Consider the following 57,671-nt stretch of genomic DNA (forward strand, 5'->3'; position numbering starts at 1 on the left):
AAACTATCTATAACCTCATCACAAAACATCTGTATGGATTCAGAATGTTCACTTTTATCTTTTCCCTCATCTTTTGCCTTAGCAATAAATACATTTATTCCTTTATAATTAATTCCCTTTTCCATTTTTAAAGCTTCATTGAATATTTTCCTGTTGTCCCACCAGATACTGGGATCTAAAGCTATATAGGAATTGAAAGAAACAGGGTTATGTATAAGTGTATAAAGCGTAAATAAACCTCCGAACGAATGACCTATCAAAGTATTATACCCGTTCGTTCGGTATTGGGTATTAATATACGGTCTGAGCTCTTTTATTAAAAAATTATGAAAATTCACTGCCCCACCACTATTTTCAAAGAAAACTTTTTCGTCTCTTTTCAAAAAAGATTTTGAAGGAGTAAGATCCCGTGTCCGATCTGTGTTAACTATACCGATGATTATCGATTCGGGCATATAATTATACATACCTTTAGTAAATGCTTTTTGAATTGCTACTAAAGAATGAAAATTAGTTTCTCCATCAATTAAATATATAACCGGATATTCAGAAGAACCTTTTTTATACTCGGGAGGAGTATATACCCAGAATTCTCTTTCTTCATTTAAAATTTGTGAATAAATCTTATATTTTTCTCCTATTATAATTGATTCCTGTGCATTTAATCCAAAAGAACTCAGGAAACAGATAAATATTACAAATGCTTTCATACGTATTTAAAAATTAAATGTTAAAGAGGCCAGAATTTGCTTAGGTTTTTGCGGTTGCCCCCAGTAACTGCTTGTCCAATATTTTTCATTTGTAAGATTATTTATCTTACAGGATAACTTGTAGCGCGCCTGACTATAATAAATTCCTGCATCCCAGGTCGTAAATCCTTTTAGTTCAAAAGTATTGGCATCATCCCAATAACTTTTACTTACAGAATTACCTCCTAGTCCTACTCCCAGCCCTTTTAACCAACCATTTTCAAGAGTATACTCTGTCCAGAAATTAAATGAGTTATAAGGGGTATTATAAGGATGTTTACCTTCTATAGTCGAGTTAGCTTTTATATATCTACTGTCGTTATATCCGTAACCTAAAAATATATTCCAGCCTGTTAATGGTATTGCTTTAATCTCAATATCAATACCTTTACTTTTTCTGGTTCCATCCTGTACAGTAAATGTTTCCGAGCCGTCTGAAACAGTTCGCAGAGAATTCTTTACTTTAATATCATAATAACTTAGAGTTGATATAATTCTATGATTCCAAATATCAAATTTTATTCCTGTTTCCCATTGATTTGCATGTTCCGGTTTATAGCTTTTCTTTTGTCCTGCGGGTGAACCTGTATCCACCACATTATTAAATCCATCCATATAATTTCCAAAAAGAGATATTTGATTTTTTACCAACTCATACGCAATTCCCAGCTTGGGAGACCAGGAAGTTTGATCCGTATTGTAATTATATGCCTCCATATTCAGATAATTCCCACCTTTGGCTTTATAATAATCCATGCGTAATGAAAACATAAAGTTTAATCTTTCCTTTATATTTATCACATCAGAAACATACACACCCAAAGTATTATGTTTTCTAAAATACTCTGCAAAAGGAGTTGTTCCAGCAATCAATGAATTATATTTATCAACAGATAAAGATACATCGGACTGATTAACATCAATAATATCATAAGCAATCTGAGACCTTTTATCTTCTGTTGTGTAATATAAATAATCAATACCTAGTAAAAGATCATTTTTTAAATCTCCCCAATTAAATCTTCCTACAAAATTCTGCTGAAAATTATAACGGGTAAAAGTACTGGGGATCTGCATAATTTTTCTTTGTACATGTTCATTATCCGTAAATGTAAGAAAGAGGTAATTTGCTTTGTTATCGGACTTGGAAAACGAAAAAAGACTCTGAGAATTCCAAACCTCAGATACTCTGTAATTGGCTTCAGCAAATGCATTGAAAACATCGGCCTCACTTACCAGATTCTTATCTGAAAGAGATCTTTCCGTATTATATTTCAATTTATTAAATGAGTTTACCGTAACTCCTTTTCCTTTCCCATAAAAGCTGGTATTACCTGATGTATGAAATAATTCAAAATCTAAATTAAGAATTAATCGATCTGTTACCTTATACGTTAAACTGGGATCTATAGCCCAAGTGTTCCTACCGGAATAATCCTGAAAATAATCCTCTTTATGCACCAATGTGTTAATTCTAAAAAACAATGCGGAATCTTTAATTGGTGTATTTAAATCTGCTGTTAAACGGGATAATCCCCAGGAACCTGTTGTATAACTTATATTGCCTCCAAACTTCTGATATGGTTTTTTGGTAATTTTATTAATCATTCCCCCATAGGAAATAACAGAACCAAATAAAGTTCCGGAAGGCCCTTTAACTACATCTAAACGTTCTACGTTTATCATGTCAGTTAAAGTAGCTGAATTAGTTGACAAACCGTTACGTAAACCTATGTCTGTACTGAATCCTCTCATCATTACATAGAGACCTATTCCGCCAGATCCGGGTCCCTGTACACTATTGCTGGCTCCAGGCACATTTTTAAGCGCATCTTCCGTGCCTGTTATTACCTGATTACTCAGCATTTCTTTAGTTATTACTGTATATACCTGTGGATTCTCGATATTTTTCAAGGGTAATTTAGCCACATAATTACTATTAGCATTTAATTTATTTCCCTGAATAACGATTTCATTAATTTCAAGTTCTTTATCTTCATTTAATTTTACATTAAAATAATAATTTTTATACTTATCTATACGAATCTGATCAGTAAAAATAATTTCATTTTTATACCAGACCTGGATATCATACCTTCCTAAACCAGTCAGCTTAAGTTCAAATTTACCCTTTATGTCTGTTCGGACTCTAAACACTGAATCTTTAAGAAATCTAATTTCTGCATCAGCAATCGGTAAGCCATTAGATGCTTCAACTTTTCCCTCTATAAAAGAAAAATGTTGACTATATAAAGTCAAAAAAAGAAAAAATGCTGTTAAGCTAAAGTATATTTTCATAAGGATCTATATTTTGATGAGCAAATGTATAAATTAATTTAGATCAATTCTAAATAGTTACTAAATAATTTATCTTGAGTTGAAATAAAAAAAATTTAGTTTTAATCTGAACCATAATAGAAAATAAGTAATTAATGCAATAAAAGTTAATTTTATTTTTATTTTTGTACCCATCGTAATATTTCTACTACAACACATAAAAAATACGAATGAATATTAACTCGCTTTTTCAAAAAAAAAACATTGCTGATTTACAAGAAGTAAATAATTCATCGCAGCTTAATAAAGTACTAAGCATCAAAGATTTAACTTTTTTCGGCATCGCAGCTATTATTGGTGCAGGAATTTTTAGCACCATAGGTCGAGCTTCCTATGAGGGAGGTCCCGCTGTTTCTCTTTTATTTGTCTTTGTTGCTATAGCCTGCATATTTACAGCTTTATGCTATGCTCAGTTTGCTTCTATGATACCCGTTAGTGGAAGTGCGTATACCTATGCTTATGTTTCTTTAGGCGAAATATTTGCATGGACTATTGGATGGGCTTTAATTCTGGAATATGCCGTCTCCAATATGGTAATATCCATTTCATGGTCAGGATATTTTGTTTCAATGCTTAAAGGATTTGGCATCAATTGGCCAGAATGGCTGGCTATAGACTATTGGAATGCTCACAAAGCTTACCTTGAAGTTCAGACTCAGCAACTCTCTGCTTCAGCAACAACATTAAAACTGGCGAAAATTTTTGAATCAGCACCTGAAATAGCAGGAATTAAAATATTATTCAATCTCCCTGCCGGTTTAATAACTTTAGCTGTTACTGCTCTGGCTTATATAGGAATTAAAGAATCTACAAGGGTAAGCAATGCTCTGGTATGGATTAAGCTGGTTGTAATTGTCGGGATTATTGCCATTGGAGCTTTTTATGTAAAACCTGAAAACTGGACACCTTTTTTACCTAATGGGTTTGAAGGCGTTATGGGAGGAGTTGCAGCTGTTTTCTTTTCTTTTATAGGCTTTGATTCCATTTCCACCACGGCAGAAGAATGTAAAAATCCACAAAGGGATCTTCCACGCGCAATGATATACTGCATTATAATCTGTACGGTATTATATGCCTCCATAGCTTTAATTTTAACTGGTATGGTCAATTTCAGCGAACTTAAAGTCGATGACCCGCTGGCTTATGTTTTTGATAAAATCGGAATGAATTTCATTGCAGGTGTAATTTCAGTAAGTGCCGTAATTGCCATGACAGGAGCAATATTGGTATATCAGGTGGGACAACCCAGAATCTGGATGACCATGAGCCGTGACGGACTTCTTTGGAAACCTTTTGGCAGGATTCACAAAAAATATCATACCCCTGCTTTTGCTACTGTAGTTGCCGGATTTTTTGTTGGTATACCTGCCATGTTTATAGATATGCAGATCGTTGTAGATTTAACCAGCGTCGGGACTTTTTTTGCTTTTATCCTTGTGTGTTCCGGAGTTCTTTTTCTTGATTATAAAGGATATTCCAAACAAGCTAAATTTAAACTCCCTTATTTTAACGGGCAATATTTAATTGGAATATTGTTCCTATTGGGTTTATATTTATTTATTAACCATACTGATTACAAAAGCATCTTATCAGATAAACCTCTGCTTTCAATTTTCTGGCTGGTTTGGCTAGGCTTATCTTTATCATCGCTAAAATATAAATTTTCATTATTGCCGGTACTTGGAATCTTGTTTAATTTATATTTGATGACTGAGCTTGGCTGGTCTAACTGGGGCATGTTCCTTATCTGGTTAATCATAGGACTTGCCATTTATTTCTTATACGGAAAACGCAACAGTAAACTAGATCAGTTGTTAAGAAAAAAACAAGAATTTTTATAAGATAAATAAGAACTATCCAAAGTATGAATTTAAATTCATTATTTAGAAGAAAGTCTATTTCAAGCCTTGATGCTGAAAGTAATGATAAATCACAACTTCATAAAGTACTGGGAGTAAAGGATCTTACTTTTTTAGGTGTAGCAGCTATTGTAGGAGCAGGTATATTCAGCACCATTGGTAGGGCTTCCTACGAAGGAGGTCCTGCGGTTTCATTACTTTTTATTTTGGTAGCCACTGCCTGTATCTTTACTGCACTATGCTATGCTCAATTTGCATCCATGATCCCTATAAGTGGTAGTGCTTATACTTATACGTATGCTTCTTTAGGAGAAATATTCGCATGGGTAATAGGCTGGGCCTTACTTTTGGAATACGCTGTTTCCAATATGGTAGTAGCCATATCCTGGTCAGAGTATTTTACTACTATGCTGGCTGGTTTCGGTGTCCATTGGCCCGGATGGCTGGAAATTGATTATGGCTCTGCTAAAGCTGCTTTTATACAAGTTCGAGATGCTCATGTTGGAGATCATATTCCAGACTCTGTTCTTAAAGCAGCCAAGTCTTACGCTTCAGCTCCAGAAATGGGAGGCATAAAAATTTTATTTGATCTACCAGCCGGATTAGTCACTTTATTTATAACTTTTGTTGTCTACATAGGTATCAAAGAATCTAAAAATCTAAGCAACCTATTGGTTTACCTTAAATTGGGAGTCATACTTTTAGTAATTATTGCCGGTTCTTTTTTTGTAAAACCTGAAAATTGGTCTCCTTTTCTTCCCAATGGTTTTGGTGGAGTAATGGGAGGTGTTGCAGCCGTATTTTTTGCTTTTATAGGGTTTGATTCTATTTCAACTACCGCAGAAGAAGCAAAAAATCCGCAAAAAGATTTACCCAAAGCTATGATTTACTGTTTGATTATCTGTACAGTATTATATGTGGTGCTCTCATTAATCCTTACTGGAATGGTAAATTACAAAGAACTTAAAGTAGATGATCCGCTGGCTTATGTCTTTGGTAAAGTCGACATGAATTTCATAGCCGGCATAATTTCAGTGAGTGCAGTTATTTCAATAACCAGCACCTTACTAGTCTATCAGATCGGCCAGCCAAGAATATGGATGTCTATGAGCCGTGACGGACTACTAGGAAAAAAATTTGGGGAAATAAATAAAAAATACAGGACTCCTGGTTTTTCAACTTTGCTTACCGGAGTTATTGTGGGTATACCTGCCATGTTCCTGGATATGCAGTTTGTAGTGGATCTAACCAGTGTGGGTACTTTTTTTGCCTTCATTCTTGTTTGCTCCGGAACTTTGTATCTCGAACACAAAGGAGAAACTCAAAAAGCAAAATTCAAAATTCCTTATATCAACAGCCAGTTTATTACCGGTATCGGATTTATTTTAAGTCTATTTTTCCTTTTTACACAGACTGATTACGAGAGCTTAATTAAAGAAAAACCATTACTGGTTATTTTTTGGATTGTCTGGGCTGCTTTATCTATAGCTACTCTTAAATATAAGTTTTCTCTACTTCCCGTTTTAGGCATATTATTCAATTTTTACCTAATGACAGAATTAGGATGGTCCAACTGGTTGATGTTTATATTCTGGTTACTCATAGGACTTGCCATATATTTTTTATATAGCTATAAAAACAGTAAGTTGAACAAAAAATAATTTGTTTAATATTTATCATTTATATTTCAAATATATATTTTATACAGGTAATGAAAGTGTTAATAAAATTCAGAAGTAAATTTTATCTACTTAAATCATTGATACTATTAAAATATACGACAAGTTGTCTTAAATCCATCCTTTATCTGACTAAATGACAGCGCCTTATAAACATTAAATTAAATTGTTTTTTACACTTATCTTAGATCAAGGGATTTAGCACTTAGTCGTTTTACCTTTGCATTATATAAAAAAGAGATTTATCATGAAAACAACTTTGTATGTCGCCAGCAGTAGAGGACATGCAAATCACGGCTGGTTAGATTCCTATCATACTTTTAGCTTTGCAAACTATTTTGATCCGGAACGAATTCAGTTCGGAGCTTTGCGAGTGATAAACGATGATATTGTCAAAGAAGGCAAAGGTTTTGGTTTACACCCTCATAAAAATATGGAAATTATTTCAATTCCTCTTTATGGTGATTTGGAACATAAAGATGATATGGGTAATTCCCAAACAATAAAATCTGGAGATGTACAGGTCATGAGTGCCGGCTCAGGAGTACAACACAGCGAGTACAATCCTAATCCGCAAAAACCTGTCAATTTCTTTCAGATATGGATTTTACCTGCTCAGCAGAATGTTACTCCCAGATACGAACAGAAAACTTTTAATTTTTTTGATCATAAAAATAAACTTATCTCTATTGTATCTCCTGTTTCAGAATGTACCGAAAATGAATTAGGCATTTACCAAAATGCCTGGATGAGCACAGGAATTTTTGACAATACTCAGAGTATAGATTACAAAATGCATCTTTCAAACAATGGCTTGTATGCAATGGTTATAGAAGGTGAATTTTTGATTGAAGGTAAAAAATTAACCCGGCGTGACGGCTTAGCCATTTGGGAAACGAATTCTGTAACAATAAAATCTATAACGGATAATTCCAGACTGTTACTTATTGAAGTACCCATGAATCCTTAACACATTTAATATATTGTTTCTTATTTCTAAAAACCGGAAGATATTATTATCTTCCGGTTTTTAATATTTTATTCTAACCAAAAGTATATATGACAATGGATACTTTGGTTTAGAATTTGTAACTATAATAAAATATAAAATTAAAATATTTTAGATTAATACAAAAACTACAAGACATATATGGCATTTATAGATTACTATAAAGTATTAGGTTTGGATAAAAATGCTACTCAGGATGATATTAAAAAAGCATACAGAAAGCTTGCCCGAAAATATCATCCGGATCTGAATCCTGATGATAAAGAAGCACATATGAAATTTCAGCAGATTAATGAAGCTAATGAAGTTTTAAGTGATGCTGAGAAAAGAAAAAAATATGACCAATACGGTGAGAACTGGAAGCATGCGGATCAATTTGAACAGGCTCGCCAACGACAAGGTTCCGAAGGGCAATATTATTACGACAATACAGGAAATCCTTTTGAGGGGTATTCTCAAGGGTTTGGAACTGAAGATTTTTCAGATTTTTTTAGTGAAATGTTTGGAAACAGAGGTGCTAGAAGCCGAGGAGGTAGAAGCTCTCAATTTAAAGGACAGGATTATACGACCGAGTTACATTTATCTTTAAAGGAGGCCGCTAACACTCATAAACAAACACTTAATGTAAATGGCAAGCAAATAAGAATTACCATTCCTGCCGGCGTGAACAACGGGCAACAAATAAAGCTTAACGGGCAGGGTGGAGAAGGAATGAATGGAGGACCTAAAGGCGATTTGTATATTACATTTGTTATTTCTGATGATCCTGATTTTAAAAGATTAAATAATGATCTTACCACGGTAGCAGAAATTGATTTGTACACTGCTGTTTTAGGAGGTGAAACTACAGTTTCCACTCTTGACGGAAAGGTAAAGCTTAAAGTTGCACCCGGCACTCAAAATGATACACGCGTGCGATTAAAAGGTAAAGGTTTTCCTGTTTACAAAAAAGAAGGACAGCATGGAGATTTATTTGTAACATATAAAGTTAAAATTCCAACTCAATTAAGCGATAAACAAAAGGATCTATTTAAACAATTGGCAGAATCATAAAAATTTAACTATGGAAAACGAATTTATAACATTACAGGAATACTGTATCCATTATAAGGTAGACCCTTCTTTTATTGAGGAGCTCGAAGGACTGGGATTGATACAAATCCATGTTAAAGAAAAAACTAAATATATTCCTTTTGAGGCACTTTCTGAGCTGGAATCTTACAGCCGGATGTTTTATGATTTAGAAATAAACATGCAGGGAATAGATGCTATACATCATTTGCTCTATAAAATCAGAAACTTACATCAGGAAATGAATGAATTGAGAAACAGATTACGGTATTACGAATAAATATTCTCTGATTATTAAATATAATTTTCCCGCTCATAAAAAACATCAAATATTTTTTATGAGCGGGATTTATGTATCAAAATAATTTTTTACTTAAATAAGGTATAGGTCAATTTAATATACAAATTATCTTCAAAGTTACCAGAATGGTAAGATCCTAAGCGATAGTAGGCACCTAAACCAAAAATACTGATTAGCTTATTAAATTCAATTCCTACCTCCTGATAATATTTGTCCGGCACAGTATAAGAATGAAGCGTGTGTAGCTCTTTATGTTCCATATTCCCTATCATTCCATTATACACTAAAGTCATATATAAATACTTATTTCCCCAGACTCTCAAATCTTTAAATGTATGGGTAATAAAAAATGCAACATATTTACTCGCAAAAAAACTTCCGGGATGAATTGTTTCAAAAGTATTATATCCTTTCAGTTCAAATCTTTTAAGAATATTATCTCCGTTTTTTACTACCCCAAAGCCTTCATATAAATTAAATAATGAAGTTTTACCGGAAATAAATCCGGCATTTGCGGTAATTTTTGTATTACCCCAGCGATTTTTTAAATTAAAAAATGTAGTAAAATCGAATTTATCGTATTCAAAATCAGAAGAAAATGCTTTCCAACTCCGCGTATAATTGAAGAAAAAATAAGGCATTTCATCTTCGATTGCTATTTTATTTATCGGAGTTTTCATATATTTTACAAAAGGTGTAAATTTAATTCTCAGTGAGGAAGCAAACTGATGGTACTCTTTGGATACAAGGTTGTCTTTATATGAATAATCAAATAATGATTTCTGAGTCTGATAATCCGTAACAAGCGAAGCTGTAAAGTAATCAAAAAAATCCTGTTGATACTGCAATTCTCCTTTTTTATAGCGATAATATATATTATTAGACAAATTATTGGTCTGATCTCTAACATTCTCAATAGCTCCATATTCTCTGAACCGGTTTTTTCCTGCTGCATTAACATCTGACTCTCCTAGCAAACTAAATTTCCCGTTATTAATCTTATTCACAAAAAAATCGATTCCCGCACCATATTTTAATTGTTGATCTTTTGCTGCCCATGCAGTATATCCCTTTAACGAAATATCTTTGCTAAAATCATAATTGGTTCTTCCTCCTAGCTGAAATCTTAAACCTTCAAAATCGTTAAATCTTATACTGTTGAATAAATCCATATTTACTTTATTCATACGAACCTCTCCTAGTAATAAAGGTGAAAGAAACTGCATTTTTTTTATTAAATGATAATTATGTGCAACACTATCAATTGCCGAATAGGTTTGACTTTCTCTAAGGGTAAGTGCAGGTTGTCGCACCTTCTCCAGCCGTGCTTCATTATTCCAGAAATCTTTGCTTACTTCATATTCATATCCAAAAAATTCTTCCTTTGAAAAAGTTACCGGATAAGTAAACCCTGAATATAGAGTAGAAATTGTAGCCCAGGACTGAGTCCCTGTAGTATTCTTGTTTAGAATACGAGTCAGTGGAAATATAATTCTTATAAACTCTCTGGAGGTCATCCAAACGCCTGTCCGTGACTCTCTTTCAACATTATATTCATATAACCATTGATTTTTTATGGATCCAATGTATCTCACTAGAGCTAAACTTTCTGCATCAATATAAAGAGTACCGCTGGATGATGTATTTTTATTATACTGACGGGTGAGATAAAAAGATATTTTATAGGTTTTTTTATCATGCAGGGTAAGACTGTCTAATAATCGAAATCTATAAAATTTTAAATTTTTAATTTCTAAAAATTCAGGGAGTTCGTTCCTCCTTAATTCTTTAGCTAGTATTTCATACACCGGCTTTTGAATTCCGGATATTTTATTGGCTGTTATAATATTTTTTTCACCCAACTTTTCATCAAAAAGATGATCCATGGAACGTTCCGCTAAAAAAAACATATTGTTTTTAAGTGCTTTTTTTACTTTATTGTTAATACGGTCTTTTCTTTTTTCCGGATTTTCAATATAGGACATAGAAAGACTATCTGCATCAATCTCAAATTTAGTATAGGATGAATATTTATAATTATGTAATGAATGAGGATGATTAATTTTTTCTTTTTGAATCATACCTATTATTAAATTTTCCGCATTTAACCTGTTATTTTTTATTTGTACACCAGATTCCAAAAAAATAGTTTTGGTACCCTCGGATATATGGTCAAAACGCGAAAGATAACCTTCTGCTTCAATATAAAAAGTTTCTTTTTCAATATTTTCATCATTAATCGTGAGAAAGCCCTGCGAATCTGTACTTCCTAACAAAGCTCTGTTTGCATGTTTATACACCCTGGCCTTCTGCACAGGCTGTCCCGTATCAAAATCTTTAATTTGTATCGTTGATTGAGGAAATGCTAAAAGAAAAAAGTTAAATGTTAGAATTAGAAAAATAGGTTTCATACCATAGGGTTCATCTTCATACTAAACGCATATTTCTCTTTAATAGTATAAGTTACCATTTATTTACTTGAATACGTTGGTGAAAGTAATACCTGCCTGAACCCATCTTCCGGGCATAGGAACGAGATTGGTTTCCGTATAGCGTGTATTTAAAATGTTATTAACCTGTAAAAAAGCTTTTATTTTTTTAGATTGAAATGAGATTTTGTCGTCAAGTAGATGATAATCATCCAGTGCTACTCTGTCGTTGTAACGATAACTAATCTCATGGGTTAATTTATTTTTAACAATTTGGTGTTCAACCCTTGCAACTAACTGATGTCTAAGATTATCAAGCGAATATTTAGAAAATCCTTTTACTGTATTTTTAAGCTCATTATCTAGATAAGTGTAACCTATATGATAAGATACTATAAAAGAAGAAGGAAAATGTTGAGAAAGACTAAGTTCTGCGCCATTCGTATTAACTTTAGCAATATTAACCGGTGTCCATTTATCTTGTTCCGTTTCTTTAAACCAGTCTATCAGGTCTGTGGATTCTCTGCGGAAAAAACTTACTGTTGCTTTAAGAGATTTATGAGACCATCGGTACCCCAATTCATAAGACCACGCATTTTCTGGTTTTAAATCAGGATTTCCGTTATTAGAAGGGTCTGAATAGTATAAATCTGTATAAGAAGGAATCCGATACGTTTTCCCTATATTGGCAAATAATTTATTTTCTGCGTTTAATTTATATCCGATATCAATGCCCGGATACCAAAAACTACCCATATCTGAATAATGAGCAAAGCTAACTCCAGGAGTTATATCCAGCTTTCCGTTGAATATACTGAATAGCTGGTCGGCATATATAAAACTTATTTCTCTTTGCCTATCTCCTAAATTATTAGAATTCATATATTCCTTACGAAAATCTCCGCCAAAACCGGTAATTCCTAATTTTGAAGTATAGGATATTCCTGCTTCAACACCTATATGATTCCCTATATGAAGATTACGATATGCGGAAGGATTATTACGAATAAATAAGTATTCTCCCTGGGCTCTTCTCCAATAAGAATTCGCATTAATTTTAAATTGGTTAAGTTTCTGGTTCCATCCGATACTAATCAAAGATACCTGATCTTTTTCGTATTGTTCTTTAGCTGCAGGTGTTGAATAAAAACCGTTGGCTCCGAATTTTTTTTCTATAATTCCGGCCTGAAAATGGATATCACCGTCAGATAAAAGATATTGGTTCTGGTACCACACATTTTTAGTTAAATAATCGGTATTGTATCTGTAACCGTCCGATTGAGAAGTTCCTGCCTGCAAAAATTGTGAAAACTTTTTTCCTGACAGATTAAGTCCCGCATCTAATGCATTAGTTCCGTGTTCACCTCCCGAAAAAGATACTTTTACCTCATCCTTACCTGAGGGTCTGGTTATAATGTTTACAGCTCCTGCATAGGCATTTTGTCCGAAACGTCGGGCTGCCGGCCCCTTGATTACTTCAATTCTTTCTACTGCTAACAAATCAAAAGGAATGCTTAGTGCATTGTGCCCGGTACGGCTGTCGTTCATTCGAATTCCGTTTACCATAATTAATACCTGCTCAAATGAACTGCCCCGAATACTTATATCCGCCTGGGTACCGTTCACTCCTCTTCTACGTATGTCTATTCCTGAATAGTATGACAACAACTCAGCAATACTGGTTGCCGGTATTTTTTCTATCTGTTTACGAGTGATGATCTGTACATTCTGCGAAGTTTGTTTAAAAGGTAATGAAAGGGTTTTACCTTCAATAACCACATGTTCCAAATCATTTTCCTGCTGAGCTTGAAGATTGGCTGTCATTGAAAAAAAAAGTATACATCCTCCCTTTATCCATATTTTTTTCATTTTGTCAGTTTTTTGTTTTTTATTATATGAGACAAAAGTAGTATCTTGCCGGATGATCAATCTATACCAGTTTAACACTTATGGCTAGTCCGGTTTCCATTCCTTTTACCAGCTTTATTGTATTAGAGCGTTCTTCTGCCACTCCTATATACCTACAGTTAGTCACCCAGATTATTAATGCCATACAAAGAGGTTTTCTGGTTAAAGGAACTCCCCTTCCGGGAACGCGTACCTTAGCTTCGGTTCTAGGTGTAAACCGGAACACACTTGTGGTTGTATATGAAGAACTGGAAGCTTTAGGCTGGATTGAAATTGTTCCGAATAAAGGGGCTTTTATATTGCAACAAACTATAAATAGAGCAGAAAAAATACCTTCCTCTACGAAAAATTTCACTATTGCTTATCCTTCTAAAACCGGTTATGATTTTGAAAAATCACAATTACTGGATACTCCTTTTGAAAATTCGAATCATACTCTCATTTTAAATGATGGCATTCCTGACATTCGTCTTCTTTCTATTCACCAGCTAACTCAATCTTATACATCCAGCCTGAAAAGGAAAACCCATCAGAATAAAAACGACGAAAACCCTCAGAACGGTAGAATATATTTTAAGGAAAACCTTTCAAATTTTCTGAATTTAACCCGCGGACTTCATATATCAACGAAAAACCTGCTTATCACAAGAAGTATTGAAATGGGTATATATATCACTTCTGAGATATTAATTTCCAGAGGAGATAAAGTAATTGTCGGGGAACTGAGTTACTTTACCCCTAATATGATTTTCCAGAATTCAGGAGCCCAATTACTTACTGTACCTGTTGATTCGGAAGGTATTGATGTGGATGCTGTACAAAAACTGTGTGAGAATAATAAAATACGTATGTTATATCTAACCCCTCACCACCACTATCCTACAACGGCAACGCTTAGTGCACAGCGAAGAATAGAGTTATTACGGCTTTCTCAGATTTATGGTTTTATTATTCTTGAAGATGACTATGAATACGACTTTCAGTTCGGAAACAATCAGGTACTCCCTCTTGCCAGTGCCGATACGGAGGGGATGGTTGTATATATAGGTTCATTTGGAAGATCGCTGGCTCCTGGCTTTCGTACCGGTTTTATTGTAGCTCCTGAAAATCTGATAGTGGAAATGCAAAAATTTATATCCATACTGGATAGACAAGGGGATACATTTATGGATTATGCTTTGGGCAATCTTATTCAGGAGGGCGATATCTTACGTCATATAAAAAAAACATCTCTTATTTATAAAGAAAGAAGAGATGTTCTGGCTCAGCTTATAGACAAATATTTAAATGAATGGGTTAACTATACGTTACCTACCGGCGGATTAGCCATATGGACCCGCTGGGATGCATCAATAAATCTGATGAAATTGCGGGAAGACTGCCTAAAACTTGACCTTCATATTCCCAAGCACCTGCTATACCAAAATCTGAAAATTTCGGCTATGAGAATAGGATTTGGAAGTTTCACGCCCCAGGAGTTGGAATTTATAATTCATAAAATATTCAAAATTCTTAGAAAATCTTAGTTTAATACTTAATACACAATTAAAAGTATAATTATTTATATTTAATAATTAAAATTATAAATCTATATATATATTTATTTAAAAATAAATATATAATTTATTTCATAATATTATAAAAAATATTTTTTTAATATTTTTGTATAGTTAAAAATTATATTTTATGAAATCAACATTTATTATTGTAATTATTTTATTTTTCGCTACCACCTTTTGTTATTCACAAATGGGTGTAAATACCCCTGCACCCGCGGGAGTATTTCATGTTGACGCATCAAAAGATAATAATTTATCCGGCTTGCCTACTGATGCCCAACAACGGAATGACGTACTTATAGATTCTTTAGGTAATATGGGTATTGGTACTATTTATCCTAAAAAAAAGCTTCATGTTGACACACGTTCCGGATCTATACGATTAGAAAATTTATTGGTTTTACCAGTAACCTCCAGTGCTTCCGGATTGGTAATTGATGAAAACGGGGATGTTTACAAAAATAATACGGTATCTGTTGAGGGACAAATTATACGAATTGGAGTCAATAAAACCACCTATGCTGTAAATACTGAGTCTGCATTACGGTTTAGTGACCATAGCACATCTGTTCAAATGAGAAATGCGCCTAACGGAGCACCTAATTATATCAATACGATTACAGATGCTTATTTTATTACCAGCGACACTCTCACTGCCGGCATTGGTTCTCCCTCCAGAGTAACTGATAGAATTGTTCTTCATCCGGGAGTTTATAAAATACAAGTACGATTGACTGGTAATTTTACAACAGGAACCTCTTCCAATGCTATGTTTTTAAAATGTATTGTTAACAATAACGAATATTCATTGGTAAATTTGTCAACCGTTTCTGTTCAAGCTTCGACTTATTATTATATCGATTATATTAATATAACGGAAAGAGATCAGCCGGTAGACTTTACTTTAGCTCCATCCGGAAGCAGCTTTGTAACAAATAGCAGCGCAACTCCCGGTCAGGGATATTCTTATAGAAGCCTGATTCTTATACAACGGTTAAGATAAAATCTAAAAAGGTTATTATCGGGTAATAACCTTTTTTAATTTTATTTTATCATCAAACTTATTGACGTGCTTTATTTTTATTTAAGTAAATTATAAACAATATAAACCCTATACTAGTTAATACTATACCCGGTAAGACACTGTATTCATAAGGATAATTTTTATTAATAAACACTCCGCCAGAGTAGGCGCCTAAGGCATTTCCTATATTAAAGGCAACCTGTACCAGAGCTGCTCCCAGCATTTCTCCGCCTTTTGAGTTCTGCAACAACAGAATTTGTTGTGGAGCAGATACTGCAAATAAACAAGCGGTACCTATAAACATTAATATCAATGAAGCTGCTTGTGAATGTACTAAAAGAAAAAATAAAACCAGTGTTAACATAGCCAAACCCTGAGTAACTGTCCCCACTTTTTCAGGAGAGTATTGATCCGATAGTTTACCACTGACCAGATTCCCCACTACCATACCTAAACCCGCAAACATCATTACACCTGTCATGGATTCTGATGAGAATCCTACCGATTGCGTCATAATTGGATTAATATAGCTGTACCAGCAGAATATGCCTCCGTTACCTAGGATAGTAGTAAAAAGTATAAGCCAGGGATTTAACTTTTTTAAAAAATGAAACTGTTTTTTAAAGCCTACATCGGGCAAGGGCTCTAAATCGGGAATATATTTTATGATCGTGTAAAATATAAAAAATCCCAGTGCTCCTATAATCAAGTAGGTTACCGACCATGAAAAATTATGGCTGATAAAAGTTCCTAAAGGCACACCTACCAGATTAGCCACTGTCATACCTGAAATCATTCCTGCCACTGCAGAGGTTCCTTTTCCTTCTTTTGCCAACCTATGTGCAACAATAGATCCTACTCCGAAATAAGCCCCGTGGGGAAGACCGGAGATAAAACGAAAAAAAAGGTTTATCTTGTAAGAAGAAAAGAAAGAAAAACATAAATTACCTACCATATAAATAAGGATAAGCCCTAACAAAACTTTTTTTAAGGGAAGTTTACGTCCTGCAAGTACTAATAGTGGTGCGCCTACGGCTACTCCCAAAGCATAGGCCGAAATAAAATGACCGGCCTGTGGAATGCTTATGGATAAGTCTTTAGCTATATCCGGAAGTATGCCCATCATTCCAAATTCAGACATTCCTAAACCTAAGGTTCCTAATGCTAATGCTACGGTTGATTTTCTCATCAAACTACTTATTTAATTACTATTGCAAAATTACTCAGCAGCCAGATTATATTTTTAATTATGAAGAATTTTTTAAAGAAAAAAATAAGATAAAATACGCTGAAATATTTTTCTTTATTTAAAATCTATTTAATTGATTAAACAGTAAAATATTCTACGAAAATAAAATAAGATATTCTTACTATCAGATAGTTATTGATTGTAAATACTAAACTAACAATTCTTAAAATATTGAATGGAAATTAAAAAATTAACCTATAACTGTTTTTATTTATAATTTTCATTAAAAAAATAAAATTCAAAAATTAAAAGATTTTATTATTATATTTTCATTATTTATTATATTTGCCTAAATGTTTAATTTTTTTTTACCTTTCTAATAGTAACTAATTTTCGATGAAATAATGAATAAACAGATAACTATGTTCTTCTTTTTGACAACACATACAGTAAAAGTGTTCCTGCGGAACGCACCATTTAAGTTTTATTTGCCTAATTTAATTTAAAAGACAAAAACAGCTCATTAAATTACTCTAACTAAATATCAAATAAACTATGAATACTGATTCAAAATTGTTCTTTATAATCTAACTATTAATACAAAGAACTTCCATTTAAATAAAAGAAAATAGTAAATTATTTCCTTAACGACTATTAATTATACAATAAATTTAAATTAATTAGATTTTTATATATACTAGTTCAATAAATATAAATAATTAAAGCGAAATTATGAATAAAAAATTAGCAATGTTCTTTTTATCCTGTATGTTTACAGGATTTACCCTAGCCCAGGGAGTGGGCGTTAATACCGATAATCCGAAAGGAATTTTACATGTAGACGGAGCCGGAGATAATAAATCTGCTACCCCTACAGCCACAGAACTGGCCAACGACGTAGTTATTGGTTCTGATGGAAAAATGGCTATCGGGCAATTACCTGATGCAACCAACACATCTATTTTACAAGTTAACGGCTCTATATCTGTAAATGCTAACATTGCAGAATCTCCTAAAGACGGAGTTACTTATGTGCTGGCTAGCACGGATGGATCACTCAATGCTAAATGGTTACAAAACGTAGCTTTATCTCCAACTGTTATCGGAGTATTAGGTTCTGATGGAAGCGATCCGACCACTGTTCCACCGGATGGTGTAGCTAAAAACGGTTATGCCGGTGCATTTTTAAATTTTGACGCTGGTTCTTGGACAGGTGCATGGATAAAACTACCTCCAGGATCTTGGATTATCCAATCCAGTGTTTTACTTTATACTGCTCTTGCACCATCCAGTGCTCAGTCCGTATGGGCCAGACTTTCATGGAGCTCTTCAAAAGATGCCGGCCGTTGGGATAGCACAGATGTAATTGCAGGTCGTTATGTTTCCGGAGTTGTTCCGCCAACCAACCAATTCGGGCTTGCCGTAGGTACAACTTTAATTACTAACAAATCAGGTGCTGACAAAGTTTACTACCTGAACATGAACTGGAGTACTTCCAGCGGTGGTTTTAACACTACATGGAATATGGTAGGTTCTTCTCAATGGAGTGAGAACACCATTGTTGCTTATCCGGTTATCAGTTTATAGTTTAAACACGATTTTTTTTATACAATAAAAAAACTTCGGAGTAATTCCGAAGTTTTTTACTTTTATTCCTACTCTAAATTCTTGATTTTTCAGGTATAATACATTTCTCCTACTCTATATATTCCCGAACTGATGTCTTATTAAATAACAAACGGGTAAATATCTTTTTATTCTATTGAATCCATCTATTACAACAATATAACTAAAGGTTGGAATTTTACTCTGGAAAAATTAGATGAGATTGTGCAAAAGTTAGCCATTCTTATACAAGGAAAAATTATTTTTAGTGTGAACATTCAAAAATTATAATTTAATAAAAAATATTCCCTTTTGTCTTGAAACAAAAGAATCAAAAAGTTTAATAAAAATAAAAATTCGCCTTTCGGCCCATACAATTATTTTTCAACGAAACGGTTATTTTTTTTGAATTGGTGGTAAAACAAAATTTTCGTGCAGTTTGACATTTTTTTAGGATACAAAATTTAACTATTCGGATAAACTACTATCTTTGTACTCTGTTTGATTTTGTTCTGTAATTTTATATTTCCTGTTACTTCTACAGAAATATAAGCCAAAGCACACAGGCGAAACGCATTCCCTTTATTTTTATTCGTGTAACCTGCTTTCTGCTGATAACAGAAGGTGTAAATACAGATACTTATGCAAAATCAATTATATACCACTCATATAAAAATAGCTTTATATATAAACTTTGCTTTAAAATTGTTGCATTGTAAACAAAAAAGGCTGGAAAGAATTTTTTCGGGTTCCTCTACTTGCCTTATTCAATTTCTTGATAAAAACCAGACAGATAAGATATTGGAAGTGGAACTGAAACAGGCAAATCTTACTATCAGTTGTCATATAAATAATAAAAAGCGCTGTTCTGCCTTATTCCTTTTTCCGGATGCATCTGAATTGGTTAATTATGCCAGTTATTTTAATACCCATTATGCCTACGATTTCCAAAAGAAATATTGGATATTGCCTAATGGCTATATATGCATTCATAAAGGTACGTATAGCCAAGGATTTTATTTGTATACGTAATTTTACAGGTATACTTACTTCCCAATGCCTGATTGTTTGCAATGCGGTAATCAGGTTTTTGATAAATACTGCAAGAGTATGGTACGGTATTGGTAATTGTTGTAATTTTGATAGAAACAAATAAGGAAATCCTATGAATATAACAGATATTTCAGGCTCAGCCCTTCTTTCTAACGGGGTAAAGATGCCTTACCTTGGACTGGGGGTTTATAAGGCTGAAGACGGACAGGAAGTGGTAAATGCCATTCATTACGCATTGGATGCCGGATACCGGCATATTGATACAGCAGCCTATTATTATAACGAAGAGGGAGTGGGTAAAGCCATAAAAACCGCTTCGGTAGCAAGGGAAGATATTTTCGTAGCTACCAAGGTCTGGTTTTCCCAGCAAAAGTATGAAGATACGCTAAAAGCTTTTGATGATTCCATGCAAAAACTGGGACTTGAGTACCTGGATTTGTATTTAATCCACTGGCCACATCCGGAACATTATCTGGAAGCATGGAAAGCTATGGAAGAACTATATAAGGCCGGAAGAATACGTGCGATAGGGGTTTGCAATTGCATGCAACACCACCTGCAAAGTATTATTGATCTGGGAGGTACGGCTCCAATGGTTAATCAGGTAGAATTTCATCCCAGTCTGGTTCAACAGGATTTACTAAACTTTTGTTCTCAAAACGGAATTCAGGCCGAAGCCTGGTCTCCGTTAAAACGTGGAGGTTTATTTAACAACCCTTTATTAAAAGAACTGGCTGAAAAATATAGTAAAAATATTGCCCAGATTATTATTCGCTGGGATTTGCAAAAAGGAGTGATTACTATTCCTAAAAGTACAAAGAATGAACGTATTGTTTCCAATGCAGACGTTTTCGACTTTCAGTTATCTGATGAGGATGTACAAAAAATAGATGCTCTGGATACTAACGACCGAACGGGAGCACATCCGGATCATTTCATGGAATATTTTGCAAAAAAAGGTGTAAAATAAATGATAAGCCCGGAAGTAACTTCCGGGCTTATTTATTCACTACTGATTCATATATTTCCAGATAATCTCTGGCCGCATTTTTCCAACTGAACAAAGCGGCTCTGTCTTTCATTTTCCTGGCATTTACGTCTTCATCTTTATAAAAGTATGCCAGGCCTTCATCAACTGTATTTTTCATTTCTTCAGGATCAAAGTTATCCCAGTAAAAAGCATCTGTTCCTCCTACTTCGGGAAGAGAGGTAAGACGGGAAAGAAATACCGGTTTACCGAAATGCATGGCTTCAACCACCGGAAGTCCGAATCCTTCCTGAATTGAAGGCAGCAATAAAGCTCGGGCATTTTTTAAATAATACTGCTTACTTTGCTCGGAAATTTTACCGGTTACTAGTACCCGTTTTTCTAAATGGTAATTTTGTATGAGATCTTTGATCTGCTGACCGTAAGAATTTTCATTGTTTCCTGCCAGAATAAGCGTATACTCTGTAGTTAACCTCATCATTTCTATTAAAGCCGTATAATTTTTTCTGGTCTGAAAATTTCCTATAGCCAGTAAAAATGGTTTCTCTGGAACTATTTCAGGGGTAAAATCTCCGAGTTCTTTTACATAAGCCATAGAATTTCCGTTGTAAATAACTTTTTCTGTTATATTTGCAGGAATGTCAAAATACTGATGAGTCTGCTCTTTAACAAATTCTGAAATATAAGTTATGGCATGGGAACGATTAATTTTCTCGCGAAACTGCTTACTTCTTTTTTTGTTACCTTCCACTGCGGGAATAATATCATGGATGGTAAGTAAATAAGGCATCGTATGATACGGTTCCACCCGTATATTCTGATTTAAAGAATGCCACAAATCAAATTTTTTCCTTATTCTTGTGAAAGCATGTCTTTGAAACGAATAATATTTATGGAATTTTAAATGCTGCCCTTCAAATAAATCTAAATAGGAAGCATTGGGCAAATTTAACGTAAGTCCGAAATTTTTATTTTGTTTAGCCAGCTCTTTAACCAGCTCATAGGTAAAGACACCAAAGCCAAATGTCCTGTTTCTAATATTGTGCGTTTCTAAAAAAATTTGCGGCAATCCCATGTACTTTTTATTTTTTAATCAATATTTGGCAAAACTGCTTTCCAAAAATTTGAAGTATTTAAACTGCAAGCTCCTGAAAAGATTTTTTCTATTCAAAAGTACTACTTTTACAGCAAGCGGGTGCAGTATTGCTTCTTCCAATTCATTTTTGTTGCGTTTGTTTCCACTTTTTACTGATACCTATTTATTCTGATTCGGGTATCAGCTGTGTGTCAAATATTTCCAGCTGTGCATGAAAATGTTCCGACTTCAAGATTTCGCCCTTATTCGTTATCATCAGACAACTGTATTCCGGATACTGATTCATCAACTTCATTCCTGATTCCGATCCCAAAACCATTAATGAAGTACTGAATCCGTTGGCCATTTCTGCATTGGGACCTATAACCGTAACACTCATAATTCCCCTGACCGGATAACCGGTGCGGGGATTAATGATATGAGAATATTTTTCACCTTTCAGTACCACATATTTTTCGTAAGATCCTGAGGTGGTTACACTCTCGTTTTGGAGAGAAAATGCTCCCATAATATCGGCCGGATCAAAAGGATTTATTACTCCTATTTTCCAGTCTTTACCGGTTATCTGCTTCCCCCAGGCGCTTATATCTCCGGATGCGTTAATTATTCCGGCCGGCACATTTTCTGCTACCATCAATTCTTTTGCTTTATCTGCTGCATATCCTTTTCCTATTGAGCCAAAGCCAATTTTCATTCCGGGTAGTTTTAAATAAATGGTAGAGTTAATACTATCCAGCTCTATATTTTTGTAGCCTATCTTTTTAATGGATTTCCTGATCTGTCCCCGGGTTGGAATTTTCTTCATTGAACCGTCAAATTTCCATACTTTGTCTAAAGCTGCAAAACTAATATCAAAAGCTCCACCGGTCATTTCAGATATATCTAATGCCCTGCGGGTAAGCTGCCATACTTCAGGATCTACTTTAACCGGACGAATGCCTGCATTTTGATTTACCCGGGAAATCTGTGATTCAGGAATCCAGTCGGAAATTAATTGTTCTATGCGATCTATTTCTGCAACAACCTGGTCTATGTGTTTTTCTGCCGTGAGCGAATCTTCTGCTACAATAGTAAAGTCAAAACGACATCCCATAAGTGTTACAGCTCTGTTTCTCTGAACCTGTGCTCCTGCTACTAAAAACAATAAAGAAAAAACACCGATTAAAGTTATTTTAATTTCATTTATTCTCATTCATTGGATTCTTTGGGTGTTAATAACAATCTGAAAGTATCTGCCCTTTATTCTTATAATCGATGATTCTTTTCGCATATTTTTCGAACACAATTTCTTCTAAAACCGCTTCCACCTCTGCATGCATCTGCAAAGCTCCACAAATCATAAGTATTCCGTCATTTTCCAGAAGATCTGCAAAAAATTCTGTATCTCTTCTCACTAAATCCATAACATACCGATGTTCCTGACTTCTGGAATAACAAAATGTATAATTAACTAATTGCTGATTTTTAACCTGCTCATCTAAAAAAATTTTATAGCGACTGGTTATTTCAGTTTCCCTACGAAAACCGCAATAAAGAAAGGTTTCCGTTTTATGGGTATTCTGCTGTATCATTCCTAAAAACGGGGCTATTCCTGTTCCGTTGGCAATTAGTACAACCTTAGAAGCTTTATCAGGAAAGTGAAAGGAGGTATTAGGCATTATGCGCGCATTAAGTTCATCCCCGATCTTACGTTTAATCAAGAATTCCGACGCCAGTCCTCCGGGTAAATATTTTATGGAAAGCTGTATACGGTTATCGACTCTTGCGATGGAATAATACCTTTCTTTTTCATCATTGTCCGGATAAACTACTAACAAGTCTCCGGAAGTGTATTTGAGTTTCCCCGGATTAATTCTTAACATAAAAGTATTTTCAGAATCTTCAGGAGAAAAAATCTCATCCACTTTCATTTTTTTCAGTCCCTGAGGTACTTTTTTATAAAATTTGGAATCAGCATAAAGCTTCATCAGTGTCTGCTTGTTCCATTCTTTTACCCATGCTGTAAACTCTTCGGGAGATTTATCATTTACCGTATGTATTTTCATAAACGGTTCTCCCCACGATTCTGCCCGTATATTAGTGTTTACAACTTGTGCAAATCCGCAGTAATCTTTATAGGCTTTGGATCCGAATCCTACGACACAGTACTTTAATGGATGATTTTGTGGGTGTTTTTTCAGCAGCAGCTCAAATTTTGAAGCATTTGATGGTGCATCTCCCAGTCCGTAGGTAGAGGTGAAGATAACCAAATATTCAGCCTTCGGAAATTCTTGATACCGATTTAATTCGGCAAGATAGGAATGCTGATTTTGAGCCAGCAACTGCTTATGCACTTGATGAGCAAACCAGAAAGTGCTACCGTTTTCGGAACCTACCAGGAGAATTATCTTACTTTCTTTTGCAGAAAATTTATTTTTAAACTTAGGTACTCTTCTTTTCCACATAATGGTAAAGCCTGAATATATGAAAAACAGGATATAAAGAGAGGATATCATAAGTACAGCCGCCCACACGATATGGGTTCTTCCGGTATGTAAATCGAGACTTAGTTCTGTCCAGCGTTTTGTAAGTGGATAATCGGTCTGCGAAATGATAGACCCGTTGAACTGATTTACTTCAATTTCTTTATCTTTTAACTTGATGATATAAAAATCATCTGGTTCTTCGGAAAAAGGAAATTCTATTTTTTGTACTTCTGCAAGTTTTATTTGTTTAAACAGCGGAATATCTTTGCTGTTTATTTTAACCGTTTCTTCATTCTCCGCAGTTGGAATCTGTATCTTTTTATTTTCTGTTTTCGGAAAAAAATTAAATCTTTCCATAGAAAGATAGGTACCTGTCACAGATATTATAATAATTGGTATAAGGAGCAACCTCCCAAATACGGCATGATAGTATTGTGAGAAAGAACTTTTTTTAATTTTGGAAAAGAAACGGGAAAGTTTTTTTTGTCTTTTTATTATAAGTATGCTTCCTGAAACAGCAATAAGGGCCAGTAAAAATGAATTAATACCTATGATCCATCTACCGGTTTCATGTAAAAATAAAGAACGGTGAAAGGAAGTGACCCATTGTATAAAATCACTTTTTTTTTCGGTTTTTCCTATAATTTTGCCATCTAAGGGATTTATATATCCTTCTACATCATTACCTTCTTCATCCAAACCCTGTAATTTTATGTATGAGTTTTCAGTAATTTCCAACTCGGTTATTTCCAAATATTTATTCTGCAAAACAGGAAGCACCTGTGCCAGAGAAATATCTTTTAAATTATGAATACGATTGGGAGAGGTGTTTTCTTTTATGGTATTAAAAGCGAGTATGGATCCCGTAATGGAAGCCATACTCAAAAATATGAAAGAAGTTATTGCCAATATTAAATGAGCATATCTCCAAATTGAAAGGGTCATTTTTTATTAAATCTTACTTAATCGTATATAATTAATATATCCTGTACCGCTTAATTTACCTGACATGCCTTCGGTAGTTAAAGGAATTTCCAAATCTTTTGCATGATATTTCTGATCTTCCACTGCTGTTTCAAATCGTAGTTTATATCCTTTATTCATTTTAGAGTTTTCAATTTCCAGCGTGGTTACGCTTCTATCTCCTCCGGTTACAGAAGCTCCTGTTTTTGCATTTACTTCCTTTTTTTTAGAATAAAATTTGTACCATTCTTTCAGACTGTTATACCATCTCTTATCATCCCCCATTACATACAAGGTTTTTTCATACTGTCCTTTAGGGTTTATTAAGGATACAACTATATAAGCTCCTTCACCTATATAATTATTCATTTGTAAGAGACATTTATATTTGGTTGTTTGTGCTGTTCCAAAAACTGATATCATAAGAAACAGACAAAATGTTATTCTTTTTAAGTTATTTTTCATCTTTTTTTATTTAAGAAAATCTACAGATATTTTATTTTGAGTTAATACTTCGTTTTCTTTGGCCAGGTCGAAAGCGGTTTCTCCAAATTCGGTTTTGGCTGTTTTTTGAGCTCCTACGCTCACCAGATATTTTAAGATACTATCGTCTTTTGCAGTCATTGCAGCACGTTGCAAAGCAGTTATTCCTTCATCGTTTGCCTGATTTACATTTGCGTTTAAATCAGCCAGTTTTTTTATAAGATTTAAATCCCCTTTTACAACTGCCAGATGATAAATCGTATTGCCATCCTGCTGTTTTGCTGAAAAGTCTAATCCTTTTTCTTTAAGGAGATTTAATTTTGCATCGAAATCTTTATTTTGAGGATTGTATGACTGTACAAGGTAATAAGCCAAGCTATTTCCGTTGTTATCTACTAGTTTTATGTCTGCCCCTTTGCTAAGTAATAAGGCTACCATTTCAGCAGTGCTTGATTTTACGGCCTGTGCTAATGCACTTTCTCCCTTACTATTAACTGCATTTATATTTTTAGTTAACGGTAAAAGTAACTCCGTATTTTGAACATCTTTACCTGAAGCACTATTCATAAAGGCTGTATTTCCGTTTTTATCGGTTTTACCTGCATCTACTCCTTTGCTTAAAAAGTAAGTCATTATTTCAGACTGTTTAGGTTTAGTTGCTAAAATATGAAGTACTGTTTGTTGGTTTTCATTGGTAAGTGAAGGATTTATTTTTAATTCTTCTACGAGATACTGAAATACATCTAAGGTATTGGCTGATCTTCGGGTAGCTTCTGCTGCCATGAAAAGTGCCTGATTGGTATATTTTACACCTCGAGCCTTCAGTTTTTTCAATAATTCAACATTTCCTTTTCTTGCTGCATAATCAAAGGCTGTTCCTCCTTTAGAATCAGTATCTGATAGTGATAATCCCTGAGTAATTAAAAAATCAGTCAGATGAAGATCTGTATCGTATGGAATAGCTAATAATAAAAGGTTAGTACCTTCTTTATATTTTATTTTAGGATCTAGTCCTGCTTTGAAAAACAGCTTATAAATTTCAATATCCGTTTGTCCTGCGTTAGCTGCAAATACCAATGGAGTAAGTCCGTGAGAGTCTTCCAGGTTTATATCGCTTTTTTTCTCAATCAGATATTTAATTAATTCAATATTTCCACGATATGCAGCCCAATGGAGGTATATACGATTGTCGTGGGTTAATTTGTTTACATCATTCCCTTTTTGGCTTAGTAGGTATTTGATGGTTTCCAGAGGAGCATCATTTAAAATTGCTACGGAAACAGCATCAAATTTTCTATCATTAAATTCTACCGGATTATTCCCATTCTTAATTTCTGTTTCCACCACCTGTACTTCAGGTTTGTTTTTCCAGAAATCATTATCTAACAGGGAATTATTTTTTTGAGCGCTCATCCATAAGGATGCCAGGCATAAGATCGTTACTACTATTTTTTTCATTATTTTTTCTTTTAAAAAGTAAAATATAAAAGTATAAAATATTTATGAATATTTTTTATATAGACTAAATAAATATAAGGAAAGATTAAACTCATTCACTTCAAGGCCGATTCCTTGCTACATATTAATCTAATACACTATAAATAAAATGGGTACAATTTTGTTCCTTTTGAGTAGTAAGAACTTTTCGTACTAAAATAAACAAGCCAATACGTAAAATTAATACGTATTGGCTTGTTGCTTGTTATTTGTTTCTAAAAAAATGATCAGGGCTCACCTAAAAATACGGAAATAACCTTGTTATCAGTAAAAAGAATTTCAAACCCTATATCATAGCGCTCATTATCATCATCAACCAGATTGTTGGAGGAAATATAACTTGTGTAATCTATATTTCTACTTCTCCCCTTCTCTTTTTTAATATCTGTATCAGTAAACCCTCCTATATAATTTTCCACCGTCTTTATTTTAGGCATTCCGGGTCCTCTATCACGATAATATATTTTTGTTTGTATTTCATCTCCTACTCTGATTTGAAATTTATTTTTTTTCCCGAAAGCCAGCGTATTATCTGATAAATCTATACTTGAAACTTTATTATTCAATATAAAGATTTTGTTTTTGTTATAGTAGTAAATTTTCCCATATTCCTCATTTATTTCAAAATAAAAATCTTCGATTTTGGTGGGTTTCCCTAAAACATGGGTTACTTTATCCACAGTATCGTCGTAAGCAATCCCTTGAGACATTACTCCTGGTTTCATAACTATCATCTCAGATATTTTATACTGAGCACTTAAAATACTGCTTAGAAATAGTAATCCAAACAAGAATGTTTTTTTAATTATTTTTTTCATTTTATTTTGATCCTAACTTTAATTAGCGGCAATCATTATACTGGTTCACCTAAAAATATAGAAACCACTTTATTTTCATTTAAAAGTATCTCAAATAACACAGTATCATATCTTTTATCATTATCATCCAGAAAGTATTCCGAAGAAATATAACTTGTATAATTTACATCTCTACTTGTCCCCTCATCCTTTACAATATCTGTATCAATGAAATCTCCTATGCGTTCAACCTCTTTCTTTGATTTTGACTTTTTCTGTCCTTCATTTTGTATTTGATCGCCTATAGTTATTTGAAATTTATTTTTTTTCCCAAAAGCCAGGGAATTATCTGATATTTCAAAACACAAAACTTTCCCGTGCAGTATATATATTTTACTATTATTATAATAACAAATTTTACCATAGGTTTGTTCTATTCTATAGTAAACATTTTCTATTTTAACCGGCTTTCCTAAAACACTGATTACTTTTTGCAATGTATCATCGTAAGAAATTCCTTTGGTCAAGATACCCGGTTTCATAACTACCATTTCTGATATTTTGTATTGAGCACTCAGATTATTACTCGTTGCTATTACTCCTAAAAGGAAAATTATTTGAAATATCTTTTTCATTTTTTTATACTAAAAAGTTATAAACAAAATTAAAAAATATATAACAACATATACTATATTGATGTAACAAATATAAAATAATATAAATAAAAATAAATTTTATATTTTATCTAATTGAACACCATTGAATTAGAAATTATGAAATTTTACTTTCTACTTATTATCCGATTCTTCTCTTATTAGTTTTTTTTACTTCATCTTCTACTTAGATTTAATCCCCCGGTTACTCTATTTACAGTATTGCTTTAAGGGACTCCTTTTTTTAATTCTTATGGGTTCATTATTATTAATAATGTGTACTGAGCATTTTAAATAATACTTTGAAAAAATTTATCCGAACAAAATAGCTTTTTTAATATCTTTTAACTCTAATAAAAAAATCTTGGTTGTCTCTTAGGCTTTTACAAATGAGATATTAAACATCCGATATGTAAAATGTAATAACAAAAATAAAGCAGCCAAAAAATTGGCTGCTTTATCCTTATCATATTTGATAAAATGTTAACTATTTAAAATATGAAACGGCTCTGATTTGTTCTGTTTCATTGTTAATCTCAAATCCTTTCACTGCATTACCTGATACAGGATTTATAACATATACGGCTGATTTACCACTTACCGGATTAATAGGTAAATACATTTTACCTTCGTAAGCCAATGGCCACCCGTTACTAGATATTTCGTTATAGGCCGGAAGTCCTTCTACCCATTTAAATTCTTTGCTACTCATTTTTACGATTGCATATCGGGTTGCATTCGCGGTATTTCCTGTATTAGTAGTATCGTTATAAAATTCCAATAAATAATAATCATTACTAACAGGAAATACTTTTCTAAATTTGAATCCTCCTGAAGCAGTTTCAATATCAAAGAAATAGTTGGTATCAAAGCTATTTTCACCATTATTGATTTTTAAAGCTCCTGCTTTTTTTGTTGTCGCATTGCCAGAACCTGCTCCTGAAAATACGTAAGTAAGTCCTGAAGCTTCAGAAGCAATCTGAGAATACACAGCACCTCTCCACTGACCTCCTGAATAGCTCATTCGCGCATCCTGTATTACAGATTTTATAGTAAAGTTATAATCCATAATCGCCACAACGGCTTCGTCTACTGATGCATATTTAAATGCTGCAATAATTTCATTGTTACCTCTGTCTGCAATTCCTGTAATAGTTGCTTTTTCTTCTCCTATTTTATGTGATTCAAAATCAATAGGCTTATCCATCATGGTAACATTGTCTCCGCTTCTTTCAAATAAATAACTGTTATCGGTACTGGAAACAGCATAAATAAAATTCCCAAAGCTTCCTGTTACTGTAAATCTTCCTGTTGGAAAAGGGCTTCCTTGTAATTCTACCATTTTATTATCGGTTCCGAACTTAAATGCTCTGGCTCCTGATTGTCCTTGCCCCAAATCGGATCCATTCGGATAAATAAACCCCATCAGTGTTGAAGAGTTATTTACCACAATCTGTGTAAATGAACTGGTCGTTTTAACCGCATTTGAATTTTCAACAATCGCATCGGTTCCTGAATCCAGTCCGTCAACTGTTAAAAAGTAAGTTCCTGTACCTAAACTTCCGGTTCCAGGTGCTGATGATATAACAAATTTACCTTTTACTTCCTGAGGAATAACTTCTGAAGTTGAGTCGTCATTACTACAAGATATGGATATGTAGCTAACTAAGGTACTTAGTAATACTTTTTGAATGAGTTTACATGTTTTCATACTATGTTTGTTTAAATATATTGTGTTTTTATTGTTTTTTAAGTAATGATACTGCCGTAATTCCGCCGGATTCCACTACTAAACCTGATTTTGCAGTTGCTGAAACCGGATCTATGACGTATACTGTTGGTTGTTCGTTCAGCGTAGTAACCGGTAAATATATTTTCCCTTCGTAACTTAGAGGCCACCCTGTTGCAGATATTTGTTCTTTAGATGGTAAGCCGGTTCTTACCCAAGTAAATTTTTTAGTATCCATTTTAAGTATAGCATATTGAGATGCTGGACTTATGTTTTCGTATTGTAATTCATTATAAAATTCAAGAAGAAAGTAGTCTTCTGTTATATGGAACACTTTCCTGAAACGATATCCTCCTGAAGCTTGTTCTATATTATAATAATAGTCCTGATCAAAACCTGTAGCTCCTTTATTTATACGTAATGCCCCGGCAGGTTTCGTAGTGGTTGTTTCATAAGATCCTGAAAATACGTAGGTATTACCAGCATCGTCCATTGCCAATTGAGAATACATTGCCGAACGCCATCTTCCTGCAGAATAACTTATTCTATCATCAGTATATATTCTTTTTACATTAAGATCTGCATCTAATGCCAGAACATATACTTTATCCGGATCTTCCGGAGTTACCAGAGCGGTTAGAAATTCACCGTTACCTGTGTCTACAATTCCACTGATAGTAGGATTGTAACCGTTACCCGTTATGTTATCTGTATGCAGAGTTTTTTGGACAATAGACAAGTTAGTTCCGATTTGCTGAATAAAACTGAACACAGCACCGGTCGTTCCGTCCGCCAATGCCTGAGCCCCTCTGGCTGCAATCATATAATCACCAAAGTTACCTACCGTATTATAATTGCTTACCTGAAACCCCATATCTCCTTCTCCTTTGAGTTTTTGGATTCTACCGTTTGAACCTAATACAAATGTGTATCCGGCATAGGTTCCCCCCTGACCGTAAATTAGTCCTGATAATGACTGGTATTTATAATTTATAAAATGTGTAAACACTCTCCCCACTTCTAAACCATTTCCGGTGATAGTAGTATTACCTGAGTCCAACTGATCGGATGTTAACATATAAGTTGAGGTTCCCAATGTAGCTGCTATAACAAATTTTTGTGTGAAATTCGGATCTTCGGTTTCGTCTGAAACCGAAGTGCTGTCATCACTCCCACAACTATACATCACTATAAGTCCTGACAGAAGGAATACTATTTTTTTTGTAAATACTTTCATTTTTTCTTTTACTTTATTATTAATTGTTTTTGTTTGATTTATATAAAAAATATCGAAGTTTCAGGTAATAGGCTCTTCCTGGTTTTTGTAAGCTATAATTGTCATAGAGAAACTCATTAGTCAGATTTTTCAATTCTAGTGAAGCATTAAATTTCCCGTTGTAAAAAGAATAATTAATCATAAAATCATGAGAAAGCTGTCCGGGTAAAGTATATTTAGAATTTTTCACCCCTAAACTCTCCCAGTTTAAATAAAACTTACCTATAAAATTAAATGTATATCCAAAACTTAAAATATTCCCTTTGTGACCTATATTATTTATATAATAAGCAACATCTGCATTTCCAAAAAAATAGGGCACATTTGGTATCCTGTCGTTGTATGTTATGTCTTTTCTGTTACCGCTGGTTGAAGAATAGCGTTCTTTGTTTCTAATATCCTGATAGGTAACATTTGCTCCCAGCATAAATTTGTTTTGAAAATAAAATTTCAGTTCGGCATCTATTCCTACATTAGTTACTTTTCCATGATTTACATAACTAGCCGTCCCATATTGTTGTTCTATAATTCTGCGAATGTAATCATGGGTATCTCTGTAATATGCAGTCAAATCAACATAAAGTGTATTTTTACTTGAAAATTCTTTATTATAAGTTAGACCTATATTGTAGTTCATTGAATTTTCGGCTTTTAAAATGGTATTTCCTGTCTCTAATACCTCATCTCCGAAAAGTTCATTATCGGTTGGAAGGCGATACGCTTTTTCTATTGAACCTTTCCACTGGTAATCTTTTAAAAACCAAGTAAAAGCAATTCCATACCCTGTGGTATTAAATTTTTCAATTGTTTCTATGTATTTTGTACTATTGGTAACTGTGGATATATTTTTAGGTCCTTTAACTTTCTGATAGTAATATTTTCCAAAAATATCTGCGTTCCATTTATTTTTATAGTTAAATTTGTATGAACCTCCTATTATGTTTTTTATGTTGGTTCTGCGCATGGTATCCTGCACTGAACCCGTTTCGATAATAGCTACCCGATCCGATTGTTTTCTCTCATATGCTGAAATAACATTATTAACAGTAAAAGAGTGCCAATCACTAATTTTATACTGAAGGTTCGCAGTTGCAGATACATTTTGGTTGTAAAATCTTGCTAAGGAATATATGCCTTCTCCTTTTGTTTTTTTGGGTATATAGTTTCCAAGCCAATTGTATTGTCTGGCTACTGTATCAATGTTTTTGTTATAATTTTTATTATAATTTGCGGTTAACCGGAAATTAAGATTTTTAATAACAAAATTCTTTTTTTCATAACTTAATGAAGGCATGATAGTGGTAGCCTCTCTTTTTTTCATACCATAAACTATCTCCATCAAATTCGCATTTTGTATATCTGCAAATTCCTGCCCCAAGGTTACTCCAATTAAAAATCTATCTGCCCATTGTTTATTTACCACTCCTAATTTTACTATTGCTGTCTCATTGTGATACTTTCCATGAAAACGTTTAACCCAATATTTTTCAGAAGAGAATACATTGGTATCCAGATCCAACACGGAAGTTTTCACTTTGTAATTATTATCTGAATAATTTTGAAAAGCATTTAACTGAAAAGTAAAACCAGAGGCAGATGTATATCCTAAGTTTACATTAGTCTTATAGGTATTAAAAGAGCCTGATGAATAGGACAGATCTAAATATGTACTGGATTTGTTAGCTGTTACTATATTTACAACCCCTCCGATAGCATCAGTTCCAAATTCAACAGGGACAACTCCTTTGTAAATTTCTATACGCTCAGCAATATTAACCGGAATATTATTGAGCTGAAAAGCGCTTCCAAAACCTTGCATGGGAACTCCATCCATAAATATCTTTACGTGTCTGCCGGTAAATCCATTTAAAGAAACTGATACATCAGACCCTAGTCCACCTGATTCTCTTATTTTTACTCCGGGGGCTTTTTCTAATAAATGAGCCAAATCTAAAGATGAATTATAAAATGATTTTGCATCTAACACGGTTACGCTAAAAGCGGATTCTTTTATTTTTTGTAATGCAGATTTCCCTTTTATGGTGATATTATCAATTTCTTTATATTTAACCGGTTTTAATTGAGTCTCAATTTTTTTTATCTCTCCTTTTTTAATGGTTAATGATATTTCTGAGTCTTCATAATCTTTATCCATAAATTGTAAAATATAATTTCCTGAAGGAAGGTCTATTTTATAATATCCATGTTTATCTGTTTTAGTTGAAAAATCGGTATCCTTAATCCAGACAAACACATTCGAAAGCAATTTTTGTTCTGAGCTGACAATTCCTTCAACTCTTCCTGTCTGTGAATGTAAATAACTTGAAATTACAAGTATAAAAAGGAGTGGTAAAAATATTTTCATTTAAGAACTATTATTTCTTATTTATTTAATTTATAAATTTGTGTTTAATTTTTGTTTAGACTAAATAAAAATTAGAAGCAAAAGTATAGTAACTTAGTCAGTAAATGATAACCAATTTGGTATAAAAAATAATGGATATGGTACAATGCGTATTTTTACGGAAATAAATGGAACCCCTTCTTTAGATATAAAAATTAAGGATGATATGGATATTCACTCACCTATAATTAAGGAACAAAAAAAGTTTTCTAATGAATGGGTTAAGGGTGAACAGGAACTTATTTATACTAATGGATTGTGCATTCTTTATCACAAATTCACTGTAATTAAAAATTTTATTAATTTTTTTTCGATTGAAAAAGAATATATTCAGCTGTCTCTATTATTTAATGGAAATTCGCAAGTTCTTAAAAAAGAAAATAAATTTATAAAAGATATTAAAGCAGGTGTTTTGCAGCTTGCTTATCAAGAAAAAAATAACATAAAAGTACGAGTTTCCAACGATTCAATCACAATGAATTATATACGCATATTTATTTCTAAAGAATATTTTCTTGTGCTTTTAAAAAATGAGATATGGTTTACTGAAAGTACTTTATATAAAAAAATATCAGATAGTGAATACATAAATTTTGGTGAATTTATTCTACCTGTAAACTTTTCAATATTAAATATTTTTAGTGAAATAATTAACAATTCTAATAGCGGAGTATTAGGTCATAGTTATTATCATCTAAAACTTAAAGAGCTTATACTCATGATTTTTATTAATTTTTCAGCTAAATTACAAACCACTCAAAATATAAAGCTTATAGAAATTGAAAAAATTGAGATGGCTAAGGCTCATCTAAATACACATTATGAAGCTCCACCTACCATAAGACAACTTTCCAGAATAGTTCATTTAAATGAGCTAAAGCTTAAAACAGGCTTTAAATCTTTATACAAATACACTATTCACAACTATATTATCAAATTACGCATGGAACAGGCAAACGTATTACTTTTTCAAGGGTACCCTGTCAACGAAATTGCGCTTACCATAGGTTACAAAAGTACCTCACATTTTATTGCATCTTTTAAAAAATTTTACGGAAAAACGCCTAAACAGTTTATTATTAATTCTTCAATCTCAAATTAAAAAATCAATTGATTTATAAAACACATTAGTAAGTTTGTAATTATAAAAAAATTGATGCTGCATATTTTTACTTAGTACCTTTTTATACTACGTAAATTATTTTTTTATAGTAGATTTGCATCTTATAACGAGATAAACGAGATTATGTTACAAGTTGCATTTATTAAAGAAAACAGAGAAAAAGTTTTTAATGGGTTAAAGAAAAGAAATTTCGCAAAACTTGACTTGATTGATGAAATTCTTTCTATGGATGAAAGCCGTAAAAAAATTCAATTCGAGTTAGATTCAGAACTAGCTGAAATGAACAAAATATCGAAAGAGGTAGGACTTTTAATGAAAGAAGGAAAAAAGGATGAGGCTGAACAATCCAAATTAAAAACTGCAACTTTAAAGGAGTCTACAAAAAAACTTCAATCGGAACTTAATGAATTAGCTTCGGTATTACAAAACTATTTATATGAAATCCCTAACATTCCTAACGAAATAGTTCCTGAAGGTAGTAGTGAAGAAAATAATCAGGAGATATTTGTACATACTGAAGAATTAGCATGTATTGACAATCCGCTTCCACATTGGGAACTGGCTAAAAAGCATGATTTGATTGACTTTGAACTGGGAGTAAAAATAACTGGTGCCGGATTTCCGGTTTATAAAGGTAAAGGTGCTCGTTTACAAAGATCTCTTATCCAGTATTTTCTTGATAAAAATTCGGAAGCAGGATATACTGAAATTGTTCCTCCCTTTGTGGTTAATGAAGCTTCGGGCTATGGTACCGGTCAACTTCCGGATAAAGAAGGACAAATGTATTATGTTAATGAAGATCGATTATACCTTATTCCTACTTCAGAAGTACCCGTAACCAATATTTACCGTGACGAACTTTTAAATCAGGAACAATTACCTGTAAAACTTACTGCTTACTCTCCTTGTTTTAGAAGAGAAGCCGGATCATATGGAAAAGATGTACGTGGACTAAACCGTCTTCACCAATTCGAAAAAGTAGAAATTGTACGTATTGAGAAACCTGAGAATTCTTATCAGGCTCTAGATGAAATGGTTGAACATGTAAAGGGTATTTTGGAGTCTTTGCAACTCACTTACAGAATTTTAAGACTTTGTGGAGGTGATTTAGGCTTTACTTCTGCAATTACTTACGATTTTGAGGTATGGTCAGCAGCTCAGGGCAGATGGCTGGAAGTTAGCTCTGTTTCAAATTTTGAAACCTATCAGGCTAACAGGCTAAAACTAAGATATAAAAGTGAAGGAAAAAACCAGCTTTGTCATACATTGAATGGTTCTTCTCTTGCTCTTCCTCGAGTTCTTGCCGCTTTATTGGAAAATCATCAGATTAACGACGGAATAAAAATACCGGATGTATTAGTTCCTTACACAGGTTTCAGCCAAATTTAAAATATAAAATTTTGATATTTATTATAAAAAAATTAAAACCATTGTTTCCGGCAAATAAATTTGAAACAATGGTTTTTTTCTTTTTCTATTCTATATACCTGCTTATAGGAAGCATTTTAGTTTTTAACTCAACAATAGTATTAAATCCTGAAATACCTGTTGATGCGTATCTTGGATTTGACAATGCAATTTTTATGAGTAGTATTGTCCGTCATCCTTTGCTAAAGCTCTTTATGTACCCCATTTACATCGTTGCCAAATGTATTTATATTTGCTTTCAACTTAAAGCAGCTACTTTTTTTTATATTATTGTTTTAAATTATTTAGTAAGCTCCTCAATTATATTTATATTTAGATATTTAAGAGAAATTATAGAACTTCCGATTAAAAATTGTTTATTAATTATATTGTTTTATGGTTTTTTTTCAACTAATTTAGTTTTATCTTTCACCATAGAGTCCTATCCTTTTAGTCTATTTTCCCTCTCCATATTTACTTATATTTATACCCGTTCTCTAGTAAAAAAATACGATTTACCTACTTATTTTTATATCCTTTCATCTATTGTTATTGGCGGTATTACAATCACCAATATTTTAAAAACTTTTATACCAGGAATACTAAAAAATAAAAAAAAATCTTGGCTAAAACTAAGTGTGCTCCCTTTGTTACTTGTATTAGTTGCCTACGCATTTTCATTTAAATATATTAAAAAGTCTCTGTTACATTTCATAAGTTTTATTCCTGACAACTTAACTATAAGTGAATATACAGAAAAACTGATTTCTTTATCCTGGGGCTCAAATATACTTTTTTCTTCGTTGTACGTAAATAAAACCCCAGCTTTAACCAGTATTCTTGAAAATACATACGAATATGTTCCTCAGTATATTTATAGTCTATTTTTATTAGCAATGATTATTTTAAGTATGATAGTTAATTATAAAAATAAAGCTGTTAAATTCTTAGCCTTGGCTTTTTTAATTGATGTAGTTATTCATGCTGTTTTCAAAGTTGGCATTACAGAAGGTTATATATATGGAGGAAATTGGATATTCGTAATACCTTTGCTAATTGGATGGTTATACCATTCTTTCATTTATAAGAAAAAAGAATCAAGCATTTTAATATTGAATATTTCTTTATTACTTTGTACTATTATATTAATTGTTAACAATACTATAAGAATGGTAGAATTTATTGATTTAGCAATTAAAAATTTTAAAATATAAAAAAATGACAATCTCTGAAATACAAAAAGAACTAATTAGCGAATTCAGCTTTTTTGATGACTGGCAACAACGATACGAATATGTTATTGAACTTGGAAAATCATTAAAAGCCATGCCCATGGATCAAAAAACAAATGACAAATTGATTAAAGGATGTCAATCACAAGTTTGGCTTAACGCTTATAGTAAAGATAATAAACTATTTTTTGAAGCTGATTCTGATGCTATTTTACCTAAAGGAATTGCTGCTATGCTAATCAGAATATATTCTGGGCAGCCAATGGACGATATATTAAAATCGAATGAAAATTTCATTCAGGAAATTGGATTACAGGAATTTTTATCCCCTACCCGAGCCAATGGTCTCTTAGCTATGATTAAACAAATTAAATATTATGCCATAGCATATTCCGTAAAAAAATAATAATTGAACTGTGAATACTAGCAAAATAAAAATACTGGTTTTCCGATTTTCTGCGATGGGTGATGTCGCAATGACTGCTCCCGTGCTTAAAGAACTTACAGAACAAAACCCTGATATTGAATTAGTCATTGTTTCCAGGCGTTCTTACCAACCTTTTTTTAACTCGGTTTCAAATTCAACCTTTGTGGGTGTTAATCTGGAGGATTATAAAGGAATTGGCGGTTTGAAAAAATTAGCATCTCTGTTAGAGGGTTATAAAGCGGACATGATCGCTGATTTGCATAACGTATTAAGAACTAAAATTTTAAAATTTTTCCTTACATTCTCTGTAAAAAAAATAGCTACACTTAACAAAGGAAGAAAGGAAAAGAAAAAATTAATACAAAAAAATAATAAAACTCTCAAACCTTTGCGACAAATGTCCGAGAGATATGCAGATGTTTTTCGTGAACTTGGTTTTAAAATTCGTTTATCCCACCAATTATCCAGCCAAAATAGTAAATCTTGCCGTATTATAGGTATTGCTCCTTTTGCTAATTACAAAGAAAAAATGTTTCCATTGAAAAAAATGGAAGAACTGTGTCTTCATTTAGCAAATAATAATTACACCATTTTATTGTTCGGCGGAGGAAAAGAAGAAATCAAAATTTTAAATTCATGGGAAAATCTTAATCCTAATATACAATCTATAGCTGGAAAAAAAAGTCTGGACGAAGAAATAAAGTTAATTCAAACACTACCACTAATGATTAGCATGGATTCAGCAAATATGCATATAGCCTCACTGGCAGGCACACGCGTAATTTCCATCTGGGGAGCAACGCACCCTTTTGCCGGATTTTTAGGTTACGGACAGAAAGAAGATGATTGTGTGCAACTTAATACTCTTACCTGCAGACCTTGTTCAATATTTGGGAATAAACCTTGCTATAGAAAAGATTGGGCGTGCATGAATAACTTAGCTATTCAGGATATTTTATCTAAAATATAAACACTTACCCAACTTAATCTATTCTCTATTGTTTTTTGTATTATAAAAGCTGATCACCTCAGAGGGATTAAATGTAAAGATTTGATAAACTTTTTCATCAAATATAAAACTACCAGATTCATTCATGGGATAATGCCTATGAATTTGTAACGACTTCTCATTATTTTTTTCAACAAAAGCTGCTCCTAATACAAAATCATTTTCAAGGGTTAAACATATATGGGTTAAAAGTAAAGTAAGAATCCCTCTTCCCCTGTAACTACGCTTAATTGCAGCCGGTCCATATAAAAATATTTGTTCTTTATTCACTCGTGGGAATATATCTACTACCGACTTATATAACTCTCCTGCGGGTCCATTTTTAATAACTCCACCTTTGGATACAAGAACTACACCTGCTATTTCCCCAAAACTCTTTGCTATATAAACTCCTAAACCTTTAATAAATTTTAAAAGTAAATCTTCATTAATTTTACCTTGAACAAAACCTTGCTTCTTTCTTTCTTCTTCGGATAAATCGCTTCCTTTTGCTTCATCTAAAATACTAAGAATTTCTTTTATATCTTCCTGAACTGCTTTTTCTATTTTCATAATTATTTTTCTTCCATATAAATTTATTAAATAATTAGTTTATAAACTCGGAAAAATTCAATAATTAATTGAACGATAATTTTGTATACTGCAAAATCAGGCTTTATTTAACCCAATAATTAATAATGATTTAACTCTATTACATTATGTCATATTTACAAAAAAGATGTTATTTTAACAGAGCCTAATTTGAATATATAAAAAATTTGTACTTTTGCATTATTAATTATACAGAAAATGAAGGAAGTTCAGTTTAGACAAGCAATATGTGAAGCCATGAGCGAAGAAATGAGAAGAGATCCTTCCATTTATTTAATTGGTGAAGAAGTCGCAAATTATAATGGAGCTTACAAAGCTTCAAAAGGTATGTTAGACGAATTTGGTCCCAAAAGAATTATTGACTCCCCTATCGCTGAAGGCGGATTTTCAGGAATAAGTGTGGGTGCAGCAATGAATGGATGCAGACCTATCGTAGAATACATGACTTTTAACTTTTCATTGGTTGCTATAGATCAGATTATTAATAACGCAGCTAAAATATACCAAATGACCGGAGGACAATGGAATGTACCTATTGTATTTCGTGGTCCTACAGCCTCAGCTGGTCAATTAGGAGCAACTCACTCTCAGGCATTTGAAAGTTGGTTTGCCAACTGCCCTGGGTTAAAAGTGATAGTACCATCAAATCCTTATGATGCTAAAGGTTTATTAAAATCAGCAATACGAGATAATGATCCAGTTATTTTTATGGAATCTGAACAGATGTATGGAGATAAAATGGAAATTCCTGAGGATGAATATTTAATTCCTATAGGAGTTGCAGATATCAAAAAAGAAGGATCAGACGTTACTATAGTCTCTTTTGGGAAAATTATGAAAGTTGCTCTACAAGCAGCAGAAGAATTAGAAAAAGAAGGTATTAAAGCTGAGGTAATTGATTTAAGAACAGTACGTCCTTTAGATTATAACACAATAATAAATTCAGTTAAAAAAACCAATCGTTTAGTATTATTGATTGAAGAATGGCCTTTTGCTTCTGTTGCCAGTGAAATTGCATATATGGTACAACAAAAAGCATTTGACTATCTAGATGCACCTATTAAAAGAATTACAACCGCGGATACCTCGGCGCCTTATTCGGCCGCCTTATTCACTCACTGGTACCCTAACGCATCTCAAGTTACTAAAGCAGTAAAAGATTCTATGTATAAAAAATAATTATTTTTATATAACAAATAGCAATCTATTTAATAAAAAATATCAAGTTTATATTAATAAATTTGTGAAGAAATTAAGGTTTCAGTCAATTTAATGTAAAATTGGAACCTTAATTTTTTATAAATAATAACTTCATCCTAAAATTTATGGAGGAAAAATGTACTTTCTGCGGAAGAAAGAAATCGGAAGTTCAACTATTGATAGCCGGACTAAATGGACATATTTGTGATGAATGTATTGAGCAGGCTCATAACATTATCATACAAGAAGAAAATCATAAAAAACAAGACAAATTCGAACTTACAGTTAAAAAGCCTAAAGAAATTAAATCTTTCTTAGACGATTATGTAATTGGGCAGGAAAAAGCAAAAAAAACTTTATCCGTAGCGGTATACAACCATTATAAAAGACTCTCACATTCCCTCGAACTCAATCGAGAGGTTGAAATTGAAAAATCAAATATATTAATGGTTGGAGAAACAGGAACCGGTAAAACTTTATTAGCTAAATCAATAGCCAAACTCCTTGATGTACCTTTTACCATTGTTGATGCTACTGTACTAACTGAAGCTGGTTATGTCGGAGAAGATGTAGAGAGTATTCTTACCCGTTTACTTCAAGCCGCAGACTACGATGTTGATCGTGCTGAACAAGGGATCGTTTTTATTGATGAAATTGATAAAATAAGTCGTAAAAGCGACAATCCGAGCATAACCCGAGATGTTTCTGGAGAAGGTGTTCAGCAAGCCTTGCTGAAACTTTTAGAAGGAAGTATTATTAATGTACCGCCACAGGGAGGTAGAAAGCATCCCGATCAAAAATATATTCAGGTAAATACACAAAATATTTTATTTGTTGCCGGAGGTGCTTTTTCAGGTGTGGATAGAATTATATCCAACCGATTAAATAAAAATACAATCGGATTCGGCAAAGACAGTGAAGAAAAATTAGAGCAGGAATTAATTTTATCTAAAGTTAATTCTTTGGATTTAAAAACTTTTGGATTAATTCCAGAACTTTTAGGTCGTTTTCCGGTTATAACACATTTAGAACCATTGGATGACGATGCCATGCTGGAAATTCTCACAAAACCAAAAAATGCAATTATAAAACAATATCAGGCATTATTTTCTTTAGATAACATTTCATTAACTTTAGATGATGACGTATTAAAAGAAATAGTTAAAGAAACCAGAAATTTAGGTTTAGGAGCAAGAGGCTTACGAAGCATTGCAGAAAATCTATTTTCTCAAATTAGCTATAACATTGACGAATATTACGGAGAACTTAATATTGACATGGAAAAATACGTTACACTCATGAAACACAAGAAAATAAAATAATTGATTTTTTATTATTTAATAAATTTTTATGTATATTTGCATCGACTAGTATATTTATTTATCATTCAACTATTAAATGCTTAATCAATGAAAATGAAATTTATACCCTTACTTCTTGTATTAGGTTTGGCAACAGCTAACTCACAGATAACCACAGCTTCAGGAGCTCAGGTGTACGTGAGTACTGGAACTCTAGTATATAGTACCGGAGATATCACCGTAAAAAGTGGAACAACAAAATTCCTAAACAAAGGAAATGTAAAAATCGGAAAACTCGGAGATGCCACAACTGGAACTTATAAAGCTGATAGTGACGTAGGCGAAAATATTTTTGTATTGTCCTATGATGATGTAGATCAGTATGGACAGTTAATTATCGAATCTGGTAACGCAGCGTCAGGTAAAATTACAAAACAGTACAATTTAAATATTAATAACCCAGGAGGTACGAATGTATATTTCGGTTCTCCCTTTGCTGGTTACACATCTGCCAATCTACTTAGTGATCTAACAGATAAAAGTGTAACTTCTATAGGGGATTTATCTCGATATGCTTGTGCTGCTTTAAGTTGTAATCCAAGAGATTACATTAATTATCCTGTTTTAGAATGGAGCAATACGAACTTGAGTTTTGATCCTTCTCCGGTAACAACAAATAATGAAATTGTGTTTACTCCCTCTACATTCTATCTTTTTAGAAAGGGCAACAATACTGTATTTCCTGCTACAATAGATTTTACAACTAAGAAATCTTTTACCGGAACTCCATTTGTATCAAACAGTAACGCTCCTGAAATAAAATTTCAAGCAAGAACCATCTCTATTGGAGATAATGCAAGAAATGCATACAGAGTTAAATATTATACGTATTTATCAGACCCTTCCGTTACAGAAATAACCAGCTTTCTTGCTTCAACCACAGAAGCAGCATTAAAAAGTGCAGGTTTCGGAGATTATACGTATCAATTAACTAATCCATACACCTCCAACCTTAATTTAAAAACGTTAACTAATAATTACACTAACATTAGAGCAATTTCCAGTTATAGAAGCATAACTAAAGGAGGTCTTGAACAAACAAGATATGCAGGGCAATTGTTGATAGCTACAGTAGCTGGAGCTGGTACAACGGCTGCTACACTAGTTGGTAATTCCGTTTTAGAAATTATTCCCCCAATGACTAATTTCGAAATAAAAGCAACTTCTGGTGCTTCATCAATTAAATTTGATACTTCTACAAGCCACAAAGTTTTTGATATTAGTAGCTATTTTACAGAGGCTACCAAACCAGATCCAGCTCAAGAAGCATCCTCAAGATCAATGATCAGTGCAAAATCTGTAGATTCTGAATTTACTGGATACCAATTAAATTTACAGTTATTGAATAGTAACCAAAATGAATTTATAAGCAATACCTTTGTTTTTGCATCCCCAACTACACCTACAGGTGCATTGAATGAAGTTGAGGCTTTAAATTTAGATGTGAGTTCTAATACCACTGGAGTATATACAATTCCTGAAGCCGTAACCGGTGGACCAGATCCTAATAATAGTAACACAATGCTTTACATTAACGCAATTAATACTGATGCTGCTAAAGTTGCTATACCTTTAGGAATTAACATCGCTGCTAACGATAAAGATGTTAATTATACTTTTAAAGCAGATTTAACAGAAGGAGGAAGAAAATTATCCAGCAAAAGTGTAAACTTTAGTAACCCTTCAGCTAAGTATTTCATTCATGATAAAAAGACTGGATCAGTTACGGAATTATCACAAGATTTTATATATCCGGTAAAAATTGAAGATGATGAATATACTACTGTAAATAAAGACGGTTCTAAAACAATTAGCAGATATGAATTATTTTGGAGAGAAGTCGGAACAATGGGTACAGATGATATAAACTCAATAGATGGTGTGACTAACGTATATAAATCTGGAAGTGACTATAAAATACGTTTTAACAAAAACTGGAATAAGGCAGATGTTACCGTATTTAACGTTGTAGGTCAGCTTATTTCATCAGAAAAAAATATTAATGCTCAAGATGATTATTTACTACCAATCAAAGGTTCTTCATCTACCATGTATATTATTAAAATAGCTAATGATAAGGGTGAAACAGTAACCAAAAAAATTGTAAAGTAATAATAAAATTTATTAGAAAAAATGAAAAAATTATTTGCCGTAATATTCTTGATGTTAATATATACCCAATCGTTTGCTTTTAATATTTTACAGACAACAATAGAAACTCAAGATGCTCCACCAGCTCCAGGAATTAGTCCTTTTGGTGCAGGAGATCCGGGAACACCCGAAGATCAAACTCCTATTAATTTTATTGTTCCTTTTTTAATTATAAGTGTTATAGCATTATCAGTATATATAGTTAGAAAGAATAAAACAAAAACTATATAATTAAATATAAAAAATTCATAAATTAGCCTTGTTATAATTTAACAAGGCTTTTTTATGAAAAAAATTTTAATTTTAAGCTTGCTAATAAGTTCTTTATTACAAGCTCAGTTTACGTTCAAAGGAACTATAAATAATTATCCCAATCAAAGAGTGGTAGTTAAAATAGCAAAAGCCTTTGATGAATTTTTAATTGGAAACTACACAACAGATACTTCAGGTTCTTTTTCTGTGTCAATAAAAGAAAAATATATAGGTATAATATCTATTTCTTTATTAGATGCAGTAAAAACTTATTCATTTATATCAGACAACACACCCATAAGTTTTATAGCTACTCTTAATCAGGACAATAACTTAGTATTAAATTCACCTGGTAATGAAGTTAACCGTATCTATCAGGAATATCAAATCTATAGTACAAAAAAAGACGCAGTATTACCTCAACTACAAAGTATTCAAAATTTTTATAAATCTACAGATGTTTTCTATATGCCTCTTATTAAAGAAATTTCTTCAATAATTACGCTAAAAGAACCTGATACATCAGCCTATCCATTTCTTACCTATTATATTTCGGCAGAAAATATGATAAAATCAACCGAAGCTGATGATTCTAGCAAAAATATGAATATCATAATTGACTATCTGAAAAATGCAGGTGAAGAATTCGAAACTTTTGGAATCGGACGTTCATTATTACTTAATTATCTACGAGCAACAACAGCTAATACTTCCACGCAACAACAGTGGGAAAGCAATGTTGATACCGGTATTCAAAAATTAATGGATGAAGTAGGTGAAGACACTAGCAGAGGACAAGAAGTGCTATCTGCAACCATAAATTTACTCAATGCATATGGTTTTACAAAACTAGCTAATAAGTTTTTAAGCAGAGCTGAAACCCTGACGTGTGAAATAAGTCCAGACTTAAAAGAAACTATAAATAAGAACAATACCATCAAGGAAGGAAAATTAATACCAAACGTTACGTTTACTCACAAACTAAATGGAAAATATTCTTCTTTGTATGATGTAAAAGCTAAATACAAATTAATTATGGTATGGGCATCATGGTGCAGTCATTGCCAACAAGAATTACCTTACGTGAAACAATTTTACGAAAACTTTAAAAAGGCGGGTGGAGAAATAGTAGGTTTGTCAACAGATTTTGATAAAGAATCTTACGAAAATGTTATTAAAGATTTACCTTGGTTAAACGATTCCGACCTGTTATATTGGGATAGCAAATTTGCGAAAAAACTTAACGTAACCGGTACTCCTACTCTATTTTTAGTAGATCAAAATAATAAAATACTTAAAATATCAGCAAAAATATCAGATATAAATAACTTAATTAAATAATATTAACATATGTCAACAGGAATTTTCGTAGTACCTACCCCTCATAATGAGCCTGTAAGAGCTTACGCTTCCGGTTCTAAAGAACGAGAGTCACTATTAAAAACTTACAAAGAGTTATACAACCAGATTATTGAGATCCCTCAATACGTTGGAGAAGAAAAAATTTTTTCTGGAAATAAAATTGAAATTACTCCACCTCATGACCATAAACATATAGTGGGAGTATACCATAAAGGAAAAGTTGAAGATATACAAAAAGCTATAGATGCTGCATTGGAAGCAAGAAAAAAGTGGTCTGCCATGCCATGGGAGCATAGAGCTACCATATTTTTAAAAGCTGCTGATCTTGCTGCTGGAAAATATCGTGATTTATTGAATGCTTCCACAATGATTGGGCAATCAAAAAATATTTTTCAAGCGGAGATTGATTCTGCTTGTGAGTTGATAGACTTTTTAAGATTCAATACACATTTTATGTCTAAAATATATTCAGAACAACCTTGTTCCTCAGAAGGAATTTGGAATCGTTCAGAATACAGACCTCTTGAAGGATTTACCTATGCAGTGACACCATTCAACTTCACAGCCATTTCGATGAATCTTCCTACTTCTATGGCTCTTATGGGGAATGTGGTTATTTGGAAACCGTCAAACAAACAAATATATTCTGCTAAAATTATTATGGACATACTTGAGGAAGCAGGACTTCCTAAAGGTGTAATTAATATGGTTATGGCTGATTCAGCGGAAACAACAAAACTTATATTATCTCATCCGGATTTTGCAGGAGTACACTTTACCGGTTCTACAAGAGTTTTCAATAGCTTTTGGAATGAAATAGGTAATAATATAAATAATTATAAAACTTATCCTAGAATTGTAGGAGAAACCGGAGGTAAAGACTTTGTGCTTGCGCATGAAAGCGCTGAACCAGTAGCTTTAGCAACAGCTCTTGTTCGAGGTGCTTTTGAATATCAGGGACAAAAATGTTCAGCAGCGTCCAGAGCTTATATTCCAAAAAGTTTGTGGAGTTCTGTAGAACAAAATATGAAATCCATGCTTAATGAAATTAAAATGGGATCTCCGGAAGATAATACTAACTTTGTTAATGCAGTTATAGATCAGGGAGCCTACACAAAAATTAAGGGTTATATTGACCGTGCACAATCTTCGAACGAAGCTGAAGTAATTATCGGAGGAAAATGCGACGATAGCGTAGGATATTTTATATCTCCGACTGTAATACTTGCCAGCAATCCACACTATGAAAGTATGGTTGAAGAAATATTCGGACCTGTTTTAACCATTTATGTTTATGATGACAAAGAGTGGGATACTATATTTGAATTGGTAGATACCTCTACAGAATATTCTTTGACCGGATCTGTTTTTGCACAAGATAGATATGCTATTGTTCAAGCTTCTGAAGCTTTAAAAAATGCATCAGGTAACTTCTATATAAATGATAAACCAACCGGAGCAGTTGTTGGACAACAGCCATTCGGTGGGGCAAGAGGTTCGGGTACTAATGATAAAGCAGGTTCTTACATCAATCTTATCCGATGGGTATCTGCCAGAAGTATCAAAGAAACTTTAGTTCCTCCTGTAGACTATAAATATCCGTTTTTAGAAAAATAAGCTAAGATATTTTTTATATACAAAAATGCAGAATCGGGTTTTTATAAGTTTATAAAAACCCGATTTTTCATATTTTTGCATTATGAGTAATCTAAGTTTACATTCCTCTTTGGAATATGTTAACAGTATAGGCCCAGAAAAAGCTATATTACTTAAACAACTGGGACTTAAAACCTGTGAAGATTTACTCTATTATTTTCCTTTCCGATATGTTGATAAAAGTAAAATTTATACCATTAGTCAGCTAAATTCTTCTGCGGCCGAAATTCAACTAAAAGGGAAAATCACCTCTATTCAGGAAGTTAGTTATAATAAGAAAAAAAGAATTGTTGCAATATTTGAAGATCTTACGGGAACAATTGAACTTGTATGGTTTCAAAGTTCAAACTGGTTGATTAAAAGTATTCCTTTACATGAGGAAATCGTTATTTACGGTAAAGTAACATCTTTTAACTCTAAGCTAAACATGGCTCATCCAGAAATAGAGAAAATTTCAGAGTTTAAAGCCGAATCAGCAACATTGGAACCCGTTTATTCCAGTTCTGAAAAATTACAAAAAAGAGGAATTAATCAACGTTTTTTAAAAAAAATAGTTAGAGAAGTCCTAAATAATACTATAGAAGAAATTCAAGAAAATTTATCAAATAAGATTATTTCAGACTATAAACTTATATCAAGAAAGGACGCATTTGTAGAAATACATTTTCCAAAAAATTATCAATCTCTACAAAAGTCAGAATATCGATTAAAGTTTGAAGAGATGTTTTTTTTTCAGTTAGGCTTTGGCTTGCAAAAAATTTATAGACAAAAAACTACACCTGGACATTCATTTGAGCATATCGGTACGTATTTTAATGAGTTTTATAATAACCATCTTCCTTTTAGTCTGACTTCAGCTCAGAAAAGAGTTATAAAAGAAATTAGAAAAGATCTTCGTCAGAATATTCAAATGAATCGTCTGTTACAAGGAGACGTAGGAAGTGGAAAAACCATGGTTGCACTTCTTTCGATGCTGATAGCTATAGATAATGGTTTTCAGGCAACTTTACTTGCTCCTACAGAGATTTTAGCTATGCAACATTTTAATGGAATATCTGAATATCTTACATCTATGAATGTTTCTGTCTCTCTTCTTACCGGATCCACATCTACTGCTGAAAGAAAAATAATACACAGAAAACTTGAGGAGGGTAATCTAAACATTTTAATTGGGACTCATGCAATTTTAGAAGATAAGGTGAAATTTTCAAATTTAGGTTTGGCTATTATTGATGAGCAACATAGATTTGGTGTTGAACAACGCTCTAAATTATGGAAAAAAAACTCAATAGCTCCACATATATTGGTTATGACAGCCACACCAATTCCCAGAACTCTTGCAATGAGTTATTACAGTGATCTGGACGTTTCTGTTATTGATGAACTACCGGCTGGTAGGAAAGAAATTAAAACTTATCACAGAACAGATGCACAAAGGCTGACCGTTTTTAAATTTATCAGAGATGAAATAGCTAAAGGCAGACAAGTTTATATTGTTTATCCGCTAATTGAAGAAAGTGAAACTTTGGATTATAAAGATTTAATGGATGGATACGAGAGTATCGTAAGAGAATTCCCGCTACCAGAATATCAAATCAGCATTGTTCATGGAAGAATGAAGCCTTCTGATAAAGATTATGAAATGCAAAGGTTTATTAATCACCAGACCCATATAATGATAGCAACAACAGTTATTGAAGTGGGTGTTAATGTTCCTAATGCTTCGGTGATGATTATTGAAAGTGCAGAAAAGTTCGGATTATCGCAGTTACACCAGCTCAGAGGCCGTGTAGGCAGAGGAGCAGAGCAGTCCTACTGCATTTTAATGACCAAGTCTGAGTTAAATCCGGAAGCTTTGAAAAGAATAACCACCATGTGTGAAACTAACGATGGCTTTCGTATTTCTGAAGTGGATTTAGAATTGCGTGGACCTGGAAATCTTTTAGGAACTAAACAAAGTGGTGTTATTGACTTAAAAAAAACAAATCTAGTTCAGGATAAGATCATAGTTTCTCTTTCAAAATCAGCTGTTGATCTATTGCTAACAACCGATCCAAAACTTCAGCTTGAAGAAAATAAAATTATAAAGAGTTATTTTTTGAAACATCATAAAAATCAATTTCATTGGGCAAAGATAAGCTAAATAAAAAAGTTGAATAAATTCAACTTTTTTATTATTATTTATTTAGAAGTAATGATAAATTTTAAAACTTCTTTAATCCCTTTTTCATAAACCAAATCATTCATTTTAGTATACTCATTACAAAATTTATTGTTTTCAAGTAATTTATTACTTGAAAAAGGAGATAATAAAAGAAAGTCTAATGAATTATTGCTATTAATATTTTTTTCATCTTCATCATCTAACCAAGGTTCATTAATAGGGAATGAATGTCCTGTATCATCTTTTTTATATTTTAAATAATGGCGATACGAAGCGACAAAAAAAGCCAGTCGAGTCATATCTTTGTTTTCATTGAGCATCTTATTTAGGTTAGGCATTATATAAACAGGTATTTTTGAAACACCGTCTGCACAAAGACGACTTATCTGGTCACTTACTGATGAATTAGCGAAACGTTCAATTAATACTTGTTTGTATTCAGTAAGATTAATTCCTTCCGGTTCTTTGACATAAGGAGTGATATCTAAATTCATAAAATCTTTAACATATTGAATTATAAGATTATTTTTCATAGCTTCATCAACTTTTCTGTATCCCATTAAAAAAGAAGGATAAGAGAGAAGAGTATGTGAGGCATTCAATAAACTTAACTTCATATTTTCAAATACAGATACATTTTCTGTCATTTGAACACCTACTTTTCCCCAATCAGGCCTTCCAGCAATAAAATTATCTTCTACTACCCATTGTATAAAATCTTCACAATAAACCGGTGCTAAATCATTAATATTATTTTTTTTGTTTAGTCGTTCCTTATCTTCTTCAGATACAGCCGGAGTAATTCTATCAACCATTGCATTGGGAAACGTTACATTAATTTCAACCCATGTCGATAATTCTTCATCTTGAGCTTTTATAAATGATAAAAAAGCTTTTTTAGCTGTATTTCCATTATGTTGTAAGTTATCGCAAGATAAAATTGTTATGGGCTTATTGATTGTATTTTTCCTTTTTCTTAATCCTGCAGCTATATAGCCAAATACCGTTGTAGGTTTATTGTTAGTATTCAAATCTGATTGAATTGATGGAGTATTCAACATAAAATCACCTGAGGATTTATTAATATTGTAACCACCTTCTGTTATTGTTAGAGTAATAATTTTAATGTTAGGATCTGCTATTTTTTGAATAATTTTTTCGGAATCTTCCATAGCCCATAATGACTCTACTATAGAACCTATCATACATGTTTTATCTATTCCATCCCTACCAAAAATAGTAAGACTATACAGGTTATCCTGACTTTTTAATGCTTTGTACAGATTTTCATCTCCAGGTAAAAGACTTACTCCACATACTCCCCAATTCTTTTGATTCGGATCTTCTAACAAAGTATTGATATAATATTCCTGATGCGCCCGATGGAAATTTCCAAGTCCTATATGCAGTATACCGGGTTTAATTTTTTCTCTGTCATATTTTAACGGTAAAATATTATTATTAACAGACCATTTTTTTAGTGTTTCATTATCCATATACTTACGGTTTTTAATGTTTTTAAATTCAGATAATTATGTAAATATAACTAAAAAAAGGAAAGAATAAAAGCTAAAGACACTAAAAATAAAAAGTAAATTATGTAAGCATGAAGATAATCTAAAACTGATGATATATCAAATCAAGCTGTTTTTATCTGCATAATTTAATCGAAGAAAAATAAATACGAATAAGGAAAAACCTAATAAAGAACTTCCTCCATAGCTAAAAAAAGGTAGTGGAATTCCCACAGTTGGAAAAAGACCTATAACCATTCCTACATTGATTAAAAAATGCATAAGAAGTACAGAGCCTAAACAATAGCCGATAACTCTTGAAAAGGCACTTTTTTGAGTTTCTGCAAGGAAATATATTCTCGCTATAAGGCATGAATAACAAATTATAAGCAGACTACTACCGACAAATCCCCACTCTTCACCCACAGTGCAAAAAATATAATCTGTTCTTTGTTCTGGTACAAAACCACCCGCTGTGACACTTCCCTGTTTATATCCTTTACCCCAGAATCCTCCAGAACCTATTGCTGTTTTGGAGTATAACAAATTATATCCCGCTGTATCTCTATATTTTCTTTCCCCTTCATATAACACTAAAATCCTTTCCTTTTGATGTTTAGGAAGCTTTTCAAATATATATGGAGAAGACACACTTATAGCTCCTGAAATCGTCAAAAATATTATGATAAAGATAATATTAACCGGCTGGTTCCACTTAATTTTTTTTCGTAAAATGATTAGAAATAATAGTATTAATAAAGCTAATACTGATATAATTATCCAAGAAGAAATCCAAATGGAGCAGAGAAATAGAATTGCAAAATAAAACCCTATAATAAATAGCCATCCGGACATTCCTTCTCTGTATAAGGCTATAAAATAAGCCGTAAAAACAAGAATTGAACCTACATCAGGCTGTAATAATATTAAAATGATAGGAATAGCAACAATAACAACTGCAATAAGTAGGCATTGCATCTTTTTTATACTAAAATTTGGAGAATCTATATAGTTGGCAAGCATAAGTGCTGTAGAAATTTTAGCCATTTCTACTGGCTGTAAACTAAAACCACCGATTTTATACCATGCCTTTGCTCCATTGACATAACTTCCAAATACCAGTACTCCTGCTAAAAGTAATAGTCCCAAAATATAAAATAAACCTGCAAAGTTTTCAAAGAATTTAGGTCTGACTAAAAATGTTGATGTGCCTACACCCAAAGCTATAAGTAACCAGACAAACTGTTTGGTACCACTAGTGGCATCTACACTATAGATATTAGCTACTCCAAACATGGCTATAGCTAAGTATAAAAATAACATAAGCCCGTCAATTCCTCTAAATACTCTGTTCATTATTTAATCTCCTTCAAAATTATCTAATTCGTTATTTGCTCTAGGCTTTTCTTTTTTATGATTTATTATATTCTGTATTAGTTTTTGTTTATCTTTTGCAGAAATGGTTCTATCTGACTGTATCTTTCGAATGCTATCGGAAATAGCTTGTCCTAGATTAGGCGGAATATATCTTCCTATTCTTTTTAAGTGCTCTATCCACTGACGGGTATACTCAGCTTGAAAATTAGCTTTTTCTATACTTTCTTCCATTGCTTTTCTTTCAATTCCGCCTGTGAGGTATTTTTCTGCAATTAATGAAGCTATTGGACCTGCATAAGTTGCTCCAAATCCGCCGTTTTCGACAACAACAGCCACAGCTATCTTAGGTTTATCCGCTGGGGCTATTAGCACAAAAATAGAATGGTCTTTTCCATGTGGGTTCTGAGCTGTACCTGTTTTACCTTCTTGCGAAAATGATTTAGTGGCTATTCTTCTTCCTGTACCACTTAATACCACCATTTCCATTCCCTTATTAACTATATCAAAATATTTTCTGTCTACTTTTGTGTATTTGGGTTGTGTAAAGTTGGCTTCTGTGATTGGCTTGCCATCAATCGCTTTTACAATATGAGGAGTATAAAAAAATCCTCTGTTGGCAATAGCTGCAGTATAATTAGCAATTTGTAATGGGGTTGATAAAATTTCTCCCTGACCTATAGAGTTGGAAATTATAGTGTAAATATTCCATCTGTCTTTCCCATATCTTCTATTATAATAAGCGGCATCTGGAATATTACCTTTACTTCCGACAGGTAAATCTGTGTTCATAAATTCACCCACACCAAAACTTTTCATAATATCACTCCACTCATTAATGCTTTTTTCAATATCTCCGGGATATTTGTTCATTACTTTAACGTACGCTTCTGCAAAGTAATTATTACACGATTTTTGGATTGCTTTATCAATAGCTATCGGAGTATAAAAATATCCGCAATGACATCCTATCTTTCGATTTCCATAATGAAATCCATGTCTGCAAATAAAGGTGGTTTTTTCATCAATAACTCCCATTTGCATAGCTACCAATCCATTTACTAACTTAAAAGTAGATCCTGGAGGATATGATGCCTGAACAGAACGGTCATACATGGGTTTATTAAGTGAATCTATTTGTAATGAGTATATATGTTTATTTTTATCCCGACCAACAAAAACCGAAGGATCTATAACTGGTGCAGATGCCATAACCAATATTTCACCGGTATTTGGATCCAATGCTACCACTCCTCCTCTTTTATTTGCAAGTAATCTTTCAGCAAGATTTTGTAATTCATAATCAATGGTTAAGGTAATATCTTTACCACTATGCATCTCTTGATCATACTCTCCGTTCTTGTAAGAGCCTATACTTCTTAACTGTCTGTCTTTCTGAATATATTTAATTCCCTTAACTCCTCGTAGGTATTTTTCATATGATCTCTCTACACCTGTCATACCGGCTAAATTACCAGGCATGTAGTACGTTGAGTCAGATTTTATATACCTTTCGTTAACTTCATTTATGTATCCTAAAATATTTCCGGCTGAATGAACTAAATAATTTCTCTCGGGTGTTCTTACTATTGAGAAAGCATTATATTTAAATAACTTTTCCTGAATACGAGCCAAATCTTCATTGGTCAAACCTTTCATAAAGGTCATAGGAACCAACTTGGAATAGCTTTTGTTAGATTTGATATTTTTAATTATTCTTATAAAATCTGGTTTGGTAATATTTACTAATCTACAAAACCCCAGGGTATCAAAGGATTTCTCCATTTGAGATTGAGTAAATGTAAGCTCGTAGGAGGGTGTATTTCCTACAAGAATTTTACCATTCCTATCCATTATGTATCCCCTGAGCGGAATTTGATATTCTGCTTTAATAGAAGTATTTGCAGCGTTAAGTTTGTATTTTTCAGTAAATAACTGCAAATATGATATTCGAGCAATAAAAATAACTGCGGCTAATATCAATACCCATATCATTATCTGAAATTTTTTCATCTTGAAACTTTGTTTTTAATAAATGCATATAGTATTATTATAAACAAGAATGAAAAGGCAGAAGTAATCAGAGCATCTTTTACAATAATTAAAAATATGGAAAGCTTAAAGCCTTCTAGTAAAAACAAACATAAGTGATGTAAAATTATAACCAGATATATATAAGATGTCAGCTGTAAAATGTTTAAATCTGAAAAATGAAACAATTTCATCTCTTTATGCAAATCGGATACATATCTTATAATAGGATTTCTTATATAGGCTATAAGTACACAGGCAAAAGCATTAATTCCACCAGTGTCCATAAAACAGTCTACTCCAAAACCTAAAATAAATGAAAATACTAAAAACCAATATTTATCGGATTTATTATAAGGATAAAATATAATCCATATTATGTATATAATTGGATTATATTTATGAAAAAAAAATATGTTATTAAACACAAAAACTTGTGCCAATATTAGTATAGGTATTATTATAAGGTTGTAAAAAAAGGTTTTATTCAGCATTAGTAATTGAATCTTTCAAACTTTTTATTTCTGCTCTGTCTAATTTATTTACAATATATACATTTTGCAAATTGCCCATATCTTGAAATAATTCAACTGAGATATTCCAGTTTCCAGTCTCTTCATCAATAGTTTTACTACTAACACGCCCGATTAATATACCTTCAGGATATACTCTTGATTTCCCATCTGTTTCAATGGTGTCACCAATCTTTACTCCTACGTATTTAGGTATATCTGATAAACGCATGATACGAAAATCTTCTCCTTCCCAACTTAATGTTCCATAATATTTACTTGATTTCAAGCGTGCATTAATTTTGGTATATTTATTAAGTATAGACATTACTTTGGAATAATTTTGTGTAGAATTGATAATCATTCCTACCACTCCTCTAGATGTAACAACTCCCATATCCGGGCCTATTCCTTGAGAAAGCCCTCTGTCTATAATTAAATAATTGTTAGTTCTGGTTATTGAATTTGAAACAATTTCAGCTGTAGAATAATTATATTTTTGTTTGTATTTAGTGGAATCCATCATCTCGACAAACTCTGGCTTAACCTTAAGGTTTTTCCCTAAAAACATGTTTCTATACTGTTTATTTTCTTCCAGCAATCGTTCGTTTTCTCTTTTGAGATTAAAATATGCGGTCACATCCGATATTTTACCATCTATAAACCCTGTAAATACAATTACTTTATTTTCTAAAAGGGAGTTATGATAAATATTTCTGTTAAATGTGAAAAATAATGCTAATATCTGTAAAAATAAAAATAGTAAAAACCTGCTATTTTTGGACAGAAAACTTAGTAATACAGACATCGAAAAATTATTGTATTAAATATAGATTATTTAATCAGGAAGTTTTCAAATTTCTCAATATTTTTTAAAGCAATACCTGTACCTCTCACAACAGCTCTTAATGGATCATCTGCAATGAATACAGGCAAACCTGTTTTGCGACTAATTCTCTGATCCAGTCCTCTTAGTAGAGCTCCTCCTCCAGCTAAATAAATACCCGTGTTATATATGTCTGCAGATAATTCTGGGGGTGTCCTTGATAATGTTTCCATAATTGCATCTTCAATTCTTAAAATAGATTTATCCAATGCTCTGGCCATTTCTTTGTAATTTACCATAATTTCTTTTGGCTTACCCGTTATAAGGTCTCTACCTTGAACCGGCAAATCCTCAGGCGGATTATCTAATTCTTCTAGTGCTGACCCAACTTCCATTTTAATATGTTCCGCCGTTTTTTCTCCGATATATAAATTATGATGAGTCCTTAAATAATATACGATATCATTGGTAAAAACGTCTCCTGCTATTTTTATAGAATTATCACAAACTATTCCACCTAAAGCTATGACTGCAATTTCAGTAGTTCCACCACCTATATCAATAATCATATTTCCTTTAGGTTGTGTAACATCAATACCTACCCCGATAGCAGCTGCCATAGGTTCATAAATCAGTTTAACATCTTTTGCATTTACATGTGCAGCAGAATCTTTTACTGCTCTTTTTTCTACTTCAGTAATACCAGAAGGAATACATATAACCATTCGGAGAGAAGGATTAAAAATTTTACCTTTTATTCCGGGAATTTGTTTTATGAATTCCCTGATCATATGTTCAGAAGCTGCAAAATCAGCTATAACTCCATCTTTTAAGGGGCGTATAGTTTTTATATCATCGTGAGTTTTACCCTGCATTTGTTTTGCAGTTTCACCAACGGCAATAGGCTTCCCTGTTCTTCTATCAATTGCTACTATAGAAGGACTATCTACTACTACTTTATTATTGTGTATGATTAAGGTATTAGCAGTACCTAAATCAATAGCTATTTCTTGTGTCAGAAAATCAAATAACCCCATTTAACTATTAAAATTGTATCTTATTTATTATTATATTCTTAAAAAACTAAAAAACTACTTCATAAAAAGCTGAAGTAGTGCAAAGATATAACATCTTTATTGAATAAAATATATTGATAACATATTTTTAACTAATTTATTTAATATTATTTAATTTCCATATCATAAGGCATTAAATACATAATTCCCCGCTCTTTATCAATATTTTTAATTCTTTGATATATCATATATTTTTCTTTTCCAAGTTCACTTTTAATTAATTTTTCAGTGGCTTCACTTTGAATATTTTGGTCATCGTCTTCATCCGATTTCATTTTAC

General features: G+C 32.6%; 45 protein-coding genes (2 of these 45 only partly in view). 22 read left to right on the plus strand and 23 right to left on the minus strand.

Going from position 1 to position 57,671, the window contains the following annotated elements; all coding sequences use genetic code 11:
* Nucleotides 1-710, minus strand: partial view of an alpha/beta hydrolase gene (locus tag EQ921_RS06655; RefSeq protein ID WP_128331055.1) — the 5' portion only. It extends 355 nt beyond the left edge of the window; 710 of the gene's 1,065 nt are visible here — the first part of the coding sequence; its start codon is at nt 708-710; its stop codon lies off the left edge, out of view.
* Between the two features lie 6 nt (nt 711-716).
* Complete coding sequence (locus EQ921_RS06660) at nt 717-3,047, minus strand: TonB-dependent receptor (protein ID WP_128331056.1); 2,331 nt, start codon at nt 3,045-3,047, stop codon at nt 717-719.
* A 209-nt stretch (nt 3,048-3,256) separates the two neighbouring features.
* On the opposite strand from EQ921_RS06660, the gene EQ921_RS06665 reads away from it, so the two are divergent.
* The 5 genes from EQ921_RS06665 to EQ921_RS06685 all read left to right on the plus strand — a co-directional run bounded on the left by EQ921_RS06665 (nt 3,257) and on the right by EQ921_RS06685 (nt 8,984).
* Nucleotides 3,257-4,927, plus strand: coding sequence for an amino acid permease (locus EQ921_RS06665; protein ID WP_128331057.1), 1,671 nt, complete (start codon nt 3,257-3,259; stop codon nt 4,925-4,927).
* A gap of 23 nt (nt 4,928-4,950) precedes the next feature.
* A complete protein-coding gene (locus tag EQ921_RS06670) occupies nt 4,951-6,606 on the plus strand; it encodes an amino acid permease (RefSeq protein WP_128331058.1) in 1,656 nt (551 codons plus the stop codon).
* 265 nt (nt 6,607-6,871) lie between these two features.
* Nucleotides 6,872-7,594, plus strand: coding sequence for a pirin family protein (locus EQ921_RS06675; protein ID WP_128331059.1), 723 nt, complete (start codon nt 6,872-6,874; stop codon nt 7,592-7,594).
* A gap of 180 nt (nt 7,595-7,774) precedes the next feature.
* Nucleotides 7,775-8,686 (plus strand): DnaJ C-terminal domain-containing protein, encoded by a 912-nt coding sequence (locus EQ921_RS06680; RefSeq protein ID WP_128331060.1) that lies wholly within the window; start codon nt 7,775-7,777, stop codon nt 8,684-8,686.
* 10 nt (nt 8,687-8,696) lie between these two features.
* Complete coding sequence (locus tag EQ921_RS06685) at nt 8,697-8,984, plus strand: chaperone modulator CbpM (protein ID WP_128148847.1); 288 nt, start codon at nt 8,697-8,699, stop codon at nt 8,982-8,984.
* A gap of 89 nt (nt 8,985-9,073) precedes the next feature.
* Here the strand turns inward: EQ921_RS06685 and EQ921_RS06690 are convergent, their stop codons facing one another.
* The gene (locus EQ921_RS06690) at nt 9,074-11,416 is read right to left on the minus strand and encodes a DUF5686 family protein (RefSeq protein WP_128331061.1); all 2,343 of its coding nucleotides are present in this window, start codon (nt 11,414-11,416) and stop codon (nt 9,074-9,076) included.
* A gap of 63 nt (nt 11,417-11,479) precedes the next feature.
* Nucleotides 11,480-13,303: a TonB-dependent siderophore receptor gene (locus EQ921_RS06695; protein WP_128331062.1), complete on the minus strand. Its 1,824-nt coding sequence runs from the start codon at nt 13,301-13,303 to the stop codon at nt 11,480-11,482.
* A gap of 80 nt (nt 13,304-13,383) precedes the next feature.
* Here EQ921_RS06695 and EQ921_RS06700 point away from each other — a divergent pair, with 80 nt between their 5' ends.
* Together EQ921_RS06700 and EQ921_RS06705 are read left to right on the plus strand one after the other, a co-directional pair.
* A complete protein-coding gene (locus EQ921_RS06700) occupies nt 13,384-14,868 on the plus strand; it encodes a PLP-dependent aminotransferase family protein (RefSeq protein WP_128331063.1) in 1,485 nt (494 codons plus the stop codon).
* A 160-nt stretch (nt 14,869-15,028) separates the two neighbouring features.
* A complete protein-coding gene (locus EQ921_RS06705) occupies nt 15,029-15,904 on the plus strand; it encodes a hypothetical protein (RefSeq protein WP_128331064.1) in 876 nt (291 codons plus the stop codon).
* Between the two features lie 58 nt (nt 15,905-15,962).
* Here the strand turns inward: EQ921_RS06705 and araJ are convergent, their stop codons facing one another.
* Complete coding sequence (gene araJ / locus EQ921_RS06710) at nt 15,963-17,114, minus strand: MFS transporter AraJ (RefSeq protein ID WP_128331065.1); 1,152 nt, start codon at nt 17,112-17,114, stop codon at nt 15,963-15,965.
* A gap of 732 nt (nt 17,115-17,846) precedes the next feature.
* On the opposite strand from araJ, the gene EQ921_RS06715 reads away from it, so the two are divergent.
* The 3 genes from EQ921_RS06715 (at nt 17,847) to EQ921_RS06725 (ending at nt 20,742) form a co-directional block, all read left to right on the plus strand.
* Entirely contained in the window at nt 17,847-18,701 is an 855-nt protein-coding gene (locus EQ921_RS06715) for a hypothetical protein (RefSeq protein ID WP_128331066.1), read from the plus strand.
* Between the two features lie 660 nt (nt 18,702-19,361).
* Nucleotides 19,362-19,751, plus strand: coding sequence for a hypothetical protein (locus tag EQ921_RS06720; protein ID WP_128331067.1), 390 nt, complete (start codon nt 19,362-19,364; stop codon nt 19,749-19,751).
* Between the two features lie 133 nt (nt 19,752-19,884).
* Nucleotides 19,885-20,742, plus strand: coding sequence for an aldo/keto reductase (locus EQ921_RS06725; RefSeq protein ID WP_128331068.1), 858 nt, complete (start codon nt 19,885-19,887; stop codon nt 20,740-20,742).
* Nucleotides 20,743-20,770: 28 nt separating this feature from the next.
* Here the strand turns inward: EQ921_RS06725 and EQ921_RS06730 are convergent, their stop codons facing one another.
* From EQ921_RS06730 to EQ921_RS06775, 10 genes are all read right to left on the minus strand, one after another.
* Nucleotides 20,771-21,835: a glycosyltransferase family 1 protein gene (locus EQ921_RS06730; RefSeq protein WP_128331069.1), complete on the minus strand. Its 1,065-nt coding sequence runs from the start codon at nt 21,833-21,835 to the stop codon at nt 20,771-20,773.
* Nucleotides 21,836-22,019: 184 nt separating this feature from the next.
* The gene (locus EQ921_RS06735; RefSeq protein ID WP_255424447.1) at nt 22,020-23,048 is read right to left on the minus strand and encodes an FAD:protein FMN transferase; all 1,029 of its coding nucleotides are present in this window, start codon (nt 23,046-23,048) and stop codon (nt 22,020-22,022) included.
* A 19-nt stretch (nt 23,049-23,067) separates the two neighbouring features.
* On the minus strand, nt 23,068-25,266 hold the full coding sequence (locus tag EQ921_RS06740; RefSeq protein WP_128331070.1) for a PepSY domain-containing protein: 2,199 nt from the start codon (nt 25,264-25,266) through the stop codon (nt 23,068-23,070).
* A gap of 6 nt (nt 25,267-25,272) precedes the next feature.
* Entirely contained in the window at nt 25,273-25,749 is a 477-nt protein-coding gene (locus EQ921_RS06745; protein WP_128331071.1) for a DUF2271 domain-containing protein, read from the minus strand.
* A gap of 6 nt (nt 25,750-25,755) precedes the next feature.
* On the minus strand, nt 25,756-27,225 hold the full coding sequence (locus EQ921_RS06750; protein ID WP_128331072.1) for an ankyrin repeat domain-containing protein: 1,470 nt from the start codon (nt 27,223-27,225) through the stop codon (nt 25,756-25,758).
* A gap of 266 nt (nt 27,226-27,491) precedes the next feature.
* On the minus strand, nt 27,492-28,082 hold the full coding sequence (locus tag EQ921_RS06755) for a hypothetical protein (RefSeq protein ID WP_128331073.1): 591 nt from the start codon (nt 28,080-28,082) through the stop codon (nt 27,492-27,494).
* 35 nt (nt 28,083-28,117) lie between these two features.
* Nucleotides 28,118-28,696, minus strand: a complete 579-nt coding sequence (locus EQ921_RS06760) for a hypothetical protein (protein ID WP_128148884.1) — start codon at nt 28,694-28,696, stop codon at nt 28,118-28,120.
* A gap of 505 nt (nt 28,697-29,201) precedes the next feature.
* Nucleotides 29,202-30,425, minus strand: a complete 1,224-nt coding sequence (locus EQ921_RS06765) for a DUF4374 domain-containing protein (protein WP_128331074.1) — start codon at nt 30,423-30,425, stop codon at nt 29,202-29,204.
* Between the two features lie 28 nt (nt 30,426-30,453).
* The gene (locus EQ921_RS06770) at nt 30,454-31,680 is read right to left on the minus strand and encodes a DUF4374 domain-containing protein (protein WP_128331075.1); all 1,227 of its coding nucleotides are present in this window, start codon (nt 31,678-31,680) and stop codon (nt 30,454-30,456) included.
* A 19-nt stretch (nt 31,681-31,699) separates the two neighbouring features.
* Nucleotides 31,700-34,084, minus strand: coding sequence for a TonB-dependent receptor domain-containing protein (locus tag EQ921_RS06775; protein WP_128331076.1), 2,385 nt, complete (start codon nt 34,082-34,084; stop codon nt 31,700-31,702).
* Between the two features lie 145 nt (nt 34,085-34,229).
* Here EQ921_RS06775 and EQ921_RS06780 point away from each other — a divergent pair, with 145 nt between their 5' ends.
* The 5 genes from EQ921_RS06780 to EQ921_RS06800 all read left to right on the plus strand — a co-directional run bounded on the left by EQ921_RS06780 (nt 34,230) and on the right by EQ921_RS06800 (nt 39,282).
* Nucleotides 34,230-35,225 carry a helix-turn-helix transcriptional regulator gene (locus EQ921_RS06780; protein ID WP_128331077.1) on the plus strand — a complete coding sequence of 332 codons (996 nt, stop codon included), beginning with the start codon at nt 34,230-34,232 and terminating at the stop codon, nt 35,223-35,225.
* A gap of 144 nt (nt 35,226-35,369) precedes the next feature.
* Nucleotides 35,370-36,635, plus strand: a complete 1,266-nt coding sequence (gene serS, locus EQ921_RS06785; RefSeq protein ID WP_128331078.1) for a serine--tRNA ligase — start codon at nt 35,370-35,372, stop codon at nt 36,633-36,635.
* A gap of 11 nt (nt 36,636-36,646) precedes the next feature.
* Complete coding sequence (locus EQ921_RS06790; protein WP_128148896.1) at nt 36,647-37,867, plus strand: DUF6080 domain-containing protein; 1,221 nt, start codon at nt 36,647-36,649, stop codon at nt 37,865-37,867.
* A gap of 4 nt (nt 37,868-37,871) precedes the next feature.
* Nucleotides 37,872-38,291 carry a SufE family protein gene (locus tag EQ921_RS06795; RefSeq protein ID WP_128148898.1) on the plus strand — a complete coding sequence of 140 codons (420 nt, stop codon included), beginning with the start codon at nt 37,872-37,874 and terminating at the stop codon, nt 38,289-38,291.
* A 25-nt stretch (nt 38,292-38,316) separates the two neighbouring features.
* Nucleotides 38,317-39,282, plus strand: a complete 966-nt coding sequence (locus tag EQ921_RS06800) for a glycosyltransferase family 9 protein (protein ID WP_128331165.1) — start codon at nt 38,317-38,319, stop codon at nt 39,280-39,282.
* Nucleotides 39,283-39,300: 18 nt separating this feature from the next.
* Here the strand turns inward: EQ921_RS06800 and EQ921_RS06805 are convergent, their stop codons facing one another.
* On the minus strand, nt 39,301-39,873 hold the full coding sequence (locus EQ921_RS06805) for a hypothetical protein (RefSeq protein WP_128331079.1): 573 nt from the start codon (nt 39,871-39,873) through the stop codon (nt 39,301-39,303).
* A 237-nt stretch (nt 39,874-40,110) separates the two neighbouring features.
* Between EQ921_RS06805 and EQ921_RS06810 the strand changes: the two genes are divergently transcribed.
* From EQ921_RS06810 to recG, 7 genes are all read left to right on the plus strand, one after another.
* Entirely contained in the window at nt 40,111-41,091 is a 981-nt protein-coding gene (locus EQ921_RS06810; protein WP_128148902.1) for a pyruvate dehydrogenase complex E1 component subunit beta, read from the plus strand.
* Nucleotides 41,092-41,237: 146 nt separating this feature from the next.
* On the plus strand, nt 41,238-42,434 hold the full coding sequence (gene clpX, locus EQ921_RS06815) for an ATP-dependent Clp protease ATP-binding subunit ClpX (RefSeq protein ID WP_128331080.1): 1,197 nt from the start codon (nt 41,238-41,240) through the stop codon (nt 42,432-42,434).
* A 93-nt stretch (nt 42,435-42,527) separates the two neighbouring features.
* A complete protein-coding gene (locus EQ921_RS06820) occupies nt 42,528-44,585 on the plus strand; it encodes a T9SS type A sorting domain-containing protein (protein WP_164875598.1) in 2,058 nt (685 codons plus the stop codon).
* Nucleotides 44,586-44,636: 51 nt separating this feature from the next.
* Nucleotides 44,637-44,855: a hypothetical protein gene (locus tag EQ921_RS06825; RefSeq protein ID WP_128331082.1), complete on the plus strand. Its 219-nt coding sequence runs from the start codon at nt 44,637-44,639 to the stop codon at nt 44,853-44,855.
* A gap of 54 nt (nt 44,856-44,909) precedes the next feature.
* Nucleotides 44,910-46,217, plus strand: a complete 1,308-nt coding sequence (locus EQ921_RS06830; protein ID WP_128331083.1) for a TlpA disulfide reductase family protein — start codon at nt 44,910-44,912, stop codon at nt 46,215-46,217.
* 9 nt (nt 46,218-46,226) lie between these two features.
* Nucleotides 46,227-47,855 (plus strand): L-glutamate gamma-semialdehyde dehydrogenase, encoded by a 1,629-nt coding sequence (gene pruA / locus EQ921_RS06835; RefSeq protein WP_128148912.1) that lies wholly within the window; start codon nt 46,227-46,229, stop codon nt 47,853-47,855.
* Between the two features lie 82 nt (nt 47,856-47,937).
* Entirely contained in the window at nt 47,938-50,037 is a 2,100-nt protein-coding gene (gene recG / locus EQ921_RS06840) for an ATP-dependent DNA helicase RecG (RefSeq protein WP_128148915.1), read from the plus strand.
* 38 nt (nt 50,038-50,075) lie between these two features.
* On the opposite strand, the gene EQ921_RS06845 is transcribed toward recG, so the two are convergent.
* The 7 genes from EQ921_RS06845 to sppA all read right to left on the minus strand — a co-directional run.
* Nucleotides 50,076-51,554, minus strand: a complete 1,479-nt coding sequence (locus EQ921_RS06845) for a mannitol dehydrogenase family protein (RefSeq protein ID WP_128331084.1) — start codon at nt 51,552-51,554, stop codon at nt 50,076-50,078.
* A 138-nt stretch (nt 51,555-51,692) separates the two neighbouring features.
* Nucleotides 51,693-52,928 (minus strand): rod shape-determining protein RodA, encoded by a 1,236-nt coding sequence (gene rodA, locus EQ921_RS06850; protein ID WP_128148919.1) that lies wholly within the window; start codon nt 52,926-52,928, stop codon nt 51,693-51,695.
* Nucleotides 52,929-52,931: 3 nt separating this feature from the next.
* Nucleotides 52,932-54,959 (minus strand): penicillin-binding protein 2, encoded by a 2,028-nt coding sequence (gene mrdA / locus EQ921_RS06855; protein WP_128148921.1) that lies wholly within the window; start codon nt 54,957-54,959, stop codon nt 52,932-52,934.
* The gene (locus tag EQ921_RS06860; RefSeq protein ID WP_128331085.1) at nt 54,956-55,264 is read right to left on the minus strand and encodes a hypothetical protein; all 309 of its coding nucleotides are present in this window, start codon (nt 55,262-55,264) and stop codon (nt 54,956-54,958) included. The genes mrdA and EQ921_RS06860 overlap by 4 nt, the downstream gene beginning before the upstream one ends.
* A 196-nt stretch (nt 55,265-55,460) precedes the next feature.
* Entirely contained in the window at nt 55,461-56,297 is an 837-nt protein-coding gene (gene mreC, locus EQ921_RS06865; RefSeq protein WP_128331086.1) for a rod shape-determining protein MreC, read from the minus strand.
* Between the two features lie 26 nt (nt 56,298-56,323).
* On the minus strand, nt 56,324-57,352 hold the full coding sequence (locus EQ921_RS06870) for a rod shape-determining protein (RefSeq protein ID WP_128148925.1): 1,029 nt from the start codon (nt 57,350-57,352) through the stop codon (nt 56,324-56,326).
* Nucleotides 57,353-57,498: 146 nt separating this feature from the next.
* A protein-coding gene (sppA, locus tag EQ921_RS06875) for a signal peptide peptidase SppA (protein WP_128331087.1) crosses the window boundary here: on the minus strand, nt 57,499-57,671 show its end. 1,603 nt of this gene lie beyond the right edge of the window; the window shows 173 of its 1,776 coding nt (coding positions 1,604-1,776); its start codon lies off the right edge, out of view; the stop codon is at nt 57,499-57,501.

The sequence above is a fragment of the Apibacter sp. HY039 genome (assembly GCF_004023655.1).
Taxonomy (GTDB): Bacteria; Bacteroidota; Bacteroidia; order Flavobacteriales; family Weeksellaceae; genus Apibacter; species Apibacter raozihei.

Coding starts and splice junctions, on each gene's coding strand:
- EQ921_RS06660 (WP_128331056.1), bottom strand. CDS start 3,047: ATGAAAATATACTTTAGCTTAACAGCATTTTTTCTTTTTTTGACTTTA.
- EQ921_RS06665 (WP_128331057.1), top strand. CDS start 3,257: ATGAATATTAACTCGCTTTTTCAAAAAAAAAACATTGCTGATTTACAA.
- EQ921_RS06670 (WP_128331058.1), top strand. CDS start 4,951: ATGAATTTAAATTCATTATTTAGAAGAAAGTCTATTTCAAGCCTTGAT.
- EQ921_RS06675 (WP_128331059.1), top strand. CDS start 6,872: ATGAAAACAACTTTGTATGTCGCCAGCAGTAGAGGACATGCAAATCAC.
- EQ921_RS06680 (WP_128331060.1), top strand. CDS start 7,775: ATGGCATTTATAGATTACTATAAAGTATTAGGTTTGGATAAAAATGCT.
- EQ921_RS06685 (WP_128148847.1), top strand. CDS start 8,697: ATGGAAAACGAATTTATAACATTACAGGAATACTGTATCCATTATAAG.
- EQ921_RS06690 (WP_128331061.1), bottom strand. CDS start 11,416: ATGAAACCTATTTTTCTAATTCTAACATTTAACTTTTTTCTTTTAGCA.
- EQ921_RS06695 (WP_128331062.1), bottom strand. CDS start 13,303: ATGAAAAAAATATGGATAAAGGGAGGATGTATACTTTTTTTTTCAATG.
- EQ921_RS06700 (WP_128331063.1), top strand. CDS start 13,384: ATGGCTAGTCCGGTTTCCATTCCTTTTACCAGCTTTATTGTATTAGAG.
- EQ921_RS06705 (WP_128331064.1), top strand. CDS start 15,029: ATGAAATCAACATTTATTATTGTAATTATTTTATTTTTCGCTACCACC.
- araJ (WP_128331065.1), bottom strand. CDS start 17,114: ATGAGAAAATCAACCGTAGCATTAGCATTAGGAACCTTAGGTTTAGGA.
- EQ921_RS06715 (WP_128331066.1), top strand. CDS start 17,847: ATGAATAAAAAATTAGCAATGTTCTTTTTATCCTGTATGTTTACAGGA.
- EQ921_RS06720 (WP_128331067.1), top strand. CDS start 19,362: ATGCAAAATCAATTATATACCACTCATATAAAAATAGCTTTATATATA.
- EQ921_RS06725 (WP_128331068.1), top strand. CDS start 19,885: ATGAATATAACAGATATTTCAGGCTCAGCCCTTCTTTCTAACGGGGTA.
- EQ921_RS06730 (WP_128331069.1), bottom strand. CDS start 21,835: ATGGGATTGCCGCAAATTTTTTTAGAAACGCACAATATTAGAAACAGG.
- EQ921_RS06735 (WP_255424447.1), bottom strand. CDS start 23,048: ATGAGAATAAATGAAATTAAAATAACTTTAATCGGTGTTTTTTCTTTA.
- EQ921_RS06740 (WP_128331070.1), bottom strand. CDS start 25,266: ATGACCCTTTCAATTTGGAGATATGCTCATTTAATATTGGCAATAACT.
- EQ921_RS06745 (WP_128331071.1), bottom strand. CDS start 25,749: ATGAAAAATAACTTAAAAAGAATAACATTTTGTCTGTTTCTTATGATA.
- EQ921_RS06750 (WP_128331072.1), bottom strand. CDS start 27,225: ATGAAAAAAATAGTAGTAACGATCTTATGCCTGGCATCCTTATGGATG.
- EQ921_RS06755 (WP_128331073.1), bottom strand. CDS start 28,082: ATGAAAAAAATAATTAAAAAAACATTCTTGTTTGGATTACTATTTCTA.
- EQ921_RS06760 (WP_128148884.1), bottom strand. CDS start 28,696: ATGAAAAAGATATTTCAAATAATTTTCCTTTTAGGAGTAATAGCAACG.
- EQ921_RS06765 (WP_128331074.1), bottom strand. CDS start 30,425: ATGAAAACATGTAAACTCATTCAAAAAGTATTACTAAGTACCTTAGTT.
- EQ921_RS06770 (WP_128331075.1), bottom strand. CDS start 31,680: ATGAAAGTATTTACAAAAAAAATAGTATTCCTTCTGTCAGGACTTATA.
- EQ921_RS06775 (WP_128331076.1), bottom strand. CDS start 34,084: ATGAAAATATTTTTACCACTCCTTTTTATACTTGTAATTTCAAGTTAT.
- EQ921_RS06780 (WP_128331077.1), top strand. CDS start 34,230: ATGCGTATTTTTACGGAAATAAATGGAACCCCTTCTTTAGATATAAAA.
- serS (WP_128331078.1), top strand. CDS start 35,370: ATGTTACAAGTTGCATTTATTAAAGAAAACAGAGAAAAAGTTTTTAAT.
- EQ921_RS06795 (WP_128148898.1), top strand. CDS start 37,872: ATGACAATCTCTGAAATACAAAAAGAACTAATTAGCGAATTCAGCTTT.
- EQ921_RS06805 (WP_128331079.1), bottom strand. CDS start 39,873: ATGAAAATAGAAAAAGCAGTTCAGGAAGATATAAAAGAAATTCTTAGT.
- EQ921_RS06810 (WP_128148902.1), top strand. CDS start 40,111: ATGAAGGAAGTTCAGTTTAGACAAGCAATATGTGAAGCCATGAGCGAA.
- clpX (WP_128331080.1), top strand. CDS start 41,238: ATGGAGGAAAAATGTACTTTCTGCGGAAGAAAGAAATCGGAAGTTCAA.
- EQ921_RS06820 (WP_164875598.1), top strand. CDS start 42,528: ATGAAATTTATACCCTTACTTCTTGTATTAGGTTTGGCAACAGCTAAC.
- EQ921_RS06825 (WP_128331082.1), top strand. CDS start 44,637: ATGTTAATATATACCCAATCGTTTGCTTTTAATATTTTACAGACAACA.
- EQ921_RS06830 (WP_128331083.1), top strand. CDS start 44,910: ATGAAAAAAATTTTAATTTTAAGCTTGCTAATAAGTTCTTTATTACAA.
- pruA (WP_128148912.1), top strand. CDS start 46,227: ATGTCAACAGGAATTTTCGTAGTACCTACCCCTCATAATGAGCCTGTA.
- recG (WP_128148915.1), top strand. CDS start 47,938: ATGAGTAATCTAAGTTTACATTCCTCTTTGGAATATGTTAACAGTATA.
- EQ921_RS06845 (WP_128331084.1), bottom strand. CDS start 51,554: ATGGATAATGAAACACTAAAAAAATGGTCTGTTAATAATAATATTTTA.
- rodA (WP_128148919.1), bottom strand. CDS start 52,928: ATGAACAGAGTATTTAGAGGAATTGACGGGCTTATGTTATTTTTATAC.
- mrdA (WP_128148921.1), bottom strand. CDS start 54,959: ATGAAAAAATTTCAGATAATGATATGGGTATTGATATTAGCCGCAGTT.
- EQ921_RS06860 (WP_128331085.1), bottom strand. CDS start 55,264: ATGGACACTGGTGGAATTAATGCTTTTGCCTGTGTACTTATAGCCTAT.
- mreC (WP_128331086.1), bottom strand. CDS start 56,297: ATGTCTGTATTACTAAGTTTTCTGTCCAAAAATAGCAGGTTTTTACTA.
- EQ921_RS06870 (WP_128148925.1), bottom strand. CDS start 57,352: ATGGGGTTATTTGATTTTCTGACACAAGAAATAGCTATTGATTTAGGT.